At 68.8% G+C, this 54,333-nt stretch carries 55 protein-coding genes and 1 pseudogene (1 of these 56 only partly in view); 32 read left to right on the top strand and 24 right to left on the bottom strand.

The features are described from left to right. The 3 genes from argJ to ASC81_RS21820 form a co-directional block, all read left to right on the top strand. Nucleotides 1–840 carry the 3' portion of a bifunctional glutamate N-acetyltransferase/amino-acid acetyltransferase ArgJ gene (gene argJ, locus ASC81_RS21830; protein ID WP_056272052.1) on the top strand. It extends 390 nt beyond the left edge of the window, so 840 of the gene's 1,230 nt are visible here — the last part of the coding sequence; its start codon lies beyond the left edge, outside the window; it ends in the stop codon at nt 838–840. A gap of 288 nt (nt 841–1,128) precedes the next feature. Beyond that, nucleotides 1,129–3,258: a prolyl oligopeptidase family protein gene (locus ASC81_RS21825; protein ID WP_056272049.1), complete on the top strand. Its 2,130-nt coding sequence runs from the start codon at nt 1,129–1,131 to the stop codon at nt 3,256–3,258. Then, nucleotides 3,255–3,692, top strand: a complete 438-nt coding sequence (locus ASC81_RS21820) for a GNAT family N-acetyltransferase (protein ID WP_056272046.1) — start codon at nt 3,255–3,257, stop codon at nt 3,690–3,692. The genes ASC81_RS21825 and ASC81_RS21820 overlap by 4 nt, the downstream gene beginning before the upstream one ends. A gap of 6 nt (nt 3,693–3,698) precedes the next feature. Here ASC81_RS21820 and ASC81_RS21815 read toward each other — a convergent pair whose 3' ends face one another. After that, complete coding sequence (locus ASC81_RS21815; RefSeq protein ID WP_056272043.1) at nt 3,699–4,592, bottom strand: MBL fold metallo-hydrolase; 894 nt, start codon at nt 4,590–4,592, stop codon at nt 3,699–3,701. Nucleotides 4,593–4,697: 105 nt separating this feature from the next. Between ASC81_RS21815 and ASC81_RS21810 the strand changes: the two genes are divergently transcribed. Further along, the gene (locus tag ASC81_RS21810; protein ID WP_056272040.1) at nt 4,698–5,585 is read left to right on the top strand and encodes a LysR family transcriptional regulator; all 888 of its coding nucleotides are present in this window, start codon (nt 4,698–4,700) and stop codon (nt 5,583–5,585) included. Here the strand turns inward: ASC81_RS21810 and ASC81_RS21805 are convergent. The 4 genes from ASC81_RS21805 to ASC81_RS21790 form a co-directional block, all read right to left on the bottom strand. Then, nucleotides 5,582–6,862 (bottom strand): hypothetical protein, encoded by a 1,281-nt coding sequence (locus tag ASC81_RS21805; protein ID WP_056272037.1) that lies wholly within the window; start codon nt 6,860–6,862, stop codon nt 5,582–5,584. The genes ASC81_RS21810 and ASC81_RS21805 overlap by 4 nt on opposite strands. A gap of 88 nt (nt 6,863–6,950) precedes the next feature. Next, nucleotides 6,951–7,790 carry an ABC transporter substrate-binding protein gene (locus ASC81_RS21800; RefSeq protein WP_056272036.1) on the bottom strand — a complete coding sequence of 280 codons (840 nt, stop codon included), beginning with the start codon at nt 7,788–7,790 and terminating at the stop codon, nt 6,951–6,953. Further along, the gene (locus ASC81_RS21795; protein ID WP_056272033.1) at nt 7,790–8,464 is read right to left on the bottom strand and encodes an alpha/beta hydrolase; all 675 of its coding nucleotides are present in this window, start codon (nt 8,462–8,464) and stop codon (nt 7,790–7,792) included. The genes ASC81_RS21800 and ASC81_RS21795 overlap by 1 nt, the downstream gene beginning before the upstream one ends. Beyond that, a complete protein-coding gene (locus ASC81_RS21790; protein ID WP_056272030.1) occupies nt 8,457–8,912 on the bottom strand; it encodes a GNAT family N-acetyltransferase in 456 nt (151 codons plus the stop codon). Before ASC81_RS21790 ends, ASC81_RS21795 begins: the two co-directional genes overlap by 8 nt. A 52-nt stretch (nt 8,913–8,964) precedes the next feature. Here ASC81_RS21790 and ASC81_RS21785 point away from each other — a divergent pair, with 52 nt between their 5' ends. Both ASC81_RS21785 and ASC81_RS21780 read left to right on the top strand, forming a co-directional pair. Beyond that, nucleotides 8,965–9,636, top strand: a complete 672-nt coding sequence (locus ASC81_RS21785) for a histidine phosphatase family protein (RefSeq protein WP_056272027.1) — start codon at nt 8,965–8,967, stop codon at nt 9,634–9,636. 114 nt (nt 9,637–9,750) lie between these two features. Then, a complete protein-coding gene (locus ASC81_RS21780; RefSeq protein ID WP_056272026.1) occupies nt 9,751–10,269 on the top strand; it encodes a PEP-CTERM sorting domain-containing protein in 519 nt (172 codons plus the stop codon). Nucleotides 10,270–10,376: 107 nt separating this feature from the next. Here the strand turns inward: ASC81_RS21780 and ASC81_RS21775 are convergent, their stop codons facing one another. After that, the gene (locus ASC81_RS21775) at nt 10,377–11,021 is read right to left on the bottom strand and encodes a PEP-CTERM sorting domain-containing protein (RefSeq protein WP_056272023.1); all 645 of its coding nucleotides are present in this window, start codon (nt 11,019–11,021) and stop codon (nt 10,377–10,379) included. 185 nt (nt 11,022–11,206) lie between these two features. On the opposite strand from ASC81_RS21775, the gene ASC81_RS21770 reads away from it, so the two are divergent. From ASC81_RS21770 to ASC81_RS21755, 4 genes are read left to right on the top strand one after another with little or no spacing between them, the layout of a single operon-like run. After that, the gene (locus tag ASC81_RS21770; RefSeq protein WP_056272019.1) at nt 11,207–12,433 is read left to right on the top strand and encodes an SAM-dependent methyltransferase; all 1,227 of its coding nucleotides are present in this window, start codon (nt 11,207–11,209) and stop codon (nt 12,431–12,433) included. 47 nt (nt 12,434–12,480) lie between these two features. Further along, entirely contained in the window at nt 12,481–12,975 is a 495-nt protein-coding gene (locus ASC81_RS21765; protein WP_200946946.1) for a GNAT family N-acetyltransferase, read from the top strand. Continuing rightward, nucleotides 12,960–13,382 carry a hypothetical protein gene (locus ASC81_RS21760; RefSeq protein WP_056272014.1) on the top strand — a complete coding sequence of 141 codons (423 nt, stop codon included), beginning with the start codon at nt 12,960–12,962 and terminating at the stop codon, nt 13,380–13,382. The genes ASC81_RS21765 and ASC81_RS21760 overlap by 16 nt, the downstream gene beginning before the upstream one ends. Further along, nucleotides 13,383–13,940, top strand: a complete 558-nt coding sequence (locus ASC81_RS21755; RefSeq protein WP_056272012.1) for a dihydrofolate reductase family protein — start codon at nt 13,383–13,385, stop codon at nt 13,938–13,940. A gap of 31 nt (nt 13,941–13,971) precedes the next feature. On the opposite strand, the gene ASC81_RS21750 is transcribed toward ASC81_RS21755, so the two are convergent. Beyond that, entirely contained in the window at nt 13,972–14,553 is a 582-nt protein-coding gene (locus ASC81_RS21750) for a DVUA0089 family protein (protein WP_056272009.1), read from the bottom strand. A gap of 18 nt (nt 14,554–14,571) precedes the next feature. Further along, nucleotides 14,572–16,251: an alkaline phosphatase gene (locus tag ASC81_RS21745; RefSeq protein ID WP_056272006.1), complete on the bottom strand. Its 1,680-nt coding sequence runs from the start codon at nt 16,249–16,251 to the stop codon at nt 14,572–14,574. Between the two features lie 109 nt (nt 16,252–16,360). Between ASC81_RS21745 and ASC81_RS21740 the strand changes: the two genes are divergently transcribed. After that, a complete protein-coding gene (locus ASC81_RS21740; RefSeq protein WP_056272005.1) occupies nt 16,361–18,985 on the top strand; it encodes a LuxR C-terminal-related transcriptional regulator in 2,625 nt (874 codons plus the stop codon). Here ASC81_RS21740 and ASC81_RS21735 read toward each other — a convergent pair. Next, complete coding sequence (locus ASC81_RS21735; protein WP_056272002.1) at nt 18,952–19,629, bottom strand: hemerythrin domain-containing protein; 678 nt, start codon at nt 19,627–19,629, stop codon at nt 18,952–18,954. The two genes, ASC81_RS21740 and ASC81_RS21735, sit on opposite strands and share 34 nt — an antisense overlap. Before the next feature lie 179 nt (nt 19,630–19,808). On the opposite strand from ASC81_RS21735, the gene ASC81_RS21730 reads away from it, so the two are divergent. The 3 genes from ASC81_RS21730 to ASC81_RS21720 are packed head-to-tail and all read left to right on the top strand — an operon-like array spanning nt 19,809 to nt 21,627. Beyond that, nucleotides 19,809–20,633: a hypothetical protein gene (locus ASC81_RS21730; protein WP_056271999.1), complete on the top strand. Its 825-nt coding sequence runs from the start codon at nt 19,809–19,811 to the stop codon at nt 20,631–20,633. After that, on the top strand, nt 20,630–21,154 hold the full coding sequence (locus ASC81_RS21725; protein WP_056271996.1) for a c-type cytochrome: 525 nt from the start codon (nt 20,630–20,632) through the stop codon (nt 21,152–21,154). The genes ASC81_RS21730 and ASC81_RS21725 overlap by 4 nt, the downstream gene beginning before the upstream one ends. A gap of 29 nt (nt 21,155–21,183) precedes the next feature. After that, nucleotides 21,184–21,627 (top strand): hypothetical protein, encoded by a 444-nt coding sequence (locus ASC81_RS21720; RefSeq protein WP_056271993.1) that lies wholly within the window; start codon nt 21,184–21,186, stop codon nt 21,625–21,627. Nucleotides 21,628–21,943: 316 nt separating this feature from the next. Here the strand turns inward: ASC81_RS21720 and ASC81_RS21715 are convergent, their stop codons facing one another. The 3 genes from ASC81_RS21715 to ASC81_RS21705 form a co-directional block, all read right to left on the bottom strand. Further along, nucleotides 21,944–22,468: a YcnI family protein gene (locus ASC81_RS21715; protein WP_235533738.1), complete on the bottom strand. Its 525-nt coding sequence runs from the start codon at nt 22,466–22,468 to the stop codon at nt 21,944–21,946. Then, the gene (locus ASC81_RS21710; RefSeq protein ID WP_056271988.1) at nt 22,465–24,768 is read right to left on the bottom strand and encodes a TonB-dependent receptor; all 2,304 of its coding nucleotides are present in this window, start codon (nt 24,766–24,768) and stop codon (nt 22,465–22,467) included. Before ASC81_RS21710 ends, ASC81_RS21715 begins: the two co-directional genes overlap by 4 nt. An 84-nt stretch (nt 24,769–24,852) precedes the next feature. Beyond that, nucleotides 24,853–25,245, bottom strand: a complete 393-nt coding sequence (locus ASC81_RS21705) for a DUF2946 family protein (protein WP_056271985.1) — start codon at nt 25,243–25,245, stop codon at nt 24,853–24,855. A 123-nt stretch (nt 25,246–25,368) separates the two neighbouring features. Between ASC81_RS21705 and ASC81_RS21700 the strand changes: the two genes are divergently transcribed. Further along, nucleotides 25,369–25,917 carry a TlpA disulfide reductase family protein gene (locus tag ASC81_RS21700; protein ID WP_056271983.1) on the top strand — a complete coding sequence of 183 codons (549 nt, stop codon included), beginning with the start codon at nt 25,369–25,371 and terminating at the stop codon, nt 25,915–25,917. A 27-nt stretch (nt 25,918–25,944) separates the two neighbouring features. On the opposite strand, the gene ASC81_RS21695 is transcribed toward ASC81_RS21700, so the two are convergent. Genes ASC81_RS21695 through ASC81_RS21680 form a run of 4 tightly spaced genes read right to left on the bottom strand, consistent with a single transcriptional unit; the run spans nt 25,945 to nt 29,561 of the window. Continuing rightward, on the bottom strand, nt 25,945–26,925 hold the full coding sequence (locus ASC81_RS21695; RefSeq protein ID WP_056271980.1) for a porin: 981 nt from the start codon (nt 26,923–26,925) through the stop codon (nt 25,945–25,947). A gap of 19 nt (nt 26,926–26,944) precedes the next feature. Continuing rightward, complete coding sequence (locus tag ASC81_RS21690) at nt 26,945–27,706, bottom strand: ABC transporter permease (RefSeq protein WP_056271978.1); 762 nt, start codon at nt 27,704–27,706, stop codon at nt 26,945–26,947. After that, complete coding sequence (locus ASC81_RS21685) at nt 27,703–28,515, bottom strand: ABC transporter ATP-binding protein (protein ID WP_056272517.1); 813 nt, start codon at nt 28,513–28,515, stop codon at nt 27,703–27,705. The genes ASC81_RS21690 and ASC81_RS21685 overlap by 4 nt, the downstream gene beginning before the upstream one ends. Before the next feature lie 2 nt (nt 28,516–28,517). Beyond that, nucleotides 28,518–29,561, bottom strand: a complete 1,044-nt coding sequence (locus ASC81_RS21680; RefSeq protein WP_056271976.1) for an ABC transporter substrate-binding protein — start codon at nt 29,559–29,561, stop codon at nt 28,518–28,520. A gap of 182 nt (nt 29,562–29,743) precedes the next feature. On the opposite strand from ASC81_RS21680, the gene ASC81_RS21675 reads away from it, so the two are divergent. Genes ASC81_RS21675 through ASC81_RS21665 form a run of 3 tightly spaced genes read left to right on the top strand, consistent with a single transcriptional unit; the run spans nt 29,744 to nt 32,450 of the window. After that, nucleotides 29,744–30,376, top strand: a complete 633-nt coding sequence (locus tag ASC81_RS21675) for a hypothetical protein (RefSeq protein WP_056271973.1) — start codon at nt 29,744–29,746, stop codon at nt 30,374–30,376. A gap of 8 nt (nt 30,377–30,384) precedes the next feature. Beyond that, on the top strand, nt 30,385–31,179 hold the full coding sequence (locus tag ASC81_RS21670; RefSeq protein WP_156392350.1) for a hypothetical protein: 795 nt from the start codon (nt 30,385–30,387) through the stop codon (nt 31,177–31,179). Continuing rightward, nucleotides 31,179–32,450 (top strand): hypothetical protein, encoded by a 1,272-nt coding sequence (locus tag ASC81_RS21665; protein WP_056271968.1) that lies wholly within the window; start codon nt 31,179–31,181, stop codon nt 32,448–32,450. Before ASC81_RS21670 ends, ASC81_RS21665 begins: the two co-directional genes overlap by 1 nt. On the opposite strand, the gene ASC81_RS21660 is transcribed toward ASC81_RS21665, so the two are convergent. The 5 genes and pseudogenes from ASC81_RS21660 to puuE form a co-directional block, all read right to left on the bottom strand. Next, the gene (locus tag ASC81_RS21660) at nt 32,439–33,767 is read right to left on the bottom strand and encodes a HipA domain-containing protein (protein WP_056271965.1); all 1,329 of its coding nucleotides are present in this window, start codon (nt 33,765–33,767) and stop codon (nt 32,439–32,441) included. The genes ASC81_RS21665 and ASC81_RS21660 overlap by 12 nt on opposite strands. 61 nt (nt 33,768–33,828) lie before the next feature. Beyond that, the gene (locus ASC81_RS21655) at nt 33,829–35,055 is read right to left on the bottom strand and encodes an ArgE/DapE family deacylase (RefSeq protein WP_056271962.1); all 1,227 of its coding nucleotides are present in this window, start codon (nt 35,053–35,055) and stop codon (nt 33,829–33,831) included. Further along, a complete protein-coding gene (locus tag ASC81_RS27975) occupies nt 35,052–35,528 on the bottom strand; it encodes a GNAT family N-acetyltransferase (RefSeq protein WP_255354457.1) in 477 nt (158 codons plus the stop codon). The genes ASC81_RS21655 and ASC81_RS27975 overlap by 4 nt, the downstream gene beginning before the upstream one ends. A 33-nt stretch (nt 35,529–35,561) precedes the next feature. Continuing rightward, nucleotides 35,562–37,307: pseudogene (gene uraD, locus ASC81_RS21650) on the bottom strand (2-oxo-4-hydroxy-4-carboxy-5-ureidoimidazoline decarboxylase); the annotation flags it as partial. Then, entirely contained in the window at nt 37,304–38,269 is a 966-nt protein-coding gene (gene puuE, locus ASC81_RS21645) for an allantoinase PuuE (protein ID WP_056271959.1), read from the bottom strand. The pseudogene uraD and the gene puuE, both read right to left, overlap by 4 nt. A 32-nt stretch (nt 38,270–38,301) precedes the next feature. On the opposite strand from puuE, the gene uraH reads away from it, so the two are divergent. After that, on the top strand, nt 38,302–38,655 hold the full coding sequence (uraH, locus tag ASC81_RS21640) for a hydroxyisourate hydrolase (RefSeq protein ID WP_056271955.1): 354 nt from the start codon (nt 38,302–38,304) through the stop codon (nt 38,653–38,655). Continuing rightward, nucleotides 38,645–39,424, top strand: coding sequence for a xanthine dehydrogenase accessory protein XdhC (gene xdhC, locus ASC81_RS21635; RefSeq protein ID WP_056271952.1), 780 nt, complete (start codon nt 38,645–38,647; stop codon nt 39,422–39,424). Before uraH ends, xdhC begins: the two co-directional genes overlap by 11 nt. On the opposite strand, the gene ASC81_RS21630 is transcribed toward xdhC, so the two are convergent. Then, nucleotides 39,369–40,184: an ABC transporter substrate-binding protein gene (locus ASC81_RS21630; protein ID WP_056271949.1), complete on the bottom strand. Its 816-nt coding sequence runs from the start codon at nt 40,182–40,184 to the stop codon at nt 39,369–39,371. The genes xdhC and ASC81_RS21630 overlap by 56 nt on opposite strands. 157 nt (nt 40,185–40,341) lie before the next feature. On the opposite strand from ASC81_RS21630, the gene ASC81_RS21625 reads away from it, so the two are divergent. The 3 genes from ASC81_RS21625 (at nt 40,342) to ASC81_RS21615 (ending at nt 43,734) form a co-directional block, all read left to right on the top strand. Next, nucleotides 40,342–41,526: a urate hydroxylase PuuD gene (locus tag ASC81_RS21625; RefSeq protein ID WP_056271945.1), complete on the top strand. Its 1,185-nt coding sequence runs from the start codon at nt 40,342–40,344 to the stop codon at nt 41,524–41,526. Further along, on the top strand, nt 41,523–42,818 hold the full coding sequence (locus ASC81_RS21620) for a glycerate kinase (protein ID WP_056271942.1): 1,296 nt from the start codon (nt 41,523–41,525) through the stop codon (nt 42,816–42,818). Before ASC81_RS21625 ends, ASC81_RS21620 begins: the two co-directional genes overlap by 4 nt. A gap of 76 nt (nt 42,819–42,894) precedes the next feature. Further along, on the top strand, nt 42,895–43,734 hold the full coding sequence (locus ASC81_RS21615) for an HDOD domain-containing protein (protein WP_056271940.1): 840 nt from the start codon (nt 42,895–42,897) through the stop codon (nt 43,732–43,734). Here the strand turns inward: ASC81_RS21615 and ASC81_RS21610 are convergent. After that, complete coding sequence (locus ASC81_RS21610; RefSeq protein WP_056271937.1) at nt 43,731–44,264, bottom strand: phosphoglycerate mutase family protein; 534 nt, start codon at nt 44,262–44,264, stop codon at nt 43,731–43,733. The genes ASC81_RS21615 and ASC81_RS21610 overlap by 4 nt on opposite strands. Before the next feature lie 88 nt (nt 44,265–44,352). On the opposite strand from ASC81_RS21610, the gene ASC81_RS21605 reads away from it, so the two are divergent. The 4 genes from ASC81_RS21605 to ASC81_RS21590 are packed head-to-tail and all read left to right on the top strand — an operon-like array spanning nt 44,353 to nt 47,961. Continuing rightward, nucleotides 44,353–45,609 (top strand): lipoprotein-releasing ABC transporter permease subunit, encoded by a 1,257-nt coding sequence (locus ASC81_RS21605; RefSeq protein ID WP_056271934.1) that lies wholly within the window; start codon nt 44,353–44,355, stop codon nt 45,607–45,609. Beyond that, nucleotides 45,602–46,282, top strand: coding sequence for a lipoprotein-releasing ABC transporter ATP-binding protein LolD (gene lolD, locus ASC81_RS21600; protein WP_056271930.1), 681 nt, complete (start codon nt 45,602–45,604; stop codon nt 46,280–46,282). The genes ASC81_RS21605 and lolD overlap by 8 nt, the downstream gene beginning before the upstream one ends. Continuing rightward, nucleotides 46,279–47,136 (top strand): formyltetrahydrofolate deformylase, encoded by an 858-nt coding sequence (purU, locus tag ASC81_RS21595; protein WP_056271928.1) that lies wholly within the window; start codon nt 46,279–46,281, stop codon nt 47,134–47,136. Before lolD ends, purU begins: the two co-directional genes overlap by 4 nt. 15 nt (nt 47,137–47,151) lie before the next feature. Then, a complete protein-coding gene (locus tag ASC81_RS21590; RefSeq protein WP_056271925.1) occupies nt 47,152–47,961 on the top strand; it encodes a TatD family hydrolase in 810 nt (269 codons plus the stop codon). Here the strand turns inward: ASC81_RS21590 and ASC81_RS21585 are convergent. After that, on the bottom strand, nt 47,958–48,779 hold the full coding sequence (locus ASC81_RS21585; protein WP_056271922.1) for an MOSC domain-containing protein: 822 nt from the start codon (nt 48,777–48,779) through the stop codon (nt 47,958–47,960). The two genes, ASC81_RS21590 and ASC81_RS21585, sit on opposite strands and share 4 nt — an antisense overlap. 43 nt (nt 48,780–48,822) lie before the next feature. Between ASC81_RS21585 and ASC81_RS21580 the strand changes: the two genes are divergently transcribed. From ASC81_RS21580 to ASC81_RS21560, 5 genes are all read left to right on the top strand, one after another. Further along, nucleotides 48,823–49,383: a DNA-deoxyinosine glycosylase gene (locus ASC81_RS21580; RefSeq protein ID WP_369820870.1), complete on the top strand. Its 561-nt coding sequence runs from the start codon at nt 48,823–48,825 to the stop codon at nt 49,381–49,383. Nucleotides 49,384–49,398: 15 nt separating this feature from the next. After that, nucleotides 49,399–50,175, top strand: coding sequence for a spermidine synthase (locus ASC81_RS21575; protein WP_056272511.1), 777 nt, complete (start codon nt 49,399–49,401; stop codon nt 50,173–50,175). 12 nt (nt 50,176–50,187) lie between these two features. Beyond that, nucleotides 50,188–51,972: a GspE/PulE family protein gene (locus tag ASC81_RS21570; protein WP_056271919.1), complete on the top strand. Its 1,785-nt coding sequence runs from the start codon at nt 50,188–50,190 to the stop codon at nt 51,970–51,972. A 95-nt stretch (nt 51,973–52,067) separates the two neighbouring features. Beyond that, nucleotides 52,068–52,532, top strand: coding sequence for a tripartite tricarboxylate transporter TctB family protein (locus ASC81_RS21565; protein WP_056271918.1), 465 nt, complete (start codon nt 52,068–52,070; stop codon nt 52,530–52,532). Nucleotides 52,533–52,539: 7 nt separating this feature from the next. Then, a complete protein-coding gene (locus ASC81_RS21560) occupies nt 52,540–54,051 on the top strand; it encodes a tripartite tricarboxylate transporter permease (protein WP_056271915.1) in 1,512 nt (503 codons plus the stop codon). The last annotated feature ends 282 nt before the right edge of the window (nt 54,052–54,333 follow it).

Below are 54,333 nucleotides of genomic sequence, written 5' to 3'. Positions count from 1 at the left end.
ATCGCCGCCGGCCTGCCGGGCGCCCTGGCTGCGCTGCGTGACGATGGTTGGGGCGACGCCGCCACGGGCATCATGACGACGGACACCCTGCCCAAAGCCGCGTCGCGCCGCATCGCCATCGGCGGCGTGCCCGTCACGCTGACCGGCATTTCCAAGGGCGCCGGCATGATCCGGCCCAACATGGCGACCATGCTGGGCTTCGTCGCCACTGACGCCAATATTTCGCCGGCGCTGTTGCAGCCGCTGGTCAAGGAAGCCGCCGACGCCTCCTTCAACCGCATCACCATCGACGGCGACACGTCGACCAACGACTGCTTCATGCTCATCGCCAGCCGCAAGGCGACGCATGCCGAGATCACCTCGCTGGACAGCGCCGACGCGTCCACGCTGCGCGAGGCGCTGATCGCGCTGGCCCAGGAGTTGGCCCAGGCCATCGTCCGCGACGGCGAAGGCGCCACCAAGTTCATCACCATCACCGTGGACGGCGGGCGCGATGAGGTGGAGTGCAAGCTGGCGGCCTACGCCATTGCCCACTCGCCGTTGGTCAAGACGGCGTTCTTCGCCAGCGACCCCAACCTGGGCCGCATCCTGGCCGCCGTCGGCTATGCCGGCATCGGCGACCTGGACCAGGCGCTGATCGACCTGGACCTGGATGACGTCGCCGTGGTCCGCCAGGGTGGCCGCCTGCCCAGCTACCGCGAGGAAGACGGCCAGCGTGTCATGAAGCAGAGCGAGATCACCATTCGCATCGGCCTGAACCGCGGCGCGGCCAGCGCCACGGTCTGGACCTGTGACCTCAGCCACGATTACGTCACCATCAATGCCGACTACAGAAGCTGAAGTGGAGCCCCTCGCCCGGCCCTGCACCGGCTGAACGCCGGCAGGTCCAGTCGGTCCCCCTTGGGGACGGCGATGCTTGCGGCATTGAGCTGCAAGCACATCGCAGAGCGCGCCGGCTTGGGAGCGGCCCGGCGCTCGGCCCGCAGGGATGCACGACGGCCATGGAGGCTCGAATGGATTCCGCTAAGCTTGGGGTTACTGCTGTCAGGGGTTTCATCGCATGACCATCGGCGCCCAGCGCCGATGGCATCGACAATCCGGCGCTTCACGAAACCCGGACACCGCTCGATGAAGCTCACCCTGTCTGCCATCACCCTTGCAGCCGTCGTCGCCACAAGCGCACACGCTCAAGGGCTCAGCTACCCCGTCACCCGCAAGGCCGACCAGGTCGACGCCTACCACGGCACGGCCGTTGCCGACCCCTACCGCTGGCTGGAGGACGACAACAGCGCCGAGACCAAGGCCTGGGTCATCGCCCAGAACCAGGTCACCGACAAGTTCCTCGAAGCCATGCCGCAGCGTCTGCCGGCGCGCCGCATCTATACCGAGCTCTACAACTTCGAGCGCTTCGGCATCCCGTTCACCGAAGGCGGCCGCTACTTCTGGAGCCGCAACGACGGCCTGCAGCAGCAGAACGTCATCTACACCGCCAAGTCCTTGAAGGACACGCCGGTCGTCGCCCTTGACCCCAACCTGCTGTCCAAGGACGGTACCGTGGCGCTGACCGGCCTGGTGCCCTCGCGCGACGGCAAGCTGCTGGCCTACGGCACGGCTGGCGCCGGCTCCGACTGGCAGGTCTGGAAGGTGCGCGACCTAGCCACCGGCCAGGATCTCGCCGACAAGATCGACTGGGTCAAGTTCAGCACCGCTGCGTGGACGGCCGACGGCAAGGGCTTCTTCTATTCACGGTATGACGCGCCGGCGGAAGGCACCAAGCTGACCGGCGCCAACTACTTCCAGAAGCTCTACTACCACCGCCTGGGCACCTCGCAGAGCGAGGACGTGCTGGTGGCCGAGAACCGTGACGACAAGGAGTGGGGCTTCGGCGCCGATGTGTCGGACGACGGCCAGCTGCTGCTCATCAACGTGTGGAAAAGCGCCGGCAGCAAGAACGGCCTGATGGTGCTGCCGCTGCCCAAGGGCGCGTTTGCGGGCGGCAAGCCGCAGCCCATCACGCTGGACTTCGACGCCCAGTACACGCCCGTCGTCGTGGCCGGTGGCAAGCTGGTCGTCAAGACCGACAAGGGCGCACCGCGCGGCAAGCTCGTCGCCATCGACCTGAAGAACCCTGCGCCGGCCGGCTGGAAGACGCTGGTGGCCGAAGGGCCAGACGCCATGACCGGCGCCTCCGGCGTGGGCGGCCGCTTCCTGCTGAGCTATCTGAACGACGCCGCGACGCTGGTGCGCGTGCATGGCGCGGACGGCAAGCAGCTGACCGAGGTCAAGCTGCCCGGCGTCGGCACGGCGAGTGGCTTCGGTGGCCGTTGGGGCGACAAGGAGACCTTCTTCTCCTACACCAGCCTCACCACGCCGTCCGAGATCCATCGCTACGACGTGAAGACCGGCAAGATCGAACTCTTCAAGAAGCCCAAGACCGCCTTCAACGCCGACGACTTCGAGACCCGCCGCGAGTTTGTCACCAGCAAGGACGGCACGCGCTTCCCCATCTTCATTGCCGCCAAGAAGGGCCTGAAGCTGGACGGCAGCAACCCGACCTTGCTCTACGGCTACGGTGGCTTCGATATCTCCATCACGCCGACCTACGGCGTGACGGCGGCCAGCTGGCTGAAGATGGGCGGCGTCTACGTCATTGCCTCCATCCGCGGAGGCGGCGAATACGGCTCGGCCTGGCACGACGCTGGCACCAAGCTGAAGAAGCAGAACGTCTTCGACGACTTCATCGCCGCCGGCGAATGGCTGGTCAAGAACAAGGTCGCCAGCCCGGCGACGCTGGCCATCAACGGCGGCAGCAACGGCGGCCTGCTCGTCGGTGCTGTGGCCAACCAGCGCCCGGACCTGTTCGCAGCAGCAGTGCCCCAGGTCGGCGTGCTCGACATGCTGCGCTACCAGAACTTCACCATCGGCTGGGCCTGGGCGACGGACTACGGCACCAGCGCGGACAGCCCGGAGATGTTCAAGGCGCTTTACGCCTACTCGCCCATGCACAACATCAAGAGCGGGGCCAAGTACCCGGCCGTGATGATCACGACCGGCGACCATGACGATCGCGTCGTGCCGGCGCACAGCTTCAAATACGCGGCCACGCTGCAGGCCGCCGACACGGGACCCGCGCCCAAGCTGATCCGCATCGAGACCAATGCCGGCCACGGTGCGGGCAAGCCGACCTCCAAGATCATCGAGGAGCGCAGCGACATCCTGGCCTTCATTGCGAACACGATGAAGCTGGACGTGAAGTGAGCCAGGCGGTCGCGATCCGCGACCTGGGCGTCGGCGATGTCGACGCCCTCATCGGGCTCTATGAGCACCTGAACGCCGGCGATGCAGCGCCCTCGCAAGAGGCGGTGCGCGCCGTCTTCGCCTACCCCGGGCTGCGGCACTTCGGCCTTTTCATCGGTGACGCCCTGATCGCCAGCTGCAACCTCGCCGTCATCCCCAACCTGACGCGTGGCGGCAGCAGCTACGGCGTCATCGAGAACGTCGTCACCCACGCCGACCACCGCGGCCAGGGTCATGGCCAGGCTGTCATACGCCATGCCATCAAAAGTGCCTGGGAGGCCAGCGCCTACAAAGTCGTCCTGACCACCAGCCGCAAGGACCCGGCGGTCTGGGCCTTCTACGAGCGCTGCGGCTTCGACAGCGGCGACAAGCGCGCTTTCGTCATCAGGCGTTGACGCCGCTCACCACTTCATCTCGCCCTTGTTGACCTTGGCGCCGATGTCCAGCGCGATGGCAAGACCGGCATCCGGATAGGCCTGCTGCATGGCGCCGATCAGGCCGGCGGCGTTGGCGGCCTTGGGTAGCTCCGTCTCGAAGCGGGCCAGGTAGTCCTGCGTCCAGCGCAGTTGCGTCGCGTCCTGCGGCGCACCGGCGCGGCTGTGGCCGGGGATGACGCGCAGCGGCTGCAGTGCGGCCATCGTGCCCAGCTTGGCGCGCCAGTCAGCGCGCTCCTGGGCCGTCTGTGAGTCCGCCGTCCACACATGCAGGCCGGCGAACACGTTCACGCCGCCGGCAATCGTGCGCAGCGACGGGATCCACACATAGCTGCGGCCCGGCTGGCTGTCGTCCAGGCCGCGGATCTCCAGCTTCTCGCCTTCCAGCTCGATGACCGGCGCAGCCAGCGCCTCGGGCAGGGGCACCGCTTGCGGCGCGTTGGCGCCCAGGCGCGGGCCCCAGACCTGCAGCTTGGTCGGCAGCGTGGCCTCGATCTTCTTCAGCGTCGGCGCGGTCGCGACGACGCGTGCCTGCGGAAAGAACTGCTTCAGCAGGCCGATGCCGAAATAGAAGTCTGGGTCGGCCTGGCTGATGTAAATGGTCTTCAGCGTCTTCTTGCTGTCCAGCACCATGCCGGCAATGCGCAGCGCATCCGCCCGGGTGAAGCCGGTGTCCAGCAGCACGGCGTCGGTCTTCCCACTGACCAGCACGGCGTTCACGTGGAAGCTGGCGGCGTCGGCGTTATAGACCTGCAGCGTCAGCGGCGCCGGGGCGGCAGCCTGGGCGCCGGCGTCGGTGATGCCCAGCGTGAGCGCGGCCAGCGGGAAGGCAAAGCGACGCAGGGTCTTGATCGTATTCATGGCAATTCCTTGGAGATCGAGTGGGAATGCACGCACTCTATTTGCGCTGATCCAATCGATAAACGCCGATAGAGTCTCTGGTTTGTCAACCAAATCGAGCAAATCATGGACCGCCTGATCGCGATGCAGGTCTTCGTCGAGGTGGCCGAGCGTGGCAGCCTGACTCAGGCGGCCGACGTGCTCGACATGTCGCGCGCCATGGTGTCGCGCTACCTGGAGAGCGTGGAGCGCTGGCTGGGCGCGCGCCTGCTGCAGCGCACGACGCGGCGCGTCAGCCTGACCGAGGCGGGCGCCGGCGCGCTGCAGCGCTGCAAGCAGATGCTGGAGCTGGCCCGCGAGGCCGAAGCCGCCGCCGGGGAGCAGCGCCTGGCGCCACGGGGCCGGCTGCGCGTGACGGCCAGTGCCTCGCTTGCGCAGGCGCGGCTGGCAGCCGCGGTGGCCGAGTTCCTGGCGCTGCATCCTGACTGCGAGGTCGAACTCGTCGCGCTGGAGCGAGCCGTCAACCTCGTCGAAGAGCGCATCGACCTGGCCGTGCGCATCAGCAACCAGCTCGACCCGAGCCTCGTCGCCCGGCCGCTCGGGCACTTCCGTTCGGTGCTGTGCGCCGCGCCCGGCTATCTCGCCCAGGCAGCGCCACTGCGCAATGCCGACGACCTGCGCCAGCACCGCTGTGTCACCCATGCCTACGTCAACCGCAACGACTACGCGTTGCAGCATGCGGGCCAATGGCTGCGTGTGCCGGTGCGGTCGGTGCTGCAAAGCAATGATGCTGGTGTCATGCACCGCGCGGTGCTGGCGGGCGCGGGGGTGGCCATCCTGCCCAGCTACCTGGTTGACGAGGACCTGGGTGTGGGCCGCCTGCAGCGCCTGCTGCCCGGCTACGAGCCCGAGACGCACGCCATCCACGGCGTCTACCTGTCGCGTCAGTACCAGCCGCTGGCGCTGCGCCTGCTGCTGGACTTCCTGGCCGAGCGTTTCGGCGCTGAGCTTTAGAAGTTGACTGCCTTGGTCCTGAGGCCGCGCGCCACCAGCGTCGCGTTGATCAGCTGTGCCTGCTCACGGCTTGAGAAGGGCCATACCGTCGCGCGCCAGCCCTCGGGCGTCTGGATGACATCGGCCTGCAGGGCGCTCGGGTTGCTGTGCACACCCACCAGGCCAGCCTGCATCTTCTTCAGCAGCGCTTCGGCGTCGGCCTTGCTGACAGGCGGGCCGACAAGGGCCACGACGATCTTGTCAGGGGACTGCGCCAGGCCGCTCAGGCGCGGGTCTACCGGCTCGGGCTTGCTCGCTGCCGGCACCGGCTTGTCGGCAGGCGGTGCGGCGGGCGTTGGGGCAGACGCGTCGACCGGCTTCTCCGTTGCGGCGTCGACCGGCTTGCTTGAGCGCAGGGGAGGGCGCTTGATGCCGTCCGTGCGCTCCACAAGGCGCGGGCGGATGTCGGGCTGCGCCTCGTCCGCCGCCGTTTCGCTGGCGGCCGAGCCAGGGCCGGACGCCCCGGCCACGGTGGCGGATGCCGCGCTGGCCGCGAGGGCGGGTTCGGGCGCGGATGCGGGCATTGCGGAAGCAAGCCCGGGCGGCGCCGACGCAATGGGTGAAGCCGCCGAAGCTGCAGAAGCTGCCAAGGGCGGTGCTGGCAATGGCGCCGCCGCTCGTTGCGGCCACAGCGCCCAGGCGCCGGCCGCCGTCAACAACACGACTACCGCGGCAGCGGCGCCCACGCGGCGCGCATCCCAGAGCCGGCGCCCGGCGATTTCCGACGGGATGCCGCGTCCGGCCAGCACGCGCGTGCGGCCGCTGCCGACGTCGATGCCGGCTGTCATCAGATAGAGCTCGAACGGCCAGCCGCTGTGGGCGCTGGCCATGCTTTCGTCGATGACGATGACGCGCCAGGGCCGGGTGTCGGGTGTGGCGGGCGGCTCGACAAAGCCATGGGCAAGCGCAAAGCGCTCGACGCCAGCGGGGCTCAGGCCCGGCAAAAATTTCTCGTTGAAGGCGCGCCACTGCGTGCGCGGCCTGCGCCCCAGCAGCCGGGCGATGCCGAGCAGGCGCTGCCGCCAGGCGGCCAGGCGCGACTGGCGCGGCGCAGCGGCCAGCTCGTCGAAGGTTACGGCATCGGTCAGTACCGGCTCGACCAGGCCGCCGGCCTCGGCCGACGCGCGCACGAAGGGCAGCGCCACCACGCCGATGGTGTGCACGTCGCCCACGGCAATGCGCCGCGCCAGCGGGTGGCGGTTGTGCCAGGCAACGATTTGTTCGGGTAGACGGTCCATGCGCGTGGCGATGATGCCCGTTGGCAGCCGGCGGATACGTGCGACAAGCCGCGGGAAAAGCGGCCAGTTCCGCGCTGCCGCCCAGCTGTCAGTGCCCGTTCGGGCGGTAGACCGTGGCCGGGCCGTGCTCGGCGCCCATGTGCTTGACCACGATGCGCTCGACGGTGCCGTCGGCGAGCATCTGGTTCATCAGGTCGCCCCACTTGCGTGCCTGCGCCGGTGTGAAGGAGGCCTTCGACAGCACCAGCCCGCTGGGCGTCGCGCCAGCCGGGTCCCAGTCCTCGATGCGGGCAGGCGCGGGCAGATTGCGCTTCTTGACGTAGTGGAGATAGAGGATGGGGCTGGTGATGAAGGCGTCGAAGCGCGGCACCGTGAACATGCGGAACAGCGCGCCGGGGTCGGTCGCCTCCTTCAGGCGCCTGGCGGCGATCAGCTCATCCACATGGCGGTCGTAGTAGGGGCTGTAGCGGTAGGAGCGGACGCCGCCGAAGGTCAGATCAGGCCGCCGAATGAACTGCTCGAAGCTGTGCACGTCGGCAGGTACGCGGGTGCCCAGCACCACGACGTTGTCTTCGACGATGTAGGGGTAGAACCAGGCGAAGGCGTCGCGCTCCGGCGTCGGGATGCCCGACCCCGCCATGTCGATCTCACCGGTGCGCAGGGCCTGCCAGGTGCGCGCGCGCGGCCACAGCATGGTCTCGAAGCGGCAGCCGCTGCGCCGTGCCAGCTCCTTTTGCAGGTCGTCATCAATGCCACCCTGGCCGGCCGAATAGATCAGCCCGAACTCATAGTGGGTAAAGCGGATGGGACGCTTCAGGCACATGCCGGCGCCGTCGGCCACCGCCACGCTGCCCAGCATCGCGCCGAACAGCGCCGCCAGCGGGCGGCGCAAGCGCCGGATGGCAAAGGCCAGGGCGGCGGCGTTCATCACAGGGCCGGTGGCGTCCCCAGCACCTTCAGCAGCCAGGCGTTGAGGTCCTGGATCTCTTCCATGCAGACGGAGTGCGGCATCGCGTAATCATGCCATTGCACATCGTGGCCGAGCGCGCGCAGCGCGTCGCGGCTGGCGGTGCCGCGCGCCAGGGGCACGATGCCGTCCTGCCGGCCGTGGGCCATGAAGATGGGCAGATCGGCATTCGCCGTCGTGCGCTCTGCGGCCGTGTTGGCGGCCAGCGGCACATAGCCCGACAGGCCGACCGCGCCGCCCAGGCGCTGCGGGTAGCGCAGCGCCGTCATCAGCGCCATGGCGCAGCCCTGCGAGAAGCCCATCACGACGATGCGTTCCGCCGCCATGCCGTGCTCGCGCTCGCGGTCGATGAGGGCGGCGAGCTGCTGCTGCGATTCGCGCAGCCCGACCTCGTCCTCGCGCCTGACGAGGTCGGCGCCGAGGATGTCGTACCAGGCCCGCATGACATGGCCGTTGTTGATCGTCACCGGCCGCTCGGGCGCATGCGGGAAGACATAGCGCACCGCGCCGAGGGCCTTGAGGTCCAGCTCGCCGCAAATGGGCACGAAGTCAAAGCCATCGGCGCCCAGCCCGTGCAGCACGATGAGCGTTGTGCCGGGGTTGGGGCCGGTTTCGATCACATGGGTTTCAAGCATGGCGGTTCCAGTTTTCAAGGGTCAGTTCGAAGCGCTTGTCGCCATGGGCGTCCAGGCCCTCGTCCGTGGGCGTCCAGCCCGCGCGGCGGTAGAAGGCCTCGGCGCGCGAAGCCGGCTGGGTGCCCAGGTGCAGGCGGGTCAGGCCTTGCGCAAACAGCCAGTCCACCATCACGTCGTGCAGCGCGCGTCCGTGGCCCTGGCCATGGACGGCGGGGTCGACAAACATTGCCCAGATGTTGCCGTCACGCGCGTCGCCAATGGCAAAGCCGGCAATGCGCAGCTGCGGGGCGGGTGCCTGCTCGATGACCCAGCCGCGACCGTAGTGCTGCAGATAGGCATGCAGCTCGTCGTCGCCGATGCGACCGGGCGTCAGCTTGTTTTCGGTGACGGCATAGCGCACGCGCCAGAGTTCGGCGGTGTCGTCGAGGGTGGCAAGTCTGAGCGTCATGGCGTCATTGTCGCGACAGTCCGCGGCGCGCCCGCCCCTGATGATTCAACCCATGGGAAGCCTCTACCTCGTCCGCCACGGCCAGGCTAGCTTCGGCGCGGCTGACTACGACCAGCTCAGCGCCCGGGGCCACGCGCAATGCCGTCACCTTGGCGCCTACTGGCGCGAGCGCGGCCAGCACTTCGACGCCGTCTTCACTGGCACGCTGCGGCGTCATGCGCAGTCCCTCGCTGCCATCAATGAGGGGTATGGCGAGGACCTGCCGGCCGTGGCGCTGCCGGGCCTGAACGAGTACGACAGCGAGGCCGTCGTGCGAGCGATCCATCCGGGGCCGCTGGCAGCGCCGACCGATCCGGAGACCGTCAAGCAGCACTTCCGCCTGCTGCGCCAGGGCCTGCTCGCGTGGATGCGCGCGGAGACGGCGCCGGTTGGCATGCCGCTGCACGCCGACTTCGCCGCCGGCGTGGCCGACGCGCTGACCCGCGTGCTGGCGCTGGGCGTGGGCAAGCAGGTGCTCATCGTTTCCAGCGGCGGTCCCATCGCCACGGCCGTGGCCCAGGTGCTGGGCGCCCCGCCTGAGACGTTCGTCGAGCTGAACCTGCGCATCCGCAACTCGGCCGTCACCGAGTTCGCCTTCAATCCCAAGCGCCACCACCTCGTCACCTTCAACACGCTGCCCCATCTCGACACCGCCGAGACGCGAGGCCATGTGACGCACGCCTGAAGCTCTTTCCCCCACGGGCCACCCCACATGACAAGGCCGATGGCTCTCCTGGGCGAAGCGGCCACGCAACGTGATCGGCAGCATGACGGCTCCTCAACCCCTTGGAGATCCGTCATGTCCACACCGCGCCTTGTCCCCCTCACCGTCGTTCTGGCCCTGGCCGCCGCGCTCGCGCAGCCGGCCCAGGCCGAGAGCTTCCAGTTCAACCAGGGCGGCTATGCCGACGGCGCCGTGCTGACCGGCCATTTCAGCGGCAGCGACCTCGATGGCAACGGCTGGCTCTATGGCTACGAGCTGACGTCGTTCGAGTTGAACTGGTCCGGCAACCGCGCCGTCCAGGCCTTCAGCCATGGCTATGACGAGCGCGCCGGCTTGGAGTTCGAGCTGGCCAGCGGCCGGCTGTGGCACATGGCCAGCGTCGGCCAGGACGGCGAGGGCGTGCGCCTGTTCACTTTCGACAGCATGGGCTGGCCGACCTTCCACACGCCCGGCACCGTCACCGACGAGCGCCTGGGCCTGGCCTCGATGAGCTGGGAGCAGATGCAGGTGACCGCCGCTGTGCCCGAGCCGCAGAGCCTGGCGCTGCTGCTTGCAGGTCTCGGCCTTATCGGCCTCTGGCGCCGGCAGGCGTGAAGTGCCGCCCAGATGCCCAGATGGGGCACTGCCGGGCTTGGCAACCGCTGCAGTGCCGTCACGGCCCTGCAGCGGGAAGCCAGCGCCGAAGCGCTGGCGGATGGCACTCAGCCGCGGATGCGGCGACGCGCCGCAGTTGCACCTGCCAGCGCGAGGCAAGCCAGTGCCAGCGAGGCAGGCTCAGGCAGGCGGCCGTTGTCCACGGCCGTGGGCGCCAGCGTCTGTTCCAGCAGGCTGCCGGCGGTCGTGTAGCCCGCGGGCTTGTTGCGGGTCGCGTCCTGCCAGACGGTGAAGCTGGCCTTCAGCAGGGGCGCCGTGGCGTTGCTGATGTCCACGCCATTGCCCAGCAGGTCGATCGTGAAGAGCAGGTCGTTCGTCAGCAGCAGGTCGGGCGTCGCGTCCAGGCAGATGGAATTGGAGTTGGCGTTGCTGTTGCAACCGGCACCGGTCAGCTCGCCGTGCACATACGTCCACAGGATGCTGCTGCCGGGCGCCGGCGTCACGTTGACGTTCACGGCCGTCACGGCGTTCAGGTTGCCCAGGCCCTTGAAGCCTAGGTAGCCCAGGTGAGTGGCCGTGGCCCAGTTGCCGGTGGCGTCCAACGCGTTCTGGATGCGCAGCGTGAAGGTGTTGGCGTCAACGCCTTCATAGGTGAAGCTGACGCCCTGCGTCGTGTGGGTGTAGCCGGCGTGCGAGCTGGCAGCTGCGGCGGTCAGCAGCGTGGCGGCGATCAGGCGAATGAACTTGGACATGGTTGGGGCCCCCTGTTGAGCGTTTGTCCCTTGAAAGTGGGACTATTAACTAGGGGGCGACTCTAGATGGCGAGGCCGGCCCGGGCATCCCCGCGCTGCGGGGGTGCGGGGGCGGGGGCCAGCTTTCTGAAGGTTTGGCAGCCTTGCTGCACGGGCTCCGGGGCCACCGCGGACAATCGCTGGCGATGTTCACCGACCTGATCACCCCACCGCCCGCCGCTACAGCGTCTGCGTCCGAACGCTTCCTGCACCTCGTGCGACTTGCCCTGGCTGGCGGCCAGTTCGGCAAGCTGCTGCTGTCCGGGCCAGTCGGCGGGGACGAGGATGTCGAGCGTCTGACGGTGCGACTGGTCGAGTTGCGCGGCGAGCCCTGCCTCAGCTTCCTGTGGCGCCACACGACCCGCGACGTCACCAAAAACCACGCGCCGGCGGCCGGCTTGGCCCAGATCGCCACCCTGCTGGGCGCGCACTTTCGCAATGCCCACCTGCACACGTCGACCGAGGAGGTGCAGTTCGCCGTCAGTCGCAAGGGCCGCGAGACGCTGCGCGTGACGCGAATTGAAGGCACGGAAGCGGCCGCGCCGGCCGCACATGACAAGGCCAAGCAGCGCCCGCTGGACATGGCCCATCCGGTCTGGTCCGCCCTGGGCCTGACCCACCTCGTCAAGGGCGAACCCGCCCTCGTGCCTGCCATGGCACGCAAGTGGAAGCAGATCAACCGCTTCGTGGAAATCCTGTCGTCGGCCATCGACGAAGCCGGTCTGCAAGGGCCGGTTCGCGTGGCCGACTTTGGTTCCGGCAAGGGCTACCTGACCTTTGCGGTGCACGACTGGCTGCAATCCCGGGGCCTGCAGCCGCGCGTGACCGGCATCGAGCTGCGCGACGACATGGTCAAGCTCTGCACGGCCATCATCGGCAGCGAAGGCCTGACCGGCCTGCGCTTCGACCAGGGCGACGTGCGCACGCAAGCCGTGCAGCCGCTGGACGTGATGATCGCCCTGCATGCCTGCGACATCGCCACCGACCATGCGCTGCACGTCGGCCTGCAATCCGGCGCCCGCGTCATCATGAGTTCGCCCTGCTGCCACAAGGAGCTGCGCCCGCAGATGACCATGCCGGCCGTGCTGCGCCCCATGCTCCAGCACGGCATCCACCTCGGCCAGGAGGCCGAGATGGTGACCGACTCGGTGCGGGCGCTGCTGCTGGAAAGCCAGGGCTACCGCACCCAGGTGTTCGAGTTCATCGCGCTGGAGCACACCAGCAAGAACAAGATGATCCTGGCGGTCAAGGCACAAGGCCTGGCCGCCGAGGCCCTGGCCGCGCGCCGGCCCGAGCTGTTGGCGCAGATCGCCGAGATCAAGCGCTTTTATGGGCTGCGCGAGCAGCGGCTGGAGCAGCTGCTCGCCGCGTGACCGGCGCTGAGCCTGGCTTGGTGAACAGTGACCACAGCATGGCCCCCGTGAACGTCCGCAGCGCACTTCCCGGCGAACACGAAGCGCTCTCGGCACTCGCCTTCGCGTCCAAGGCGCATTGGGGTTACGCGAGCGAGCAGCTTCGGGCCTGGAGAAGCGACCTCACGTTCACGCCCGACACCATTTCGGCGCGGCCCACGTTCGTCGCCGAAGGCGAGGCCGGCGCGCTTGTCGGCGTCGTCCAGCTCAACCCGTCCGTCGAGCCTTGGGAGCTCGATGCGCTTTGGGTTCACCCCGGCGCGGTCGGGCTCGGCGTCGGGCGAGCGCTCCTTGGCCAGGCACTTCTGGTTGCACGCCAGGCTGGGCGATCCGAGGTGGCCATCGACGCTGACCCCAACGCCGAGGGCTTTTACCTCCGCTGCGGCGCCAGGCGGGTCGGTGAGCTGGCTGCGCCACTGGCCGGACAACCGCACCGCATCCGCCCTCAACTCAGGCTGGCCACGCGCGCTGAAGCCCGCACCGCGATATGCCCACCCCGTTGACAGCCAAGCTCGGCATCAAAGCCGGCTCACGGTCCATTCTCATTGGCGCCCCGCAAGACGTCAGCGAAGTCCTTTCCAGCGCTGATGCAAAGTTCGTCAAATCGCTGACGGGTGAGTTCCAGTACATCCACCTGTTCGTGATGCGCCAGAAGGCGATGGATTCGAAGTTCCCCAAGCTGAAAGCTCATCTGGCCAACGAGGGCAGCCTTTGGGTTTCCTGGCCAAAGGGCGATGCAGACGACACCGATCTTTCGTTGAAAAAGGTCATCGAGATCGGCTACACCCACGGCTTGGTAGAAAGCAAAACGATCGCTGTCGACACCAAGTGGTCGGCCATCAAGTTCACTTTCCCGAAGAAGGGGAAGCGATACAACAACAGCTACGGCAAGCTGCCCGAGGACTCTTGAATGGGACTGTTGACCTTCAGCATCAATGTCACCCTGGACGGCTGCATCGACCACCAGGAAGGCATCGCCGACGACGAGACGCATGCCTTCTTCACCCGTCTGATGGACGAGGCCGGCGCGATGCTCTGGGGCCGCGTCACTTACGAAATGATGGAGAGCTACTGGCCGGCGGTCGCCCGTGGCGAGGTGCAAGCAGCGCCTGCGATGCGCGAGTGGTCCGCCAAGCTGGAGGCCAAGCCGAAGTACGTGGTGTCCTCGACGCGAACGGACTTCCCGTGGACCCACAGCCACCACATCGCCGGCGACCTGCGCATGGGCGTGCAGCAGCTCAAGGGCGCCACGCCGGACGGCGTGATCCTCGGCAGCGGCAAGCTCGCGGCCGAGCTGGACCGACTGAACCTGATCGACGAGTACAAGTTGCTGGTCCACCCCCGGATCGCCGGCCATGGCCCGACCCTGTTTGAGAGCGGGCTGCCCAGCACCCGGCGGCTCGAGTTGATCGCGGCCAAGCCGCTGCGCAACGGTGCGGTCGCCATGCACTACCGGCGCGGGCGCTGACGCCCTGCGGCGCCGCCTGCGGCTTGCCGGCTTACTGCTTGCGTTGGCGCTGGCGCAGAACCAGGGTCATGCTCAGCAGGCCAGCCAGCATCAGGCCGATGCGGCCGGGCTCGGGCACCAAGGCGGCCTGCTCGACGCCGCTCAGGTTGAGACGCCAGAAGCCGCCCTTCTGGTCGTTGGCATTGACGTCGTAGCTGGGCTGGTTCCAGTCCACCAGCGCGATGGGTGCATCGGCGTCATAGGCGAAGCCGTCGCCGAGCGAGGCGCCCAGCGACGTGTTGGACGCCGCGTTCAGTACCAGTCGATAGCTGCCGGCTCCGGCGGCCGTGAACTGCAGGCCGGCGTCGTAGTAGCCGGCGCCGGCATTGATGGCGCTGCCGCCGTCGTCGTCTTCGAGAACGATGTTGCCGCCGCTGGTCAGGAAGAGCTGCGGGTCGAAGTTCAGGCCCGACTGCCAGGAGTCCGTCCACAGGTTGACGGTGCTGCCGGCGGCGACCTGGAAGTCGATGACGATCTTGTCGTTGTGGTTGACAGCCTGGCCCGAGAAGCTCAGGTCGGCGGCTTGGGCGCCCACTGACAGGGCGGCGGCGAGCAGGGTGAGGGTGTTCTTCATGGTCGTTGTTCTCGTCGATCAGGGTGCCAGGGCGGGCGGGTTGGCGCGGGGCGTCGTCTGCGCCGAGGGGCGCAGATGGTTCTCGCCGGTGCGCACTTCAAAGGCGGTGGCAAAGGTCTCGATGTTGCTGGGGCTGGCCACCGTGTCCACGTACCACCACTCGCCGACGACGCGGTCGCGGTTGACGTCCATCAGCATGTAGCCGCGGCGGGTCAGCTGCACGTACTTGAAGTGCGGGTTGTAGAAGCGGATGGCGCCCGCGATGGCGCCCGTCGTGTCGGTGTCGATGCCGGGTGACGAGACCGAGGTGCCAACGAATTCCACGCCCAGCGAGCCAGCGCCGGTCGTCTTGTCGTAGGCCGCCGGGTTGTAGGGGTTGGGGTGCAGGTCGGCGGCCCAGCTGCTGTGGATGTCGCCGGTCAGCACGACGAGGTTGTCGACCTTCGAGTGGGCCATGTCGCCCTGGATGGCGGCGTACAGGCGGTTGCGCGCAGGCTCGTAGCCGTCCCACTGGTCGCCGTTGATGAAGTACAGGCCCGGGTCGGTCGCCTGGTTGGCGCCGGGCGCTTTGAGCTGCGCAAACATGACGCCCTGGCCCAGCAGCTTCCAGCGCGCGGGCGTGGTGCGCAGGCGGTTGATGAGCCAGGCTTGCTGCGCCTCGCCCAGCAGCGTGCGGCTGGCGTCGCCATAGCCGGGGTCGGTGATGGCAAAGCCGGGGCCGAAGGCGGTGACATGCGTGGCGGCCGTCAGCTGCTGCGAGCGGGCGCTGAGGCGCTGCTCCAGCATCAGCAGCTCGGCCAGGTCGCCGTAGGCGAAACCACGCTGGTTCTCGCGCAGGTTGGCCACATTGACGGGCCGCACCGGCATCCATTCGTAGTAGGCCTGCAAGCCGGCGGCGACGCGGGCGTTCCAGTCGCCCTCGGTGCCGGGCTGGTGGTTCTGCGCGCCGCTCTTCCAGGCGTCGTTGGTGATCTCGTGGTCGTCCCAGATGGCGACCAGCGGATGCTGGCGGTGCATGGCCTGGGAGTCGGCGTCGCGCTTGTACTGGGCGTGGCGCATGCGGTAGTCGGCCAGCGTCACCATCTCGTGGGCCGGCTCGGGCGTGCGCACATTGCCGTACTGGCCGGGGCCGTATTCGTAGAGGTAGTCGCCCAGGTGCATGACCAGGTCGAGGTCTGCGCGGGCCGCGATGCGGCCATAGGCGTTGAAGTAGCCGTAGGCATGGTTGGAGCAGCTCACAACGGCCATGCGCAGGCTTTGCGCGCCGGTGGTCGGCAGGGTCTTGGTGCGGCCGACGGGGCTGGTCGCGCCCTCGGCGCTGAACTGGTAGTAGTAGGTCGTCGCAGGCTTGAGGCCGGCGGGGTCGACCTTGACGGTGTAGTCGCGGCCAGGATTGGTCTTGGCACTGCCGCGCCGCACGACCTGGGTCAGCGTCGGGTCGGTGGCAATGACATAGGTCACCGTGACGGCGGGCTTGGGCGCCGCCGGCGTCACGCGCGTCCACAGGATGACGCGGTCGCTCAGCGGGTCGCCGCTGGCCACGCCATGCTGGAAGACCGTGTTGGTGGCGGCTTGCGCGCCCAGCGGCAGCAGCGCGGGCGCGGCCGCAAGCGCCATCGTGCCGGCGCCGGAGCGCTTGAAGAACTCGCGACGGCTGCTGCCGGGGCGGACGGGCTGGACTTTGATGGGACGACCCATGGATGACCTCGCTGAAAGTGGTCGCGACTATCGCGACGGCATGTGACCGCCTTGAGACAGGGCAACCATGGGCCGGCGCTGCGGGAGTGCGTCCTTATCATTTGCAGCCATGGCCCTCGCCCACACCAAGACCCGCGCACCGCGCCCGCGTGCCGGCCTGCTGCTGCCGCGGCCGGCCCTGCTGGCGGCGGTGCAGCAGGCGCTCGACGCCCATCGGGTGCTCCTGCTGTGTGCGCCGGCCGGTTACGGCAAGACGGCGCTGCTGACCCAGGCGCTGGCCGATGTGCCCGGCGACTGGGCCGTCGCCTGGGTCGCATTGGACGAGGGCGATGACCTGGGCCGCCTGCTGGACTGCCTGTTCGCCGCGCTGGAGCCGTTCGATCCGCCCTGGCGCACGGCGCCCGAGGGTCTGCGTGACACCGCGCTGCGCGGAGGCCCCGAGATCGTCACCGCCGCCGACGCCATGCTGAACGCGCTGGAGGCCTGCGAGGTAGACCGCGGTCTCATCGTGCTGGACGACGTGCATCACCTCGTCGACCCCGCCTCGTTGCAGTTCCTGGACCGCTGGCTGGCCCGAATGGGCGAGCGCTGGCGCCTGGTGCTGAGCGCCCGCCACGAGCCGGCGTTGCGCCTGGCGCGGTTGCGCGCCACGGGCGAACTGGCCGACCTCGGGCCGGCCGAACTGGCGCTGGCGCGCAGCGAGGTTGCGCAGCTGGCCCAGGCCGCGGGCCTGGACGACAGCGCCGCCGCCGGCCTGTACGAGCGCTGCCAGGGCTGGCCCGCTGGCTTGCGCCTCGCATTGGGGGCTGGCCAGCGCCTGCCGGCCGCCATCGACCGCGCCACCTTCGACTACCTCGCTGCCGAAGTGCTGGACCGGCTGGAGCCCGGCCTGCGCGCCTTCCTGCTGCGCACCAGCGTGCTGCACGAGCTCGACGCTGCGCGCTGCCAGGCGCTGGGCGAGGACGCGCACGCGGCGCAATGGCTGGCTGAGATGGAGCGGCTGGCCCTGTTTGTCACCGTCGTCGACCTGGCGCCGCACACGCTGCGCCTGCACCAACTGTTCCGCGACATGCTGCAGCAGCGCCTGCGCCAGGAGCAGCCCGACCTGCACCGCCAGCTGCTGGAACGTGCGGCCCTGCTGGAGACCGACGCGCTGCGCCGCCAGGGCCTGTTGCTGGCTGCCGGCCGCCCCGAACGCGCGGCCGAGCTGCTGCTGGCCGACGGCGCTCTGCTGATGAACCAGCTCGGCGCGCAAGGCCTGCTGGACCTGACGCGCCGCTTCGACACGGCCTTTGCCGAGTCCAATCCCGAGTTGCACCGCGTGAAGGCACTGTCGCTGTGGGTGCTGTGGGAGGCGCAGCAGGCGGAGTGGCACTTGAGCCGCGCCGAGTCGCTGTTCACGGCGCGCGGCGACGAGGCCGGGCTGCGCTCCTCGCGCGCGCACCGCAGCATCCTGCTCATCGCGCAGGGTCGCCTGCACGAGGCCGAGGCCCTGCTGCGCGACCTCGACCCCTTCGCGCTCAGTGGCGAGCTGCGCCGGTTGACGCTGCTGGGCCGCACCTGGCATGCGCTGGAGAGCTGCCGCTTCGACGCCGTGGCGCCGCTGTTCGATGCCCTCGTTGCGGAGCTGCTGCAGCAGTCGTCGCTGGAAGCCTGGTACACGGGCTCGCCGGCGCCGCGCCAGATCAGCTGCCACGGCATGGCGCCCGCCATGGATCGCTGGTACCGCGGCGCGATGCAGGTGTTGGGCGACCGGCCGCTGCCCTTCGGCGTCAACGCCCACATGGCGCAGGCCTGGAACCTGTTCTGGCAGGGGCGGCTGGTCGAGTCGCAGCAGCTGCTGGCCCGCGCCGAGGCCGACGCGGCCTGGTTCGGGCGCCTCATCATTGCGCGAAACCATGGCCAGGCGCTTCATGCGCTGCTGGACTTGATCGCCGGCCGGCACGAGTCGGCCCTGCACCTGATGCGGCTGCGCCTAGCCGAACATGTGCCGGGCTATGGCGCCTGGGGCGAATGGCACGCCACCTTCTTCATGAGCCGCATGGCTGCCGCCTGCGGTGACCGCGCGGCGCTGTCCGACGGCCTGGAGCGCCTGGCGCGTGTCGGTGCCAACCTCAGCGACCTGGCAATGCCCTACCGGCCGCGGCCGCTGCTCGGCCTGCAGGCCCAGCTCGCGGCGCTGGACGGCCGGCGCGGCGAGGCCATCGCCGCCTGGCGCGGGCTGCTGGCCGACGGCGAAAGCGGCGACCTGCTCGGCCAGTTGAACGAAGCCCGCCTGCGCCTGGCCGCGGCGCTGCTGGCGGGCGGCGACCGCGCCGGCGCCGCGCAAGCCCTGGCACCGGCCCTGGCGCGGCGCGAGCCCGGCGGCCTGATGTGGGCCGTGCCGCTGCTGCTGCAGATGGCGGCCGAGGACTGGAGCGGCTTGCTCGACGCCGCGGACGTCGCGCGCCTGCGCAGCTGGGCCGAGGGGGTGCGACCCGCCACCGTGGCCATGGTCGAAGCCGCCGCGGCGCCGGTGGACGAGCGCCTGTCGCAGCGCGAGGCCGAAGTCATCGCGCAGATCGCCGCCGGCGCCAGCAACAAGCACATCGCTCGCGCGCTCGACCTCAGCCCCCACACCGTCAAGCGGCATGTGGCCAACATCCTCGACAAGCTCGGCCTCAACTCACGCGGCGAGGCCGCTGCATGGTGGCGCGACCGTCAGGCTTCCACCAGGCCGGGCACGCTGGCCTGATCCAGCGTCCGGCACAGCTTGGCCCAGGCCGTGTCGTTCAGCAGCGAACGCGCCGACGCCAGCACCGGCGCCTGCACCGCCGGGGGCAGGCTGCCGATGACCAGGGCGCGCTCGGCCGGCGTCAGCGCCGGGATCATCCAGCGCAGCGTCTCGCTCATCTCGCGCGGGCCGATGCTGGCCATGATGCGGCCGTGGATCTCCGTCAATTCGGCGTCGCTGTAGGCCGCCCACAGCGCCTGGTTGTGGCGGCTTTCCTCCACGGCCATGTGCTCGAAGTTGTGCGCGACGAAGGCCGCGAGGCGCCGGTACAGGCGCTGCGCCGCGGCGGCTGACGGCATCGCGCGCAGCGCGGCCGATTCGGCGCGCAGCGTGGCGATGGTGTCGAGATGCTCCTCGTGCTCGGCATCGATGGCCGCGCTGGCGCCAGCGCGGCGGGCCTCGATGGCGGGGTGGACGAACGCGTTCTCCTTGTCGACGTGGTGCTGGGCGGCGTCCAGCAGCGCGTCGAGCTGGCCCAGCGTGCCGGCCAAGTCCAGCGGGTCGTCGATGTCAATGCGGCTCAGCTGCTGCAGCGTGTCCGTCATGAACAGGCGCAGCGCCTTGTGGATGTGGGCGTAGAGGTCGAGGCGGGGCAGGGCGGTCATCGGTAACTCCGTTGAAGTGATGGACGCCAGTGTTCCGACGCGCACCTCAGCTGCCATCGCCCTGACGGGCCAGCGCCGGAGAGCCATCGCGATGGCCTTCGTCATGGCTCTTTGGTATTCCTCACATTGGCCCGTTGGGGCGATGGCCGCTCCGGTGCCGCTCGGCACAGTGCGCAGCCATGCAACGCCTCGCCCTTCTTCTGCTCTGCGCCGCCGCCCCCGTCTGGGCGACGCTGCCCGAGCGCCTGAGCCAGACCGGCCTGGGTGAGGCCCAGGTGCGCGCGTTCGAGCCGCGCTTTGCGCTGTGGTCCGACGGTGCGACGAAGCGGCGCTGGATCGCGCTGCCGCCGGGCGCTCAGGTCGACGCGAGCCAGCCCGACGCCTGGCGCTTTCCCGTCGGCACGCGGCTGTGGAAAGAGTTCAGCGTCGACGGCCAGCCGGTCGAGACACGCCACTTCGTACTGGTCGCCGACGGCCGCTGGGAGTTCGCCAGCTATGTCTGGAACGGTGCCGACGCGGTCAAGGCGCCTGCACGTGGCCAGGTGCTGACGCTGCCGGGTGGCCGGCGCTATGACGTGCCCTCGGTGGGCGACTGCATGGCCTGCCACGCCGGCGCGCGCAGCCCGGTGCTGGGCTTTGCGGCACTGCAGCTCGGTCCGGCCGTGCCGGCGTTGCTGCGCGATGGCCTGCTGAAAAACGCACCCGGCGCCTGGGCGACACAAGCGCCCGATTTCATCGCCGCCGGCGCGCCGGAACAGGCGGCACGCGGCTACCTGCACGCCAACTGCGGCCACTGCCATTTCCAAGGCGGCGTGCCGGTGCCGTTGCGGCTGGCGCTGGACGTCGGCCAGCCGCCGGCGGCCGTCGATGCCGCCGCGGTGCTGAGGCGCGCCGGCACCCGCAACCCCTACCAGCAGATGCCGCCCCTGGGCACCCGCGAGGTCGACGCCACGGGCCTGGCGCTGCTGGCCCATCACTTCAACAAACCGGAGAACCGCCCATGAAAATTCTGATCCCCGTGCTGCTCCTGGTGCTGGCCGGCGCTGCCCAGGCCGCCGACCGCATTGAGCGCGGCCGCTACCTCGTCGCCACCAGCGGCTGCACCGACTGCCATACGCCGATGAAGATGGGCGCCCACGGCCCCGAGCCCGATCAGGCGCGGCGGCTGTCGGGCCACCCGCAAGCCTTCGTGGTCAGCGCACCCGCGGCGTTGCCGCCGGGGCCGTGGATGGTCGCCATCGCCGCCACCGGCACCGCCTATGCCGGGCCCTGGGGCCTGAGCTTCGCGGCCAACCTGACGCCGGACGACGAGACCGGCCTGGGCCGCTGGAGCGAGGCCGACTTCCTGCAGACCATCCGCACCGGCCGCCACCTCGGCCGCGGCCGGCCGGTGCTGCCGCCCATGCCCATCCCCGTCTACAGCCAGATGACGGACGACGACCTGAAGGCCGTGTTCGCCTACCTGAAATCGCTGCCGCCCATCCGCAACCAGGTGCCCGAGCCCGTGGCACCGGCCCAACGCTGACTCAATCCATCCAACGCAAGGAGTTCCTCATGAAGCGCTTCATCTCTTCGGCCCCGCTGGGCCTGTTTTCCGCCCTCGTCACCGCCGTTGGCCTGGTCGCCGCGGGCACGTTGAGCCTGCCGTCGGAGGCCTTCGCAGCGGCGTCGCCCTGCGACGACAGGCCGGCGCTGCAGCAACGGCTGGACGACTTCGACGCGCGCTGGAACGCCAGCGACGCCTGGGGCCTGACGGCGCAGTTCGCGATGGACGGCAGCCTGGGCGCTTCCGGTGAGGTGGGGCGCCAGGCGGTGTACCGCCAGCTGATCGAGCGCCTGGGGCGTTCGCAGCAGCCGCGCCAGACGCGCGTGCTGCGCGCCTCGAATGTGGGCCAGGCCTGCCTGGTGGACGTGATGGTGCGCAGCGGCGAGCGTCAGGAGGCGGGGCTGTTCTTGCTGGCGCACAACCGCGACGGCGGCATCGTTGCGATGCGCTGACCTGCCACAAGGAAAAGCCCCTCCCGGCGTGACCCGGTCGGGGCAAAAAAGCGCTTCACGCCGCCGGGGACGCACCGGCAAAGGTGCGTGGGGCTGCGGCGTTCATCACAGCGCATTTGGCTTCCACGAGCGTCACCCGGGGGTGGCGCGTTGCGGGCCGGAACTCGTGCTTTTCATGGTCGCGGACGGCTCGCGGTGCCGTCTCGCCAGGGGCCGCAACGTTGCCGGGGGCCATGCACTGGTGACGGGCTGAATCATCGGCGCACAGCCCACGGATGAAGCGGTGATCAGCCGGTGCCGGCCCGGCTTTTTCAGGTCAGTGAACGTGAGACTCCATCCGTGCCGGTACCACCTGCAACCGCACTGCCGGCGCGCGTGGCTTGGGGCTGGCAACACTGGGCCGCTCCGCCCAGTTCCACTCGCCCTGCGTGCATACCTGCCGCACTTGGAACCACAGCTCGCCGGCTTCGGCCGGCAGCGAGGCGCGAAGCACGAACTCGTCGTACCAGCCGTCCGGAAGGTGGTCGGTCTCGCTATTCGCCGTCCAGCGCACCTCGGCCAGTTCGTCGGTGACGGTCTTGCCATGGCTGTCGTGTGGCGTCTTCAGCGGCCGGCGCTTTGTCGTCAGCGTCCAGCCGGCTTTCGGCATGGGCTTGGCGCCGCGCAGCGCGGCTTCGGGCAGCGTGACGACGATCTCCTTCGTCGCCGCGCCGTCACAGCCGTGGCCAACCTTGAAGGCGGCGCGGTAGCTGGTGCCGGCCGGGGCTTCGGGCTGATCTAGCGCCACGTGGGCGTGGGCGCTCGCGGCGGCGAGCAGCATCATGAGAGCGGTCTGTTTCACAGGTCGAACCTCAGGTTGGCCAGCACCGTGCGGCCTGGGTAGGGGTGGAAGTTCCAGTACTCGGCGCCGTTCAGGTTGTCCACGCCGAGGCTGGCGCTCCACTGGCGGTTGATGCGCCAGGCGACTTTGATGTCGGCCATGAAGTAGCGGCTGAAACCCTGGTAGGCCATGCCGTTGAAGTCGGCATTGTTGAGATTGCCGTATTGCCGGCTTCCGTAGCGGGCGCCCAGGCTGGCGTCGAGTGCCGGCGTGATCGCGTAGCTGACCAGCGCGCTGGCCCGCCAGCGCGGCACGCGCGGTTGCTGTTTGCCCAACGTGTCGCCCGCCGTGGCGACGAAGCCGGCGTTGGCCTTGATCGTCGAGTCGGCATAGGTGAGGCTGGCCTGCCAGCGCCAGGCCTTGCCCACGTCGCCGCGGCCGGCCAGCTCCAGCCCCAGCGTCTCGATGCGGCGGATGTTCTGCACGCTGGACACCGCCCGGCCGTTGATGATGCTGGCCTGGCTGTAGAGCGCATCGCGCGTGTCCTCGTGGAAGACGGTGGCGCGCAGCTCGGCCGCTTCGGCATGCCACAGCGCCGACAGCTCGCGGGTCCAGCCGCGCTCGGCCTTGAGGTCAGGGTTGGTGACGGGGTCGCCCTCGACGTAGGCGCCGGTGCTGCTGACGCCGCCCTGGAACAACTCACCCACGGTGGGCCAGCGCACGGCGCGGCCGAAACTGACGCGCAGGTCCAGCGCGTCGCTGATGGCCCAGCCGAGCGCGGCCTTGGGCGACAGGGCGGTCTCGCGGCGGTTGGCGTAGCTCACCGTCTGGCTGGTGGCCGCCGTCTTGCTGCCGTTCTGCGCCTGCCAGGTTTCATGCCGCAGGCCCAGCACCGCGCGCAGCTCAGGGGCCAGGTCCAGCACGCGCTGGGCGAAGGCGCTCGTCAGCGTCGTCTCGCCCTCGAAGGCGGTGAAAGGCGTCAGCGTGCCCTCGTTCAGCCAGTCGCTGGCGTTGTCCACGCGCTGGCGCCAGACATGGTGATCACGCTGCAGGCCGCCCTCCCAGCCGCGCGCCGAGGCCTTGGCGGCCAGCGTCGTCCAGCCGCTGCCGTCCAGCCGCGTGATGCGGCCCCGGCCCCCGGTGCGCGCAAGCGGCTGGGCGCTGCGGTCCTTGGCGTAGTCGAGGTGGCTGGCAGCGAGTTCCCAGTCCACGCCATCGGCGGCGCTGCGCTTAAGCGTGGCGCCGACGATGCGGTGCTCTGCCTCGTCGTGGGTCAGCCCGAACTCGTTGGCAGCCAGCATGTAGCCATGGCCGTCGATGCTGACGGGGCCGCTGGTGACGGCATTGCCAGCCGCGTCGCGCAGCCAGCTGCGGCTGATGGCGTTGCCGGTGTTACGCCACAGGCCCAGCAAGGCCTGCGCGCGCAATTCAGAAGTGGGCTGCCAAGCCAGGCGCAGCTTCCCTTGGTCTTGCACGGTGTGCATCTGTGTGGCTGAGCCCAGCAGCCACCACGGCTGGCCGAAGCGGTCCTGGCCGGCCACGGCGCCGGTCACCGGCGCGGCGTTGGAAGCCGGCGCCGTGGTGGCGACGGCGCGGGTCGGGAAGGTCAGCGGCTGGCCTTCGTTGTCGTGGCGCGAGAGGCTGAGCCACCAGCTCCAGTTGCCGGTCTTGTTGCCCAGCGACGCACTGGCTTGGCGGCCCTGGTAGCTCGTGTCATCGCCGCCATGGCGCCAGCGCTGCGAATACATGCCGACCTCGGCATGGGCCTCGAAGGCCTGCGGCCGCCGCGTCTGGTAGTCGACAACGGCGCCGACCGAGTTTCCGCTGTAGGCTGCCGAGAACGGTCCGTACAGAACGTCCACGCGTGCGATCTCCTCGGCACCGATGAGGCCCCAGCGCGGCGTGAAGGCGGCGCCGTTGCCCAGCAGGTTGGCGAGCGGAATGCCGTCGACGAAGACCAGCGCCCGCGCGCTGTTGCCCGTGCCCGAGGCGCGGGTGGACAGCACGGCGTGGTTGTAGTCGCCGGGGTAGCGCTTGCGCACCAGCAGGCTGGGCAGGTACTTGAGCGCGTCCTCGGCGTCGGTGGCATTGATGCTGCGCGCGATGTCGGTCGCGGTGACGCCCTCCAGCGTCGTCGGGATGACGGTGGGCAGCGATGTGGAAGCGGCAGCACTGACGGTGACAAGGCCGAGGGCGGTGCGGGTTTGCGGTGGAGCGGTGCGCGGCTCTGGGCCACCGCAGTCATCACAGGCGCGGGCCTGATGAGCAGCCACGGCCAGCGTGCAGATGGCGGCCGCGCGCGCAAGGACAGTCTTGTTCATGGAAATCGTGATCGGAGTCGCGCCGGCGCCCGTTCGGGCGACGGCAAACGCCAAGGCCGTGCGGGCCTTGGCAGGGCGGTGGACTCAGATCAGACCGGGTGGCGCGCGCGCGCTGGCAGGACGCCAGGCGTGGGCGGTGACGGGCGCGGTCCAGAAGCGTTCGGGCGCCTCCAGCGTCAGCGCGCTGTTCAATGGCAGCTGCGGCGGCACGGGCGGTGCCGCAAGGTCGGTCGTGCCCAGATGGCAGGCCGGGCAATGTCCTTCGGTCAGCAGCTTGAGTGCCGTACCGCCGGGCTCTGCGGCCTGGCCCGGCTGTGCCGTTGCGGACGGTGCGCGGCAGACGTCCTGCCAGGTGGAGAAGTCCCCGCGCGCATGCGCCAGCGCCGTGCCGATGCCCGGCGCCAGCATGGCCAGCAGAAGCACGGCCGCCAGCCACCAGGTGTGGCGGCGAGCGCGGGCGCGGAACTGGGCGGTCATGGGGTGCGGATTCTAGGCGCGCGTCTGAGCGGCGTTGCGCGTGCCGGCCCCGCCATACCGCTGGACAGCGCTGCTTAAGATGCCCTCGTGCTGGCGCGCAATGCGCCGGCCCAGGGAGGATCCATGAACGACGAACTGCACCGACGCGGCCTGCTGGCCTGGGCCGGGTTGGCGGCGCTGGGCAGCAGCGCCGGCGTGTTGGCGGACGAGGCACCCCTTGCCTCGCCGGACCGCGTGGCGCCCGATGCGTCCTTGGGCCAGGCGCTGGACGGCAAGGCCCTGCGACTCAGCGACTACGAGGGCAGACCGGTCATCGTGTTCTTCTGGGCGTCCTGGTGCCCGTACTGCCGCAACGAGCTGCCGGTGCTGGAACGGCTGCAGGCCAAAACACGTGACCGCATGACCATCGTCGCCGTCAACGTCGAAGAGCGCGCCGTCTTCAAGAAGCTGCAGCGCGTGCTGGCCGACACCACGCAACTGGTGCACACCTACGACCCTGACACGGCCAGCGCCAAGGCCTTTGCCAAGCCGAGCTCGCTGCCGTACACGGTGGTCCTGCGCGCTGACCGCTCGGTCGCGGCGACGCAGAAGGGTTGGGGCGAGGGGAGCGTGGATTTCATCGTCAAGCACGTCAACACCGTGCTGGCCGATGCCAAGACGGGCGACAGGTGAGCCAGCCCGGACCCCGGGCAGGGCCGCTCAGAAGCGGTGCCGCATCCCCAACGAGACGCTGTTGCCGGCCGACTGCCCGGCGACCTTGTCGCTCATGCCCATGAGGTAGACGTCGGTGCGCTTGGACAGCCAGTAGTCGTAGCCCACGGTCCAGGTCTTGCGGCCGGCGCCCGAGCTGGGGCTGATGCGACCGTACTGCGCCAGCAGCTTGCCTGCGCCGATGGGCACGCTGGCGCCGGCCTGGTAGATCTTGAAGTCGATGCGGCGCGTGTCGTTGCTGGCGTCGGCGTACTGGCCGAACAGCTTGACGATGCCGAAGTCATAGGAGCCATGACCCATCAGGACGGTGGTGTCGTCGACGGGGGTGGGGCCGCCGTCCTTCTGGACCTTCTGGTAGGTCAGCGCACCCGCCAGCGGGCCGCGGGTGTAGGTGCCGCTGGCGGCAACGTTGCGGCCACCGGCCCCCTCGCCCGCCGCGACGGCCGCGGCCGCGGTGAAGCCGCTGAAGTTGGGCGAGGTGTAGACGACCGAGTCGCCCCAGCCCGAGTCGCCGGTGACGGTGTTGCTGGTGAAGATGTGGCGGATGGCCGGCGAATAGCCGAAGGAATCGCCGATGGCGTTGAAGTTCAGCGTCGCGATGAACATCAAGTTGGTGTTGCGCCCGACCTTGACGCTTCCCCACGTTTTGCTGGCCAGGCCGACGTTGGCGTTGCGGGCCCAGAAAGGGTCGGTCGCCGAGCGCCCGCTCTGGCCGGCGTCGGCACGCAGAAAGCTTTCGAGCTGGAAGGTGGCAGTCAAGCCGCCGCCCAGGTCTTCGCTGCCGCGAAAGCCGATGAAGCTCGTCGTCATCTTGCCGCTGTCGGCGCTCTTGAGGCTGGCCGCGCTGCCGGCTGCCTTGCTGGTGCCGACGCTCAGGTCGATCAGGCCGAAGGCGGTGACGCTGCTCTGGGCCTGGGCGCTAGTTGCGGCCAGCGCCAGCAGCGTCAGCACGGGGATGGTCTTCTTCATGGGGCTCCTCTGGTTGTAGTCAGGACTGCCCGCGGTGCGCCCAGCCGGTCAGGCGGCGCTCCAGGCGGGCGAAGAGTTCGTACATCGCCATGGCCATCGCGCCGACAACGACCAGTCCGGCGAAGGCCAGGCCCATCTGCATGGACGAGCCGGCCGAGATCAGCAGGTAGCCGATGCCCTCGTTGGAGGCCGTCATCTCCGACACGGTGGTGCCGACGAAGGCGAGCGTGATGGACACCTTCAGCGCGCCGAAAAAGTACGGCATGGAGCGTGGCAAGCCCACCTTGAGCAGCACATCGGTGCGCCGGGCGCCAAGCACGCGCAGCACGTCCTCCAGCTCGGGCTCCAGCGTGGCCAGACCGGTGGCGATGTTGACCATGATGGGGAAGAAGCTGATCAGGAAGGCCGTCAGCACCGCCGGCCCCACGCCGATGCCGAACCACACGACCAGGATGGGCACGAACGCCGCCTTGGGCAGCGCGTTGAAGGCCGTCATCAGCGGGTACATGGCTGAATAGGCCAGCCGCGAGCTGCCCATCAGACAGCCCAGCAGCACGCCGACGACGATGGAAATCGCAAAGCCCAGCATCGTCACCCACCAGGTGCGCCAGGCGTGGCCGAGGATGGTGGCGTGGTGCTCCCAGAACTGCTGCGCGATGCGCGACGGGCTGGGGAAGAGGAACTCCGACACGTCGAACAGGCCGCAAATGCTCTGCCACAGCGCCAGGATGAGGGCGAGCAGCAGCCAGTGCGCGTTCTGCTGCAGGCGGCGGGCCTTCATCGCGCGATCTCCATGCCGGCCTTCTTCAGCGCGCCAATGTGGCCACGCAGCTCGTGGACGATCTCGCCGAACTCGGGCGTGTAGGTCACATCCAGCTCGCGCGGGTGCGGCAGCGGTACCTCGCGCCGCAGCACGATGCGGCCGGGGCTGCGGCTCATCACATAGATGGTGTCGGCCAGGAAGACCGACTCGCGCAAGTCATGCGTGACGAGGATGACGTTGAAGCCCTGCGCCGCCTGCAAGTCGCGCAGGATGCACCACAGCTCCTCGCGCGTGAACGCGTCCAGCGCACCAAAGGGCTCGTCGAGCAGCAGCAGTTGCGGCTCGTGAATCAGCGCGCGGCAAATGCTGGCGCGCTGCTGCATGCCGCCCGACAGCTGCCAGGGGAACTTGTCCTCGTAGCCGGCCAGGCCGACGCGGGCCAGCAGTGCGCGGGCGCGGGCCTCGAACTCCGGGCGCTTGTGCTTCAGCTCAGAGCGGAAGGGCTCGACGATCTCCAGCGGCAGCATGACGTTGGCCAGCGTCGTGCGCCAGGGCAGCAGCGAGGCCGACTGGAAGGCCATGCCGCTGATCTTCAGCGGGCCGTGTACGGTGCGGCCGTCGACGCGGATCTCGCCGCGGGACGGCGGCTTCAGGCCGGTGGCCAGCTTCATGAAGGTGGACTTGCCGCAGCCAGAGGGGCCGACGATGGCGATGAACTCGCCGCGTGCGACCTTCAGGTCGATGGCTTCGACGGCGAACTTGTCCTGCGCCAGCAGCTCGTCGTTGTAGGCCAGCCAGACATCGCGGAAGTCGACAAAGGCTTCCACGGTCACTTCTTCGGCAGGATGTCCAGCTCCGCCGCGCTCGGCAGGAAGCCCCCGTTCCATACCGCGCCCGCGTCCACGCGCGTCTTCGTGGCATAGGCGTCGGACACTTGGCTGGCCATCAGCGTCAGGCGTGGCAGCTTCAACTGGCCGAAGCCTTCAGCGCGTGCATCCGCGCTGGCGATGACGTCGGCAATGGCCATGCGCAGGCGGCGCTTCTCCAGCTCGACATTGATGATGCCGTCGCGCTCCTTGACGAACGCGATAGCGTCGTCGGGCTTGGCCAGCACCTCCTTGGCGCCCTTGGCGAAGGCGCGCAAGAAGGACTTCAGCGCCTCGGGCTTCTCCTTGATGAACTTCGGCGTGGCGATGATGACGTTGCCGTAGAGCTTCACGCCGTTGTCGGCGTAGGGCAGCACCAGCACGTCCGCCGCCTTGGCGCCGCGCGCCTCCAGGTTCAGCAGCGACGTGAACGAGAAGCCGGTGATGGCGTCGACGTTACCGCGCATCAGCATCGTCTCGCGCAGCGGGGGGTCCATGCTGATCCACGTGACGGCGCCCAGCTTGTTGGCCTTGGCCAGGATGGGGAAGCCGCGCCGCCCGGCGTCGAACACCGGCGCGCCGAGCTTCTTGCCGGTCAGGTCGGCCAGGCTCTTGATGCCCGACTTCTTCAGCGCCAGCACCGCGGCCGGCGTGTTGTTGTAGACCACCATGACGGCCACCGGCTTGTTCGGCGCGTCGGGGTTGTTGGCGTGGAACTCCATCAGCGCCGCCAGGTCCGCGAAGCCGATGTCGTAGGCGCCCGAGGCGACCCGCGTGACGGCGCCGCCCGAGCCGTTGCCGGCGTCGATGCTGACGTCCAGCTTCTCGTCCTTGAAATAACCCTTGGCTGCGGGCAGCAGGAACAGGGCCGCCGGGCCTTCAAAGCGCCAGTCGAGCTGGAACTTGATGGAGGTCGTCTGCGCGCTGGCGGTGCCGGCAACGCACAGCTTGAGGGCGACCACGACGCTGGCCAGCCAGCGGCGACGTGCGAGACCTTGCAAGGACATGGGGGCTCCGTTTACCAGGGCGCGCCGGTGCGCCCGTCGAATGAGAGAACGCAATCTCCATGCCACGCGCAGGGCCTGTTCCAGCGCGCCGGCCGCGCGTGCGCGGTGCACGGCCGCACCGCGCCGGCGCGTCCGTCATCCTGGGGTTGTGCTTGGTGGCCCGCGCGGCACACACTGCGGCGATGGATGCCACCCCCGTGCCGCCCCCCAAGCCCTGGCCTGCCCGCATGCTCGGCTGGATGGGCGCCGAGGCGCCCAAGCTGATCGCCAGCATCGTCATTCTGGTGCTGGGCTTCTGGATCAAGGACTCGGTGGACCTGGCCATCAAGCAGCGCCAGCTCGACCTCTCCTACACCAAGGAGATGATGGGCCTGCTGCAGAAGCTCACCGAGGAGGAAGACCTCAACAAGCTGAAGAACGGCGCCGTCGTGCTGGCCTCCTTCGGCGAGCCGGCGCTGCCGGCGCTGCTGATGGAGCTGCGCCGCCCCGACCTGCACGCGGTGGCCGCCACCCTCGGGCTGGAGGCCATGGCCGTGCGCGAGCCCGAGACGCTGTGCCGGGTCTTGCCGCCGCTGCTGCTCAAGCGCAACCAGCACTACGCCATCGGCGCCCACCGCACGCTGCTCAGCCTCATCGGCGACAACGGCTGCCGCAAGGCCCTGCCGCAGCTGCGCCGCTACCGCGACCTCGTCAACGCGGCCGTGGCCGGCAAGCCCGAAGCACTGCGCCAGCGCATCGGCGGCGAGATTGCCGCGCCGGCCGAGGCCTATCCGCGGCTGAAGCAGACGGTGGACGAAGCCATCGCCAACCTGTAGTGATCGCCATGAGAGCTGTCTTGCTTGCCTTGCTGCTGGGCTGTGTCGCCAGCACGCAGGGGGCCGTCGTCAACTGCGCGCCGGCTGCCGGCCGCTTCACGGTGCTGCTCAGCGAGCCCAGCGGCGGCGCGCTGGCCGACCGCGTGGCCGTCGAGCGCTTCCTGAACAAGCTGCAGTTCGAGCTGGACCAGGAGCGCGATGAGCGCTGGATCAATCCCGGCGCCACGCCGGTGGCCTTTCGCGCCTGCCCCAAGCGTGCGCCGGCACTGGACGGCAGCGAGTTCAGCGCCGAGGTCGTCGAGCAGCTCAACGACCAGCGCGTGCTGATGGAGGTCTGGGGCGTCGTCGAGCGCGACGGCACGCCGCCGGCGCTGTCGGCGCAGATCAACTACCTGCTGGTGCCGCTGCGGTTTGCGGCCGACCAGCGCGAGACCGTGCCGGCCGGGTTGCAGCGCCTGCGCTACCCCGAGGCCGGTGCGGCGCCCACGACCGACGCGGTGCAGCTGATCTCCAAGCCGCTCGACCTGGACGCCTTCATCGCCAGCGCGCTGGGCCTGAAGCTGCTGCGTGAACGCGCCTACGAGCCGGCCCATGCCAACCTGTGCCGCGCGCACAGCCTGCTCGGCGCCATGCTCAAGCGCCCCATCACCGGCCGCAGCAAGACCGAGCTGACGGCGTTGCACGGCTTCGTGCAGGAGAGCGCCGGGCGCACGCTGCGCGAGGCGCTGGCCGACGCGGCCTACCCACGCACCGGCCTGCTTCGTCTACAAAAACCGGCGCAGCCCTGCGCGGAGGGCCAGTGATGCGCCGCGCCCTTGCACTCCTGTCGCTGGCTCTGGCCTGCGCGCTGCCGGCGCACGGCATGGACATCCGCGCCTGTTCCGACCCGGTTGTCTTCCGCGGCGCCGCGGTGAATGCACTGGTATTGCCCTGGCGCGCGGATGGCGCGCGCGACGCCGCGGTGGGGGCGGCCAGCCGGCAGATCTCGTCGCTGGCTCACCTGCAGCTGCTGATGGCGATGCTGAAGTACAGCTCCGTGGGGGCCGTGGACCTGGTGGCCGACGGGGGCCGGCAATGCGATGTCGACCGCGTGCTCGCCACCGTCAGCCAGACGGGCACCGGCACCGGCAAGCTGGAGCGCGGCAAGGCCGTGCTGGCCATCTGGGGGCGGCTGTTCGAGCAGGACGGCGAGCTGTTCCTGCAGACCTATCTGCGCTTCGCGCGCCAGGGCGCGCAGGGGCTGACACCCGAGACGATCACGCTGGACTGGGCCGGTGCGAAGTTCGAGGCCGCGCTGCCGGCCCAGGCGTTGTCCTTTGCGCCGCGGCGCATCCGGCTCGACGAGCTGGCCAGCATCGACAAGGCCTCGCGCGCCGCGCTGCAGGTGCGCCAGCAGCCCAGCGACGCCGCGCCCGGCGTGGAGATCGGGCGCTCGGTCCACCAGAGCTTCCCGTATGCCATCGTCGAGGCGCGCGGCGACTGGATGCGCGTGGTACCCATGCGCCCGGGCCTGCCCGCGGGCTGGATGCGCGCTCGCGCGGCCGGCGATGTGGCGGAATGGCAATTGGCCCGCTGGCTGCCCGAGCTGGACTTTGCCGATGCGATGGCCGGCTGGCTGCGCCTGCAGGTCGGCGGCCTGCAACCCGCCGAGCGCGAGCGCGTGGTGCGCGCCGTCGAGGCGGGCCTGACGCGCTACGAAAAGGCGGTGCCGGCCGACCTGGCGCCCAGCGCCTGGGGCCTGGGCGCGGCGCTGCGCGGCCAGATCGCGTGGACGCAGGGCCGCCGCGCCGACGCGGCCGAGCGCTTCAGCGAAGCCCTGCAGCGCCTGCCGGCCAGCGCCGCGGGTACCAACCTGGCTGCGGTGTCCGCGCTGTCAGGCGTCACACCCGATGCCGCCGCCGCGGCGCAGTTGTCGCAACGCCTGCTGGCCGCGCTGGCCCTGTCGCCGCGCGACCCGCAGGTGCTGGGCAACCTGCAGGCGCTGTATGGCGTCTATGCCCAGCGGCCCGACTGGAGCCCGTGGCCGCCGGCCGAGCTGGCCGAGCGCCAGGCGCTGCTGCGTTCAGCGCGCTGAACTGGCCAGGCGGCCGGCCATCTCCGAGGCCACCTCGCGCAGTGTGGTGCTGACATCGGCACTGCCGGCCAGCGCATGCCAGAACGCCTGGGCCGGCTCGCGGGCGCCGCCACTGCGGGCCAGCGCGTCGGGCTCGAAGGCGCTGTAGTCCGCCGCACAGCCCAGCGTGGCATCCGGCCGCCAGCGCATCGGCAGCATGTCGTACACCGGGGCCAGCGTGAAGCGGCCTTTCAGCAGCCCGGTCAGGTCTTCACCGTCGACCCACAGCGCGAGATTGCCGCCGTGCATGTCGGTGTTGCCGATGAGCCGGCCAAAGTCCCACAGCGCTTGCGCGCGGGCGGCGTCCAGCGACGACAGCCGGCGCTGCCCGGCCAGGCCTTGCGCGCTGCGTGGCCAGTTCCAGTAGCCGCCTGGCAGAAAGCCGGCATGTGCTGCTGCGATGGCCACGGCATGGCGCCGGCCGTGGTCGCCCAGACGGTCGAAGCGCTCGCTGAGCAGATACGTGCGACGCGGGCTCGCCACGATGCGGCTGGCCGCCACCGCCACGCCGTGCGCGGCCAACGTGCGCAGTGCCAGGTGCTCGGCGTGCAGCAGGTCGTGCCAACGCTCGCCGAAGGGCGTGCCGCGTGGCGGGGTGAACTTCACCAGCAGCGGCCCGCCACCCTCCTGCCGCGCCAGCAGCTTGGGCTGCTCGCCGCCTGCTGACGAGCCCGCCGGCAGCGTGCCCGCCACGTCGTCTGCCAGCGCATCCAGCGCCGCCGCCAGTGCTGTGGGCGATGCGGGCAGTGCCGGCAGCGCGGTGCCGGGCTGCGGCTCGCCCAAGCTCAATGCACCGCTGCCATCGTGCAGGTGGAGTGCGGCAAACAACTGCGTCTCCAGCGTCCAGGCCGCCGGGTCGGTCGAAATGCCCGGTGCGGCCAGCCGCTGTGCCAGCAGCCGGCCGAGAAAACCCTGTGCCACCAGCGGCGACAGCAGCCAGGGCAACTCGCCCTGGGTGGCAACGCTGACGCCCGGGCCGCCCAGGTGCAGGGTGTCGCTCACCAGCAGCGTGAGCTGGCCGATGCGGCGGGTCTCACCGCTTTGAAGTGTCAGCAGAACGGGTTGCTGCGAAGGTGTGCCGTGAATGGATTGAGACAGGCCGTACCGAGCGGAACGCGCCTGACCCAACGCCACCACCCGGCTGCCCAGGTCGGCCAGGATGCGCGACAGCGTGGGCTGGCTTTTGCCAGTGATGGCTTGCATCTGTGGCGACGACAGCAAGCCGCGTGCCGCCAGTGCGCCAAGTACGAGATGGTGTTCCGTCGTCAGTTCAGCCATCACGACCCTGCTGTTCGTGAATAGATTCTGAATAGATTATAAGAGGCTTTCGGGCAGTCTCCTAGATCGCAAGCATCTCGGCAAGCGTGCGCGCCACGACCTGGGTCGCCCGCTTCAGGTCGTCCAGCACCAGGTGCTCGTCGGCGCGCTTGGCATTGCTCTCCAGCACGGTGCGCGGCCCGGCGCCGTAGATGGCGGCCGGGATGCCATGCGCCGTGTACAGGCGCACGTCGGTGTAGAGCGGCGTGCCGGAGGTCGGGATCTCTTCGCCAAAGATGGCCTGGCCATGCTTTTGCAGCGCGGCCACCAGCGGCGCGGCGCCCGGCAGCGGCTTCATCGAATCGGCCAGCAGCAGGCGCTTGATGTCGAGCTTGATGCCCGCGCTCTGCGCGACCGTGCGCTCGATCAGCGCGCGCACCTCGGCCTCGACAGCCGCCGGGTCCTCCTCGGGAATCATGCGGCGGTCGAGCTTGATGACCACCTTGCCCGGCACGACATTGGTGTTGGATCCGCCCTCGATGCGGCCGACATTCAGGTAGGGGTGGGTGATGCCGGCCACCTCGGAACGGCGCGTCTTCAGCACGTCGTTGTGGGCGTAAAGCGCCGTCAGCAGCTTCGTTGCCGCCTGCAGCGCATCGATGCCCGTGCTCGGGTATGCCGCATGCGAGGCCAGGCCGTGCAGCGTCACTTCCATTTGCAGGCAGCCGTTGTGGGCCGTGACGACCTGGTAGCTGAAACCGGCTGCGATCAGGTAGTCGGGTTTCGTCAGACCTTGCTTCAGCAGCCAGCCGGGGCCAAGTTCACCGCCGAACTCCTCGTCGTAAGTGAAATGCAGCTCGACGGCGCCCTTCAGCGGCAACCCGGAGTTCTTCAGCGCCAGCAGCGCAAACGCGTAGGTCGCGAAGTCGCTCTTGCTGACGGCCGACGCACGGCCATACAGCTTGCCGTCGACGACGTCGGCCGAGTATGGGCCATAGGTCCAGCCTTCACCGGGCGGCACCACGTCGCCATGCGCATTCAGCGCAATCGTCGGGCCGCCTTCACTGAAGCGGTGGCGGACGATGAGGTTGGTGATGGACTGCATGCCGGCGGCCTGCACGTCGGCGGCGGGAACGACGTGCATCTCCACCGTGAAGCCAAGTTCGGCCAGCAGCTCAGCCGTGCACTCGGCATGCGGCGCGTTGTTGCCGGGCGGTGTGTCGGTGGGGATGCGGACGAGTTGCTGTAGGAAACGAACTTCGTCGTCGAAGTTGGCTGCAATCCAACGGTCTGGAGAAGAGGTGGTCATGTCGATGTCGGTGTTGGAAGGTCCAGGCGCCACAGCCATACCTTGCCGACTTCCTCGTTCGGCAGCTCGGCGATGAACTGCATGCCGAGCTTGCGCAGCACGCCATTCGAGGCGTTTGTCTCGGCCAGCGTGTGCGCCTGGACAGCGCGGACAACCGGCCGTGCACGAGCCAAGGCGACCAGGGCTTGAGCAGCTTTCGTCGCATAGCCACGGCCACGGTAGGCTGGCGCGATTTCGTAGCCGATCTCGACGCGGCCTTCGGCATCCGGTGGCCCGGTGAAACCGCCGTTGCCGACTACGCAGCCCACCGCGCGGTCGATGAAGAAGCAGGCTGGCCACTCGGCACCCATGTCGGGCAGGGACGGATCGAAGGCCTCAGGAAACTGCGGCCAGCCGTCTGGCAGGCGCGCCTGAAGCAGTGCCGCGAGCAGTTCGCGCCCAGCGTGGAAGGCCTCGCGATGCGCGGGCAGCATGGCGACCAGCTCTACGGTCGTTCGGGCTGCGGCGGCGCATGTTTCCAGCAGCTGCTGAAAGGCCTGCACGGCCAGCTCTGCGTCATCCACCGTCACCGACTCCAGCGGGTTGTGGCTGATGCCGCCATTGCCGCCGCGCACGAAGAGCATGGCCTGGGGCAGCAGCTCGTGCAGTTTCATCGCGTCATGGCCGGCACCCGAGGGCAGGCGGTGGATTGGCAGGCCGAGTTCAGTCACCGCAGCTTCCCAGCGCGACTGCCAGGCCGCATCGCTCGGCGCGGCATTCGCAGCGAGCGTTGGCTGCAGCGTGAAGCTCAGCCCACGGCGCTGGCAGATCTCGTCGAGCCGGGCGCGCACATCAGCATCCAACGCGTCGCGGGCTGCGTCAGCCGTTGCGCGCAGGTCCAGGCTGAAGCGGCAACGGCCGGGGATGACGTTGATGGAACCCGAGGGCACCTCCAACATGCCGACGGTGCCGACGACGTCGGGCACCTGGGCGGCGCGTTCCTCGCAGAACAGGATCAGCTCGGCGACGCCGGCCGCCGCGTCGCGGCGCTGGCCCATGGGCGTGGTGCCGGCGTGGCTCGCCAGGCCGACGATCTCGCCGGTGTAGCGGCGACTGCCGTTGATGGACGTGACGATGCCCAGTGGCAGGTCCAGGCTGTCGAGCACCGGGCCTTGCTCGATGTGCACTTCGACGAAGCCGAGGTAGCGCGACGGGTCGCGCTTGCAGCCCGAGATGGCCTCCATCGTGCCAGGCAGGCCGGTCGCCTGCATCGCGTCGCGCAGCGTGATGCCGGCCGCATCGGTTTGGTCCAACCAGCCCGGCTGGAAGGCGCCGATCAGTGCGGTGGAGCCGAGGAAGTCGGCGGGGAAGCGCTGGCCCTCTTCCTCGGAGAAGCCGACGACTTCGAGGTCGAACGGCAGGCGCTGGCCGGCGCGGTGCAGTTCGCGCACGGAGAGCATCGGCACAAAGATGCCCAGCCGCCCGTCGAAGCGGCCGGCGCGGCGCACGGTGTCGTAGTGGCTGCCGGTCAGCAAGCGCTTGTCTCCGGTGCCCTTGTAGACGCCGACGACATTGCCGACGGCGTCGCGGCTGACTTCGTCGCAGCCGCAATCGCGCATCCAGTCCATCAACTGCTCGGCGACCGCTGTGTGTGCGGGCGTGGCGTAGGTGCAGGTCAGGAACTCTTCGGTGTCGCTGTGCACGGCCAGTGCGGCGGCCCAGTCCCACAGCTGTTCGCCCAGCTCGGGCCGCACGCCGAACTTGTCATTGAGCCGGATCTCGGCGATGCGGTGGATCTGGCGCAGGCACTCGGCGCGTTCCACGTCTGGGTGGGCGCGCAGCCGGCGCTCGAAGGTGGCGATGATCTCGGCACGGGTGAAGCCGGTGCCGCGCGGGCCGCGCACGGCCAGGATGAAGGGCCAGCCGAAGCGCGCGTTGTAGTCGGCATTCAGCTTTTGCAGCTTGGCGAACTCCTCGGCCGTGCAGGCGGTCAGCCCGGCCTTCTGTTGCTCATTCGTCGATTCGGCGGTCAGCGTGCCGGCGATGGCGGCCTTGCCGGCCAGCTCCGGGTGGGCGCGGATCAGCCACAGCTGTTCGTCGACGCTGGCCTCGCGCACGACGCGGGCCAGCGCGACCTTCAGTGCGGCCAGCGATGCGAACGGCCGCGCCGCCGCGGCGCGTTCGGCGATCCAGGGCGAATGTTCATAGGTGCCGTCCAGCAGCGCGACGAAGTCGCTGGCGCTGGCGCTGTTCAGTTCTTCGAGTTTCATCATTCCCAGACAAAGGCCGTGCGGGCGTCAAAGGGGTGAACGGCTTTCCAGTGCCGCGCAATGTCGAGCCGCCGGCACACCCAGACGCGGTCATGCGCCTCGATGTGGTCCAGGAACTTCTGCAGCGCGCGCAGACGCCCCGGGCGGCCGAGCAGCCGGCAGTGCATGCCGATGCTCATCATCTTCGGGCTGTCTCCCCCCTCGGCATAGAGCACGTCGAAGGAATCCTTCAAATATTCGAAGAACGGCTCGCCATGGCTGAAACCCTGCGGCAGCGCGAAGCGCATGTCGTTGCAGTCGAGCGTGTAGGGCACGACGAGATGAGGTGCCAACTCGCCGTTGGTCTTCCTGACCTGCAGCCAGAAGGGCAGGTCGTCGCCGTAGTAGTCGCTGTCGTACTCGAAGCCGCCGAAGTCCGCCGCCAGGCGGCGGGTGTTCGGGCTGTCGCGGCCGGTGTACCAGCCCAGGCCGTGCGGCTCCCGGCCCAGCGTCAGGCGTTTCAGCGAGGCCATGGCCTGCGCTATGTGGGCGCGCTCGGTGTCCTCGTCGACGTTCTGGTAGTGCACCCAGCGCCAGCCGTGCGAGGCGATCTCGTGGTCGAGTTCGACGAAGGCCTGGGTGACGTCCGGGTGCCGCTCTAGCGCCATGCCGACGCCGAAAACGGTCAGCGGCAGCGCGCGCTGCTCGAACTCCTTCAACAGCCGCCATACGCCGACGCGTGAGCCGTACTCATAGATGCCTTCCATGCTGAGATGACGCGCCGCAAAGCTCGGCGGGTTGGCCATCTCAGACAGGAACTGCTCGCTGCCGGCGTCGCCATGCAGCACGGAGTTCTCGCCGCCCTCTTCGTAGTTGAGAACGAACTGCACCGCGATGCGGGCACCGCCGGGCCACTGCGCATGCGGCGGGTGCTCGCCGTAGCCGACGAGGTCACGGGGATACCGGGGCTGTTGCGCTGTGCTCATCCCTACACTTTGCATCAATCAACGGAGACTTCATGGGCAAGCTCACAACACATGTGCTGGACACCGCCAACGGCTGCCCGGCCGCCGGCATGGCCGTGCGCCTCTACCGCTTCGACGCCGAGGGCCCGAAGTGGCTGCGCAGCCTGCACCTGAACGCCGATGGCCGCGCCGACGGCCCGCTGCTGGACGGCGCAACTTTCACGGCCGGGCGCTACCGCCTGGTCTTCGAGGTGGCGGCCTATTTCCGCGGTCGTGGCGAGAAGTTGCCGGAACCGGTCTTCCTGGACGAGGTGCCGCTGGACTTCGGCATCGCGGACGAGAGCTCGCACTATCACGTGCCGCTGCTGGCGTCGCCGTGGAGCTACTCCACCTACCGTGGCAGCTGAACCGCTGATCCTCGTCACTGTGGCCCGCACGTCAGGCAGCGTGCCGCGTGAGGCCGGCGCCTGGATGAGCGTGGCGCTCGACGGCATCACCGGCACCGTCGGCGGCGGTCACCTGGAGTTCGACGCCATTGCCCGTGCGCGCACGGCGCTGGCGGGCGGCGACCTGGCCGAGGAAGTGCGCTACCCGCTCGGCCCCAGCCTCGGGCAGTGCTGTGGCGGTGTGGTCTGGTTGCGTTTCAAGCGCATCGCAGCGGGAGAAGACCTGGCTGCGAATCTTCCGCAAGCGCCGCAGCGGCCGCTGGCGCTGTTCGGCGCCGGCCACGTCGGCTTGGCCATCGCCCGGATCGCCCGCGATTTGCCGCTGGCCCTGCATTGGGTCGACAGCCGCGACGGCCAGTTCCCGGCCGGGGGCCTGCCGGCCGGCTGGCGACAGGAGGTGTCCGACCCGCCGGCCGATGCGGTCGACGACGTCGCGCCAGGATCGGCCCTCCTCATCATGAGCCACAGCCACGCCGAGGACTTCGACACCGTCGCGGCCTGTCTCAAGCGTCAGCGCGAGCGGGCCGACCTGCCGTTCATCGGCCTGATCGGCAGCCACACCAAGTGGGCGAGCTTTCGTCAGCGCCTGCTGGCGCGCGGCTTCAGCGAGGCCGAGCAGGCCCAGGTCGTCTGCCCCATCGGCGTGCCGGGCGTGGCGGGCAAGCAGCCCGCCGTCATCGCGGTGGCTGTGTTGGCGCAGATCCTGGCGTTGCCGCTGGCGTCAACGTGAGGCTGCGGCCGGGCTGGGCCTGCAGCCGCTTGTTCTGCGCGGCGATCTCGCGTTCGTAGGCCAGCCAGGCCTGCTCGATTTCCCCGCGGTCGTTCATGGCGCGCAGGGCCTGCTCCAGCGGCGCGACGAGCTCGGCCCGCGACTCGTGCACGCCGTGGAAGAGGGTCGCGCGGCTCAGCGGCGTGGCGATGCGGCACAGGGTGCCCTGGCGCGTGTCCACCGGCATGCCGGCCATCCACGGCGTCGTCAGCATCAGTGCGTAGTCGGCTGCGCCGGTGCTGAGGTTGAGGAAGGCGTCGCTGGGCGTGTTGGCCGGCAGGCGCGAGCCCTCCGGTAGCAGCGTCTCCACCGCCACCATGCCGCGCTGGTAGCTGGCGCGGCGGTGGTCGAGATCGCCGGCCGGCAGCGACTGGGGGCAGGGTGGCCGGGCAAACGCGTAGACATGCAGCTGCAGCAGCGCCACATCCACCTTGCGTACCTGCGGCGTCTGCTCGAAGAAGGCCTCCACCCGCATCGCCACGCCGTCGATCTGGCCGGCGCGCAGCGCCTGCTGGGTGCGTGGCAGCGGCCAGGGCAGGAACTCCACCTGCAGGCCCAGGCTGGCATAGGCCTTGCGCAACAGCGCCTCCGCTGGCGGGAAATAGCTGCGCTCCACATTGGTGGCGATGCGCACCACGCCCGGCTCGTCGGCACTGGCGACCGAAGACGGCAGCGCGATGGCAAGGCCGAGCAGGAGGCTCAGGGCGGGGCGGGCGGTCATGGCCTGATTGTGGGGGCGCGTCGCTTCCGGGCGACGGTCGGCTGCATACACTCGCCGCCAGTCGCAGCGGTGTCGGGCCCGGTCCAGGGCTCGCGGACGCGACCTCGGGCCCCACAGCACCCGCCGTGGTGGGGCCATGCCAGAACACCACCGCTTCATGGACATCTATCTGCTCGACTGGGCCAGCCTGCTGCTGCGCTGGCTGCACGTCATCACCGTCATCGCCTGGATCGGCGCGTCCTTCTACTTCGTCTGGCTGGACAACCACCTCGTCAAGCCGACCGCCGACGACCTCAAGGCCAAGGGCGTGGATGGCGAGCTTTGGGCCGTGCATGGCGGCGGCTTCTACAACCCGCAAAAGTACCTGGTGGCGCCCGGCAACCTGCCCAAGGATTTGCACTGGTTCTACTGGGAGAGCTACTGGACGTGGATGAGCGGCATGGCGCTGTTCGTCGTGCTCTACCTGTGCAACGCCAGCCAGATGCTGATCGACCCGCGCGTGCATGCCTGGGGCGCGCCTTGGCAGGCGGTGGCGGCGGCGCTCGGCTTTCTGGTCGTGGGCTCGGCGGTGTACGACATCACCTGCCAGGCGCTCGGCCGCACCAAGGATGGGCAGATCGGCAACGACGGCCGCGTGCTCGCGGTCGTGGCGGCCTTCGTCGTGCTGGAGAGCTGGCTGGCCTGCCAGCTGTTCGCCGGCCGGGCGGCCTTCCTGATCGTCGGCGCGACGCTGGCGACCATGATGACGGCCAACGTGGCGCACTGGATCATCCCGGGCCAGAAGAAGGTCATCGCGCAGATGCGCGCCGGCCAGAAGCCCGACCCCATCCACGGCCAGCGCGGCAAGCAGCGCAGCGTGCACAACACATGGTTCGGCATGCCGGTGCTCATCGCCATGTTGAGCAACCACTACGGCATGCTCTACCAGCACCCGCACAACTGGGTCGTGCTGAGCGTGCTGATGGCGGCGGGCGTGGCCATCCGCGTGTTCTTCGTCAAGCGGCACAAGGGCGTCAACAGCTGGGGCGCGGTGGTGCTGGCGTTGGCTCTGCTGGCCGGGCTGGTCGTGTGGATGTCGCCCAAGCCGCAGCCGGCAGCCGCGGCCATCGCGCCGGTGTCGCTGGCGCAGGTCCAGGCCATCGCCGGCCAGCGCTGTCTGGCCTGCCACACCGGCGAAGTGGCGCAGAAGGGTGTGCGGCTGGACTCCGCCGAGGCGCTGACCAGCCAAAAGGCGTCCATCTACCAGCAGGTTGTCGTGCAACGCGCGATGCCGTTGAACAATGCGACCGCCATGACCGACGAAGAACGCGCACTGATGGGCCGCTGGGCGCTGCAGCCATGACGCTGGACCCGCGTGCGCTGCTGCGGCAGCTCTACGACGTCGCGGTGGCGAGCGCATTGCCGGGCCGGATGCTGGCGGCGCAGCTGCCACCCCCGCCCAAAGGCCGCACGCTGGTGCTGGGCGCGGGCAAGGCCGGTGGCGCGATGGCCCAGGCGCTGGAGGCCGCGTGGCCGGCCGATGCGCCGCTGTCGGGCCTCGTCATCACGCGCTACGGCCATGTGCCGCCCGGCTACAAGCCGCGTCGACTGGCGGTCGTGGAGGCCGCCCACCCCGTGCCCGACGCCGCCGGCCAGGCCGCCACCGAGAAACTGCTGGCGTTGACCCGCGGCCTGACGGCGGACGACCTCGTCATTTGCCTGATCTCCGGCGGCGGCTCGGCGCTGCTGAGCCTGCCGGCGGCCGGCCTGACCCTGGCCGACAAGCAGGCCGTCAACCGCGCGCTGCTGAACAGCGGCGCTGCCATCGGCGAGATGAACTGCGTGCGCAAGCACCTGTCCGCCATCAAGGGCGGGAGACTGGCCGCGGCCTGTGCGCCGGCGCGCGTGCTGACGCTGGCCATCAGCGACGTGCCCGGCGACGACCCCGCCGTCATCGCCTCCGGCCCGACGGTGGCCGATGCGACGACCTGCGCCGATGCGCTGGCCATCTGCAAACGCTATCGGCTGGACCTGCCGGACGCCGCCCGTGCCGGCCTGACATCGGGCGCCTTCGAGACGCCCAAGCCCGGCGACCCGGCGCTGGCGGGCCACGAACTCGTCATGCTGTCCACGCCGCAGATGAGCCTGGACGCCGCGGCGGCCTTCGCGCGGCAGCAGGGCATCGCGGCCCACATCCTCAGCGACGAGATCGAGGGCGAGTCGCGCGTCATCGGCGGCATGCATGCGGCCCTGGCCCGCGCGGTGGCCCGGCGCGGCGAGCCCTTCGCCAAGTCCTGCGTCATCCTGTCCGGCGGCGAGACGACGGTGACCGTCGGCCCTGCGAAGCCAGGATCCGGCATGGGCAAAGGCGGCCGCGCCACCGAGTTCCTGCTCGGCTGCGCGCTGGCGCTGCAATGCGAGCCGGGCATCTATGGACTGGCCGCCGATACCGATGGCATCGACGGTGTCGGCCCCCATGCCGGCGCGCTGCTGACGCCCACCAGCCTGGCGCGTGCACGGGCCCTGGGCCTGAACCCGCAGGCGCTGCTGGATGCGCATGACAGCGCATCGTTCTTCGCGCCGCTTGGCGATCTGCTCACGCCCGGCCCCAGCTTCACCAACGTCAATGACTTCCGCGCGTTGCTGATCGTTTAGGCGCGGTGAAGACGATGGCGCCGCCCCTGCCTTCGTCCTAGACTGGTTCGGTCGTCATTGCCTTGCGGAGGTCCAGATGACTGCTGCTGCGGAACGCTTCTTCGTCAAGCACAACGCCCTGCCGACCATGCCCGAGGTGGCGGCGCGGCTGCTCAAGAGCTTCGATGACGACAAGGTCGGCTTGAGCCATCTGGCCGCGCTGATCGAGAAGGACGGCGCATTGAGCGCCAAGGTGCTTCGGCTGGCCAACACGGCGCACTACAGCCCTTCGCACCAGATCGCCACGGTTGTCGACGCCGCCCACGCACTCGGCCTGGAGACGCTGCGCAACCTCGCCATGGCGGCCTGTCTGAGCGGCGCCTTCCCCAAGGTGCAGGGGCTGGAGCGTGAAACCTTCTGGCGTCACAGCGTGGCCACCGCCAACTACGCGCGCATCCTCGCCCGCATGCTGGGCGCCGACGCGACGACGAGCGACACCGCCTATCTCGCCGGCCTGATGCTGCGCACTGGCCAACTGCTGATGGCCATCGACCAGCCGCAGCTGGTGGCCGACGTTGAGGCGCATGCGGCCGAGCCGGGCAGCCGCTTCTCGCTGGAGGAGCATCGCTTTGGCTGCACCCATGCCGACGTGACGGCATCGCTGGCGGCGCACTGGCAGTTTCCGCGTGCCTTGGTCGAGGCCTTCAAGGATGCCAACGCGCCGCTCGAGATCCGCCCGTTCTCACTGATCGCTGCAGTGCTGCATGTGGCCGAGGTGCTGGCCGACGCGGCCGAGCATCACGACGACCCGGTGCAGGCCTTGAAGGTGGCCGTGCCGGAGCTGATCGAGCATCTGCACCTCGACCTGGACCTGCTGGCCGCGCGCATCGCCGCCATCGGCGACCCGGCGGTCGAGGTGGAGCAGATGCTGCACTAGAGGCAGCCCGCCGCCGCTGCGGCGCTGGGTTCGCCGTAGCTGAACCGAGCCCAGCGCGGCTCAACGCCGGGCTGCAGGACGAAGGCGTTGTGGAAACTCGTCTCGCACAGGTCGGCCAGCTTGGGGCCGCCCAGCGCATGCAGCACGGCGGTGACGGTGTTGCTGTGGCCGACAACGAGCACGACACCCGTCTGCGCGCGCACCGCGTCCGTCACAGTCTGCACATGGGCAGCACCCTTGGCGTCCACCACTTGCGGTTGAAGCCTCGCCGCCTTGGCCAGCGGCGCGGCGGTGTCGCGCGTCCGCCGGAACTGCGTCGTCAGGATGGCGTTCACGCGCAGGCCGGCCAGCGCCTGCGCGAGCGCCTCGGCCCGTTGCTCGCCAGCCAGCGTCAGGCCCGGGTCGCCCGCGGGCTCGGCGGCGCGTTCAGCGTGACGCACCAGCACGACCAGATCGGGCAGGGCCGCGGCGGGGGCGGCCAGAGCAAATGTCAGCAGACACGCCGGCAGCAGGACAGACAAGGGCTTCATCGCGATTCCAGAAGGAGGTTCGGCCCATTCTCGCCAGGGCGCGCCAGTTACCATGCCGGCCCCATGCTGCACCCCCGCCCACCGCCCCATGCATCTGCCGTTTGAACTCCAGGTCGGCTGGCGCTACACGCGCGCCGGCCGCGGCGGGCGGCGCAACCGCTTCATCAGCTTCATCTCGGGCGTGTCCATCCTGGGCATCGCGCTGGGGGTGGCGGCGCTGATCATCGTGTTGTCGGTCATGAATGGCTTCCAGCAGGAGGTGCGAGACCGCATGCTCAACGTCATCGCCCACGTCGAGCTGCTGGACTACAGCGGCCAGGCGCTGCCGGACTGGCAGGCGACGGCGGCCAAGGCGCGCGAGAACCCGGAGGTCATCGGCGCGGCGCCCTTCATCGCCAGCCAGGGGCTGATCGCCCGCGGCGAAGACATGCGCGGCGCCGTGCTGCGCGGCATCTCACCAGCCGAGGAAGCCAGCGTGACGACCCTGGGCGCGCAGCTCAAGGATGGCGCCTTTGCCAAGCTTCAGCCGGGTGCGTGGAACATCGTGCTGGGTGCCGAACTGGCGCGCCAGCTGGGTGTCGGCGAGGGCGACAAGATCACCGTCGTGGCGCCTGGTGGCCAGGTCACGCCGGCCGGCGTGCTGCCGCGGTTGAAAAGCTTCAATGTCGTGGGCACCTTCAGCGCCGGCCACTATGAGTACGACTCGGGCCTGGCGCTGGTCCATGTCGACGATGCGGCCCGACTCTTCCGCACCCAGGGTCCGACGGGCGTGCAGCTCAAGCTGCGGGACGTGCACCAGGCGCGCCGCGTGGCCGGTGAGCTGGCAAGCACCATGGGCCCGGGCATTATGGTGCGCGACTGGACGCGCGCCAATGCCAACTGGTTCGACGCCGTGCAGATCGAGAAGCGCCTGATGAGCATCATCCTGACGCTGATCGTCGCCGTGGCCGCTTTCAACCTCGTGTCCACGCTGGTGATGACGGTGACCGACAAGCAGAGCGACATCGCCATCTTGCGCACGCTCGGCGCCAGCCCGCGCTCCATCATGGGCATCTTCATCGTGCAGGGCGCCGTGTCGGGCGTCATCGGCACGCTGTCCGGCGTGGGGCTGGGGCTGCTGGTGGCCTTCAATGTCGACGTCATCGTGCCGGCCATCGAGGGCCTGCTGAACGTCAGCTTCCTGCCGGGCAGCATCTACGTCATCAGCCAGATGCCCAGCGACCCGCAGCGCGCCGACATCGTGCCGATCGCGCTGGTGTCGCTGGTGCTGTCCTTCCTCGCCACGCTCTACCCGAGCTGGCGCGCCAGCCGCGTACAACCGGCGGAGGCGCTGCGCTATGAGTGAGTTGATTGTTCAAGCGACTGGTTTGACCCGCCGCTTCAGCGAAGGCGGCCTCGATGTGACGGTGCTCAAGGGTGTCGACCTGCATGTCTCGCGCGGCGAGACGCTGGCCATCGTCGGCGCTTCGGGATCGGGCAAGTCCACGCTGCTGCACCTGCTCGGTGGACTGGACGCGCCGACCTCGGGCAAGGTCACGCTGATGGGCCGTGCGTTGGCGGACATGGACGAGGCCGAGCGAGGCCGCTGGCGCAACCAGCACCTGGGCTTCGTCTACCAGTTCCACCATCTGCTGCCCGAGTTCAGCGCGCTCGACAACGTGGCGATGCCGCTGCGTATCCGCCGCCAGGCGCCTACCGATGCGCGCGCCACGGCGGCCGAGATGCTCGCCCGGGTCGGCCTGAAGGACCGCGTGATGCACCGCCCGTCGGAACTTTCCGGCGGCGAGCGCCAGCGCGTCGCCATCGCGCGCGCGCTGGTCACGCGGCCGGCCTGCGTTCTGGCCGACGAGCCCACCGGCAATCTCGACCGCGACACCGCCAACGCCGTGTTCGCACTGATGCTGGAGCGCGCACGCGAGCTGGGCACCGCATTCGTCCTCGTCACCCACGACCGCGACCTGGCGGCGCGCTGCGACCGGCAGCTGCAGCTGGTTGCGGGGCAATTTCAAACCCCATGAAACACCCACGTTTCGTACTCAAACTCTCCTGCCCGGATCGGGCCGGCATCGTCCATGCCGTCACCGGCGTACTGCTGCAGCAGGGCGGCAACATCCTGACCTCGCACCAGCACGGCGACGCTGACCATGCTCGCTTCTTCATGCGCATCGAGTTCGAGGCGGCGGCCGACGAGAGCGCGCTGCAGGCCGTCTTCATGCCGCTGGCTGATGAGTTCGGCATGGACTGGGAGCTGGTGGCCCGCGCCCGCAAGACGCGTGTGCTGCTGCTGGTGTCCAAGCTGGGCCACTGCCTGAACGACCTGCTGTTCCGGGTGCAGACCGGGCACCTGAACGTGGAGATCCCGGCCATCGTGTCCAACCACCGCGACTTCTATCAGCTCGCGGCGTCGCACAACATTCCCTTCCATCACTTCCCGCTGCTCGGCGCCACCGACGCGCAGAAGGCCGCGCAGGAAGCCAAGATCCGTGAAGTGATCGCCGACAACCAGATCGACCTGGTCGTGCTGGCCCGCTACATGCAGATCCTGTCGCCGGAGCTGTGCCAAGACCTGAGTGGCCGGGCCATCAATATCCACCACAGCTTCCTGCCGAGCTTCAAGGGCGCCAAGCCCTATCACCAGGCTTATGAGCGCGGTGTCAAGCTGATCGGTGCGACGGCCCACTACGTGACCAGCGACCTCGACGAAGGTCCGATCATTGAGCAAGAGGTCGCCCGGATCGACCACAGCATGCCGCCCGAGCAGCTCGTCGGCATCGGCCGCGACATGGAATGTGTGGCGCTGGCGCGGGCCATCCAGTGGCACGCCGAGCACAGGGTGTTGCTCAACGGCAACCGCACGGTCGTCTTCCGCTGAGATAGAACGTCAGGCATGTGGATCGATACCCACTGCCATCTCGACGCGGCCGAGTTCGATGCCGACCGTGACGCCGTTGTCGCCCGGGCCAGAGCAGCTGGCGTCTTGCAGATCGTCATCCCGGCGGTCAACGTGCACAACCTCGAGCGGGTGCGCGAGCTCGCCCACGCGCGCGGCCTGAGCTATGCGCTGGGCATTCATCCCCTGTGCGTGATGGGCGCCGCGCCCGGCGACCTGAACCGTGTCGCCGAGGTGCTCGAAAGGCATGCTGACGACCAGCGCCTCGTGGCCGTCGGCGAGATCGGGCTCGACTATTTTGTTGAAGGCATCGACCCCGACACCCAGCAGCATTTCTACGTCGAGCAGCTGAAGATCGCCAAGCGCGCCGGCCTGCCGGTGCTGCTGCACGTGCGACGCAGCGCCGACAAGCTGCTGGCGGGCTTGCGCCGCGTCGGCTTCCCGCACGGCGGCATCGCGCATGCATTCAACGGCAGCGAGCAGCAGGCGCAGGCCTTCATTGACCTCGGTTTCAAGCTCGGCTTCGGCGGCACGCTGACCTTCGAGCGCTCGCTGCAGATCCGTCGCATCGCGGCACAAGTGCCCGAGACGGCACTGGTCATGGAGACCGACGCGCCGGACATCCCTCCGCACTGGCTCTACAAGACGGCCGAAGAGCGCGAGGCCCACCCGGGCCAGGCGCGCAACGAGTCGGCCGAGCTGCCGCGCATTGCCGAAAGCCTGGCTGAGCTGCGTGGCTGGACGGTGGAGCACACGGCGACGATCACGAGCGCCAATGCCCGCGCCGCCTTGCCGCGGCTGACTTAGGCGTCGTCAAAGTCGAGCGTCAGCGCGACCCGGTCACCCAAGCGCAGCACCCCCGCGCCGCTGCCCCGCGCATAGATGCCGAACTGCACCGGTGCGCCGGGCGCCCGTTCGGCGCTGAGCCGGGTCAGCGACTCCAACGCAGGTGGCTGGGGTATGGCGGTCGACGGGTCGATGGTTGGCATGATGCAGCGCACGCAGGGGGTGGTCCGCGTCATGCTCAGGTCGCCGATGCGGGCCTCGGTCAAGATGTCCTCGATGAAAGCGGGCAGGGTGCCGCCGTCTTCGGCGCTCAGCAGCAGATTCGGCCGCACGCGCTGAGGCAGGCCGGTCAGCGGCTGGGTGAGTTCGTCTGCCCAGGCCTGCATGGAGCCGTCGCCGACGATGTGCAGTGCATTCAGCCCCGGCCGACGCTGGGCTTCGCTGCTCAGGCGCACCAGACGCAGTCGCTCGCCGGTGGTTGCCCGCAGCAGTGCCGCCGCATCGTCGCCGGCATCCCAGGCGGCGAGCGGGTCGAAGTCCTGGCGTTCGCCGTTCCAGGCGCGCACGGTCACAGCGCTGCTGCTGTCCGCGCCGACCTCCAGCAGGCGGCCGTCGACCTCCAGCGCCAGACCGGCCGGCATGCTGCGCGCGCTGACGAGCGCCAGGCGGGGGTGGGCACCCATCCAGGTCAGCTCGCCGCCCGCATCCGCGATGCCCCAGCCGCGGTCGCCTTCGGGCCAGCCATCGGCGCCGAGCGTCAGGGTCTCGATCGCCTCGCCGGCGCAGGACTTGACCGGGTAGCGCCACAGCCCGGCAATGCGGGCGATCAGATCGGCCATGATGTCCGGAGTACCACAAGAGCGTTCATTTCGCATCCTTTCCTTGAACCTCCCCACATCGTCCCAGTCACCGGCCTGCCCCGCCAATCCTGCAAACCCCGAGTCCGAGCGGCGTCTGGTCGGCCTGGCGCCGGTCTTCGATAGCCGCGCGCGGCTGCTGGTCCTGGGCAGCTTCCCCGGTGCCGCCTCGCTACAGGCGGCGCAGTATTACGCCCACCCACGCAATGCCTTCTGGCCGCTCATGGCCGCCCTGATCGGCGAGGTGGACCTGGCGACCCGGCCCTATGCCGAACGTCTGCAGGCGCTGCGCCAGCACCGCGTCGCACTGTGGGATGCCGTGGCGGCCTGCCGGAGAGAGGGCAGCCTGGACACGGCCATCGAGGATGTCGAGCCTAGCGATCTGAAGGAGCTTGTAGCCCGCCTGCCCGGGCTGCGTGTGATCGGCTGCAACGGTGCGCTGGCCCACCACCAGGCGCTGGCGGCGCTTGGCGAGCCCGGCCTGCCGGTGCTGCGCCTGCCGTCGACAAGCCCGGCGCATGCGGGCATGAGGCTCGCGGACAAGATCGAAGCCTGGCGCGGCGCCCTTGCGCGGTATCTGGCCTGACCTAGGATGCCGCCCATGAAAAGAACACAGCCGCAGACCTGGGGCCCGGCCACGCTGAGCGAATTTGATGGCGTGCGCTTTCTGCACCTGGATTCCATCTGGGTGCAGGGCGCCATGCGCATCCGCAAGCCGGATCAGCTGGAGCTGGAATACATCCAGCGCATGTGTGCATGGATGCTGTGGCGAGACCCGGCTTTGCTGGGTGAGGGCCACGCCGTGCAGCTGGGGCTGGGCGCGGCTGCACTGACGCGCTTTAGCCATGGCCAGCTGAAGATGCGCACCACGGCGGTCGAGATCAACCCGGAGGTCATCGCTGCTTGCCGGCAGTGGTTCCGCCTGCCGGTCAATGATGCGCGGCTGAATGTGGTCAACGGCGACGCTGCGGCCTGGGTCAATGACGACGCCAATCTGCAGACCGTCGATGTGTTGAATGTCGATCTCTATGACCACGATGCCGCCGCGCCGGTGCTGGACGACGAGGCCTTCTACGTCGCCTGCCGCGGCGTGCTTGCGGAGGGCGGGCTGATGACGGTCAACCTCTTCGGCCGCAGCGCCAGCTTTGCGCGCAGCGCCCTGCGCATCGCCAGGGCTTTTGGCTCGGACCAGGTCTGGAGCCTCGCGCCCACCAAGGAAGGCAACACCATCGTCGTGGCGGCGCGCGGCATCCAGGTGCCGCACCGCGACGTGCTGGAACAGCGCGCGGCTAATATCGAATCGCGCTTCAAGCTGCCGGCCGGCAAATGGCTCAGGCTTGTCAGGCCGCTGCCGATGAGCATCCTCAACGCACTTTGAAACCAGCCTTCGATGACGACCAAGCCCAAGCCCTCTGCGGCCCCCGCCTCCAAGTCCGATGGCCGCTTGGAGTGGCGTCAGATGCTGCACTGGCTGCTGGAGGATGGCCTCATCGATGAGCCGCAGGTGCAGCGCACCGAGCAGCGTTTTGCGGCTGGCGACAGTGCCCTGCACCCGCTGGTGCGCCTGGGCCATGCCAGCCTGGTGCGCTTGTCGACGGGCAAGCCGCTGGATGTCGATGCGCTGTCCGAGTGGCTGGCCGTGCGCGCCCGCCTGCCCTATTTGCGCATCGACCCGCTGAAAGTCGATGTCGGCCGCGTGGGCGACGTGATGTCCATCGGCTATGCGGAGGCGAAGCGCTGCCTGCCGGTGCAGTTCGGCCTGAACGACGTGACCATCGCAACGTCCGAGCCTTTCGACACGGGCTGGGTCGCGCAGATCGAGTCGCATGTGCGCAAGCCCATCAAGCTCGTCGTCGCCAACCCGCTGGACATCGCGCGCTACACGACCGAGTTCTTCACGCTGGCGCGTTCGGTCCGCGCGGCGGCGAAGGCGGGCGAGCAAAGCCAGGTGGCGAGCTTCGAGCAACTGGTCGAGTTGGGCAAGACGAACAAGCAGCTGGACGCCAACGACCAAGGCGTCGTGCAGGTGGTCGACTGGCTGTGGCAATACGCCTTCGACCAGCGCGCGAGTGACATCCACCTGGAGCCGCGCCGCGAGATGGGCGTCATCCGCTTTCGCATCGACGGCGTGCTGCACACGGTCTACCAACTGCCGCCCACGGTGATGGCAGCGATGACGTCGCGCATCAAGCTGCTGGGACGCATGGACGTCGTCGAGAAGCGCCGCCCGCTGGACGGTCGCATCAAGACGCGGAACCCGGGCGGAGACGAAGTAGAGATGCGCCTGTCGACGCTGCCCACGGCCTTCGGCGAGAAGATGGTCATGCGCATCTTCGACCCCGACACGGCGGTCAAGGACCTGTCGTCGCTGGGCTTTGGCCAGCATGATTCGGACCGTTGGGAGCAACTGGTCAAGCAGCCCCACGGCATCATCCTTGTCACCGGCCCGACGGGCAGCGGCAAGACGACGACGCTGTACTCGACGCTCAAGCGCCTGGCGACGGACGAAGTCAACGTGACGACCATCGAAGACCCGATCGAGATGATCGAGCCGTCCTTCAACCAGACCCAGGTGCAGAACGTGCTCGACTTTGGCTTTGCCGAAGGCTTGCGCGCGTTGATGCGGCAGGATCCGGACATCATCATGGTCGGCGAGATCCGCGATCTGGAGACGGCCGAGATGGCCATCCAGGCTGCGCTGACGGGTCACCTCGTCTTCAGCACACTGCACACCAATGATTCGATGTCGGCCATCACACGGTTGATGGACCTGGGTGTGCCGAGCTACCTGATCAGCGCGACCGTCATTGGCGTGCTGGCGCAGCGCTTGGTGCGAACGCTCTGCCCACATTGCAAGCAGCCGGACCCGCTCGTCACGCGCGAAAGCCTCAACGATCTGGTGCGCCACTGGCGCTTAGGTGGCGGCGTCAAACCCTACAAGCCCGTTGGCTGCCTGGAGTGTCGCAACACCGGCTTCCGCGGCCGCGCTGGTCTGTACGAGCTGTTGACAGTCAGTGAGGGCGTCAAGGGCGCCTTGGGTGATCTGACGGCGCTGCGCCGCCAGGCCATGCAAGAGGGTCTGCGCCCACTGCGCCTGGCTGGTGCCATGAAGGTGGCGGAAGGGGTGACCACGGTGGAAGAGGTGCTGCGCAGCACGCCGGCTTGGGAAGGCTGATACGTGTAATCCACAGGCCTGAGCTAGGTCCCCGCTGACAGAATCGCCGCCACGATATTGCGCGCCTTCCCGCGGCGTGCTGGAGACAAAAAGCGATGAAGATCAAGAGCCAGCGGGACTTCTGGTCCGGGCTGATGTTCCTGGTGGTCGGTGTGGGCTTTGCGTGGGGTGCGACTGAGTACTCCTTCGGCACGTCCGCGCGACCAGGGCCCGGTTATTTTCCTTTTGGCCTCGGCATTCTTTTGGCCGTGTTTGGCGGCGCTGTGCTGTTCACGGCGCTGACCGTGGAGGCGGAAGGCGGCGACCCCGTCGGCGACATTGCCTGGCGGCCATTGCTGGTCATCATTGGCTCGATCACGTTCTTCGGTCTTGCGCTACCGCGTCTGGGCCTGGCTTGTACGCTGCCGTTGCTGATCACATTGGCATCTCTGGCGGGCAAGGAGTTCCATTGGCGAGATGTGTTGATCAGCTGCGTCATCTTGACGTTCGGCAGCTGGGCACTCTTCATCGTGGGCCTCAAGCTGACCATCCCGCTCTGGCCCATCTACTTCAACGGCTGAGGCTGCCATGGATCTGTTGAATAACCTCGGTCTCGGGTTCCAGACAGCGTTGACGCTGCAGAACCTGCTTTACGCCTTCTTCGGCACGGTGCTGGGTACGCTGATCGGCGTGCTTCCTGGCCTCGGGCCGGTCGCGACCATCGCGATGCTGCTGCCGTCCATCTATGCGCTGGACGCCACACCTGCCCTCATCATGCTGGCCGGCATCTATTACGGTGCGCAGTACGGCGGTTCGACGACGGCCATCCTGATCAATGTGCCGGGCGAATCGAGCTCGGTCGTGACCGCCATTGACGGCTACCAGATGGCCCGCCGCGGCCGCGCGGGCGCGGCTCTCGCCGCCGCTGGCCTGGGCAGTTTCTTTGCCGGCTGTGTGGGCACGATCATCATTGCCGCTTTTGCGCCACCGCTCACGGAGCTGGCTTTCAAGTTCGGCTCGGCCGAATACTTCTCGCTCATGGTGCTGGGCCTGGTCGGCGCTGTGGTGCTGGCGTCAGGGTCGTTGATCAAGGCCATCGCGATGATTGTGTTGGGGTTGTTGATCGGTCAGATCAACACTGACGTCATCACTGGCACCGCGCGGTTTTCCTTCGACATCCCCGAACTGACTGACGGCATCGGCTTCGTCATCATCGCCATGGGCGTGTTTGGTTTTGGCGAGATCATTGCCAATCTGGGCCAGCCGGAAGAGAACCGCGAGGTCTTCACCAAAGAGGTGAAAGGTCTGTGGCCAACGCGCGAGGACTTCCAGGACGCTTGGCCGTCGGTGTTGCGTGGTACCGCACTGGGCTCGATCCTCGGCGTGCTTCCAGGTGGCGGTGCGCTGCTGGCGTCATTCGCGGCCTATACATTGGAAAAGAAGATCAACCGCAACCCACGCGTGCCATTCGGCAAGGGCGCCATCCAGGGGGTGGCAGGCCCGGAGAGCGCCAATAACGCCGGAGCGCAGACCAGTTTCATTCCCATGCTGACGTTGGGCATCCCGCCCAATGCCGTGATGGCTCTGATGGTCGGTGCGATGACGATCAAGGGCATCCAGCCCGGCCCGCAGGTCATGACGAGCAACCCTGAACTCTTCTGGGGTCTGATTGCATCGATGTGGCTGGGCAACTTGATGCTCATCATCCTGAACCTGCCGCTGATCGGCATCTGGATCAAGCTGCTGACGGTGCCTTACCGCTTCCTCTTCCCCGCGATCGTTGTCTTTTGCTGTATCGGCACCTACTCGCTGAACAACAACAGCTTCGACGTCTTCATGACGGCAGGCTTCGCGTTGCTCGGCTACGTGTTCTACAAGTTGAGTTGTGAGCCAGCGCCGCTTCTGCTTGGATTCATCCTGGGTCCGATGATGGAAGAGAACCTGCGTCGAGCGCTGCTACTGGCGCGCGGGGACTGGAGCACCTTTGTGACGCGCCCCTTGTCGGCTGGCTTGCTGGTTGCTGCTGCGCTGATGATCGTGGTCGTCATGCTGCCGTCGATCAAGAGCAAGCGCCAAGAGGCTTTCCAGGAGGAGACCTGATCTCTTTCAGAGGTCATCTTGGTTCAGAAAGGGGCGCTGCGGCGCCCTTTCTTTGGCTTGGGCTGGGCCAACAATTTGGTGGTGATGCAACTCATGCTCAGTCGTGCCGGTAGATGAAGAATTCGGGCTCGGATGCGGGACAGCGAAATTCTTCGTGAACCGCTTGCACGGCTTGAATTTTCGGTGCTACAGTCGTGGGCTTCGCTGATCACAAGGCGCCGGTTCTGGACACGGGACGAGCAAGGGGTGAGAGGTGGGGCGGAGCTGAAAAGCTCTGCGGCG

This window comes from Pelomonas sp. Root405, assembly GCF_001425165.1.
GTDB lineage: Bacteria > Pseudomonadota > Gammaproteobacteria > Burkholderiales > Burkholderiaceae_C > Pelomonas.
The sequence above is the reverse complement of the archived record's forward strand: the minus strand, read 5'-3'. Positions and strand labels throughout refer to the sequence as shown.

Bases quoted from the DNA above. Each gene is read 5' to 3' on its own strand.
- ASC81_RS21805 (WP_056272037.1), bottom strand. From the start codon at position 6,862: ATGGACCGTCTACCCGAACAAATCGTTGCCTGGCACAACCGCCACCCG.
- ASC81_RS21570 (WP_056271919.1), top strand. From the start codon at position 50,188: ATGACGACCAAGCCCAAGCCCTCTGCGGCCCCCGCCTCCAAGTCCGAT.
- ASC81_RS21775 (WP_056272023.1), bottom strand. From the start codon at position 11,021: ATGTCCAAGTTCATTCGCCTGATCGCCGCCACGCTGCTGACCGCCGCA.
- ASC81_RS21705 (WP_056271985.1), bottom strand. From the start codon at position 25,245: ATGACCGCCCAGTTCCGCGCCCGCGCTCGCCGCCACACCTGGTGGCTG.
- uraH (WP_056271955.1), top strand. From the start codon at position 38,302: ATGGGCAAGCTCACAACACATGTGCTGGACACCGCCAACGGCTGCCCG.
- ASC81_RS21735 (WP_056272002.1), bottom strand. From the start codon at position 19,629: ATGACCGCCCTGCCCCGCCTCGACCTCTACGCCCACATCCACAAGGCG.
- ASC81_RS21560 (WP_056271915.1), top strand. From the start codon at position 52,540: ATGGATCTGTTGAATAACCTCGGTCTCGGGTTCCAGACAGCGTTGACG.
- ASC81_RS27975 (WP_255354457.1), bottom strand. From the start codon at position 35,528: ATGCTGCCCGCGCATCGCGAGGCCTTCCACGCTGGGCGCGAACTGCTC.
- ASC81_RS21760 (WP_056272014.1), top strand. From the start codon at position 12,960: ATGCCCACCCCGTTGACAGCCAAGCTCGGCATCAAAGCCGGCTCACGG.
- ASC81_RS21810 (WP_056272040.1), top strand. From the start codon at position 4,698: ATGGACCGCCTGATCGCGATGCAGGTCTTCGTCGAGGTGGCCGAGCGT.
- ASC81_RS21585 (WP_056271922.1), bottom strand. From the start codon at position 48,779: ATGGCCGATCTGATCGCCCGCATTGCCGGGCTGTGGCGCTACCCGGTC.
- ASC81_RS21750 (WP_056272009.1), bottom strand. From the start codon at position 14,553: ATGAAGAACACCCTCACCCTGCTCGCCGCCGCCCTGTCAGTGGGCGCC.
- ASC81_RS21730 (WP_056271999.1), top strand. From the start codon at position 19,809: ATGCAACGCCTCGCCCTTCTTCTGCTCTGCGCCGCCGCCCCCGTCTGG.
- ASC81_RS21710 (WP_056271988.1), bottom strand. From the start codon at position 24,768: ATGAACAAGACTGTCCTTGCGCGCGCGGCCGCCATCTGCACGCTGGCC.
- ASC81_RS21795 (WP_056272033.1), bottom strand. From the start codon at position 8,464: ATGCTTGAAACCCATGTGATCGAAACCGGCCCCAACCCCGGCACAACG.
- ASC81_RS21630 (WP_056271949.1), bottom strand. From the start codon at position 40,184: ATGACCGCCCGCCCCGCCCTGAGCCTCCTGCTCGGCCTTGCCATCGCG.
- ASC81_RS21670 (WP_156392350.1), top strand. From the start codon at position 30,385: ATGAGAGCTGTCTTGCTTGCCTTGCTGCTGGGCTGTGTCGCCAGCACG.
- ASC81_RS21815 (WP_056272043.1), bottom strand. From the start codon at position 4,592: ATGAATACGATCAAGACCCTGCGTCGCTTTGCCTTCCCGCTGGCCGCG.
- ASC81_RS21620 (WP_056271942.1), top strand. From the start codon at position 41,523: ATGACGCTGGACCCGCGTGCGCTGCTGCGGCAGCTCTACGACGTCGCG.
- ASC81_RS21575 (WP_056272511.1), top strand. From the start codon at position 49,399: ATGAAAAGAACACAGCCGCAGACCTGGGGCCCGGCCACGCTGAGCGAA.
- ASC81_RS21665 (WP_056271968.1), top strand. From the start codon at position 31,179: ATGCGCCGCGCCCTTGCACTCCTGTCGCTGGCTCTGGCCTGCGCGCTG.
- ASC81_RS21660 (WP_056271965.1), bottom strand. From the start codon at position 33,767: ATGGCTGAACTGACGACGGAACACCATCTCGTACTTGGCGCACTGGCG.
- ASC81_RS21565 (WP_056271918.1), top strand. From the start codon at position 52,068: ATGAAGATCAAGAGCCAGCGGGACTTCTGGTCCGGGCTGATGTTCCTG.
- purU (WP_056271928.1), top strand. From the start codon at position 46,279: ATGAAACACCCACGTTTCGTACTCAAACTCTCCTGCCCGGATCGGGCC.
- ASC81_RS21610 (WP_056271937.1), bottom strand. From the start codon at position 44,264: ATGAAGCCCTTGTCTGTCCTGCTGCCGGCGTGTCTGCTGACATTTGCT.
- ASC81_RS21655 (WP_056271962.1), bottom strand. From the start codon at position 35,055: ATGACCACCTCTTCTCCAGACCGTTGGATTGCAGCCAACTTCGACGAC.
- ASC81_RS21700 (WP_056271983.1), top strand. From the start codon at position 25,369: ATGAACGACGAACTGCACCGACGCGGCCTGCTGGCCTGGGCCGGGTTG.
- ASC81_RS21770 (WP_056272019.1), top strand. From the start codon at position 11,207: ATGTTCACCGACCTGATCACCCCACCGCCCGCCGCTACAGCGTCTGCG.
- ASC81_RS21625 (WP_056271945.1), top strand. From the start codon at position 40,342: ATGGACATCTATCTGCTCGACTGGGCCAGCCTGCTGCTGCGCTGGCTG.
- ASC81_RS21615 (WP_056271940.1), top strand. From the start codon at position 42,895: ATGACTGCTGCTGCGGAACGCTTCTTCGTCAAGCACAACGCCCTGCCG.
- ASC81_RS21740 (WP_056272005.1), top strand. From the start codon at position 16,361: ATGGCCCTCGCCCACACCAAGACCCGCGCACCGCGCCCGCGTGCCGGC.
- puuE (WP_056271959.1), bottom strand. From the start codon at position 38,269: ATGAGCACAGCGCAACAGCCCCGGTATCCCCGTGACCTCGTCGGCTAC.
- ASC81_RS21800 (WP_056272036.1), bottom strand. From the start codon at position 7,790: ATGAACGCCGCCGCCCTGGCCTTTGCCATCCGGCGCTTGCGCCGCCCG.
- ASC81_RS21675 (WP_056271973.1), top strand. From the start codon at position 29,744: ATGGATGCCACCCCCGTGCCGCCCCCCAAGCCCTGGCCTGCCCGCATG.
- ASC81_RS21725 (WP_056271996.1), top strand. From the start codon at position 20,630: ATGAAAATTCTGATCCCCGTGCTGCTCCTGGTGCTGGCCGGCGCTGCC.
- ASC81_RS21755 (WP_056272012.1), top strand. From the start codon at position 13,383: ATGGGACTGTTGACCTTCAGCATCAATGTCACCCTGGACGGCTGCATC.
- ASC81_RS21720 (WP_056271993.1), top strand. From the start codon at position 21,184: ATGAAGCGCTTCATCTCTTCGGCCCCGCTGGGCCTGTTTTCCGCCCTC.
- ASC81_RS21590 (WP_056271925.1), top strand. From the start codon at position 47,152: ATGTGGATCGATACCCACTGCCATCTCGACGCGGCCGAGTTCGATGCC.
- ASC81_RS21695 (WP_056271980.1), bottom strand. From the start codon at position 26,925: ATGAAGAAGACCATCCCCGTGCTGACGCTGCTGGCGCTGGCCGCAACT.
- ASC81_RS21680 (WP_056271976.1), bottom strand. From the start codon at position 29,561: ATGTCCTTGCAAGGTCTCGCACGTCGCCGCTGGCTGGCCAGCGTCGTG.
- ASC81_RS21605 (WP_056271934.1), top strand. From the start codon at position 44,353: ATGCATCTGCCGTTTGAACTCCAGGTCGGCTGGCGCTACACGCGCGCC.
- ASC81_RS21745 (WP_056272006.1), bottom strand. From the start codon at position 16,251: ATGGGTCGTCCCATCAAAGTCCAGCCCGTCCGCCCCGGCAGCAGCCGT.
- ASC81_RS21790 (WP_056272030.1), bottom strand. From the start codon at position 8,912: ATGACGCTCAGACTTGCCACCCTCGACGACACCGCCGAACTCTGGCGC.
- ASC81_RS21780 (WP_056272026.1), top strand. From the start codon at position 9,751: ATGTCCACACCGCGCCTTGTCCCCCTCACCGTCGTTCTGGCCCTGGCC.
- ASC81_RS21690 (WP_056271978.1), bottom strand. From the start codon at position 27,706: ATGAAGGCCCGCCGCCTGCAGCAGAACGCGCACTGGCTGCTGCTCGCC.
- ASC81_RS21825 (WP_056272049.1), top strand. From the start codon at position 1,129: ATGAAGCTCACCCTGTCTGCCATCACCCTTGCAGCCGTCGTCGCCACA.
- lolD (WP_056271930.1), top strand. From the start codon at position 45,602: ATGAGTGAGTTGATTGTTCAAGCGACTGGTTTGACCCGCCGCTTCAGC.
- ASC81_RS21785 (WP_056272027.1), top strand. From the start codon at position 8,965: ATGGGAAGCCTCTACCTCGTCCGCCACGGCCAGGCTAGCTTCGGCGCG.